The sequence below is a fragment of the Microbacterium sp. NPDC090003 genome (genome assembly GCF_044748385.1).
Taxonomy (GTDB): domain Bacteria; phylum Actinomycetota; class Actinomycetes; order Actinomycetales; family Microbacteriaceae; genus Microbacterium.
On the sequence record NZ_JBIVFW010000001.1, the window covers coordinates 508,088 to 563,568 of the forward strand.

Here is a 55,481-nt window from a genome sequence, read left to right on the forward strand (position 1 = left end):
GTGTTCATCGTGAGGGTCGTGAACAGGACGTTGTCAGCCTCGGTGGCCGTGCGACCCGGTCGGTGCAGATAGCGGGCGTCGAGCTCGAACTCCTCGAAGTAGAGGCCCCTCTGGACGATCTCTTGCGCGCTCATCCCCCCACGCTACCCGGCGAGTCCGAGGCCCCGCGCGATCACGAGCAACTGCACCTCGGTGGTGCCCTCCCCGATCTCGAGGATCTTCGAGTCGCGGTAGTGACGAGCCACGGGGAATTCGTTCATGAACCCGTTGCCGCCGAAGATCTGCGTCGCATCACGCGCGTTGTCCATCGCCGCCTCCCCCGCGACGAGCTTCGCGATCGCCGCCTGTTCCGCGAACGGGCGCCCCTCGTCCCGCAACCGCGCGGCATGGTGCCAGGCGAGACGAGCCGTGTGCACGCGCGCCCGCATGCGCGCCAGGGTGAACTGGGCGTTCTGCCGCGTACTCAACGCGCTGCCGAAGACCGTGCGGCTCTTCGCATAGGCGACGGCCTCCTCGAGACAGCCCTCGGCTGCGCCGGTGGCGAGAGCGGCGATCGCGATGCGCCCCTCGTCGAGGATGCTGAGGAAGTTGCGGAAGCCCGTCCCCCGCTCGCCGAGCAGGTTCCCGGCCGGAACCCGCACCCCGTCGAACGTGAGCGGATGCGTGTCCGAGGCGTTCCACCCCACCTTGTCGTACGGCGCTTCGACCGTGAACCCGGGCGTCCCGTTCGGCACGACGATCGTCGAGATCTCCTTGCGCCCGTCGACCGTGCCCGTCACCGCCGTGACCGTCACGAAGCGGGTGATAGCGGTGCCGGAGTTCGTGATGAACTGCTTGGTGCCGTCGATGACCCATTCCTCGCCGTCGAGCCGCGCGGTCGTGCGCGTGGCACCGGCATCGCTCCCCGCCTCCGGTTCGGTGAGCCCGAATCCGGCCAGCGCGCGACCGGCGAGGAGGTCGGGGAGCAACTCGTTCTTCTGCACCTCCGTGCCGAAGCGGAAGATCGGCATGGCGCCGAGGCTCACGCCGGCCTCGAGAGTGATCGCGATCGACTGATCGACCCGGGCGAGTGCCTCGATCGCGATGCCGAGCGCGAGATAGTCGCCGCCCTGTCCGCCGTACTGCTCCGGGAAGGGCAGGCCGAACAGTCCGAGATCACCCATCTGGGCGACCACGTCCATCGGCAGGGTGTGCGTGCGGTCCGCCTCGTACGAGCGCGGAGCGACCACGGTCTCGGCGAACTCGCGCACCATGGCGGCGAGTTCGCGTTCCTCGGCGGTCAGGTCGTCCATGTGTCTGTCTCCTCCGTCATCACGCGCACGACGGGTTCGCCGCGCCGCACCTGTTCGCCCACGGCCACGAGCACCCGCACGACACCGTCGCGCGGAGCGAGCACGGGGTGCTCCATCTTCATCGCCTCGATCGACACGAGCGCTGCTCCGGCCCGCACGTGGTCGCCATCTCGCACGTGCACCGCGACCACGCTTCCCGGCATGGGGGCACGCCCTTCCGGCCCGGTGGCGGATGCCACGCCGGACCGGGCGGCGAGGCGACGATCAAGCGCGGCGCGGCGGTCGAGCGGGCGCAGGCGCACGCCGCGCCCGCTCTCGGTCACCCAGATCGCACCGTCCGCGTCCACCCGCGCTGACACGTGACGGAGCGTGCCCGCGAGGGGCGCCGCTTCCACGACGGTGTCGTCGTCGGTGAGGAACACCCGCGCCGTCGCGAGCGTCGGCTCGCCACCGAGGCGCCAGCCCGAACGGTCGTTCCACGGGGCCAGCGCGTCGATGGGCGCCTGCCCGGATGCGACGAGCCGTGTCGCCGCCGCGAGCATCGACGGGGACGGCGACGCCGATGGGATCGGCAACAGGGTCTCGATGAGTCCGGTGTCGAGGTCGCCGCTCCGGACGCGCTCGTCCCGGCAGAGGGTGCGCAGGAAGGCGATGTTCGTCTCGACGCCCAGCACCACGGTGCGCGAGAGAGCGGTGTCGAGACGCCGCATCGCGGTCTCGCGATCCTCGGCCACGGCGATGATCTTCGCGATCATCGGGTCGTAGAATCCGGACACCTCGGATCCGGTCTCGACGGCGGAGTCGATGCGCACGCCGGGTGGGGGCGTGAAGAGCAGGATGGTCCCCGTCGAGGGCACGAAACCCCGTTCGGGAGCCTCGGCATAGACGCGCGCCTCGACCGCGTGCCCGTGCACGACGGGTGCGACGTCGAGAGCGAGCCCTGCCGCGACCCGCAGTTGCAGAGCGACGAGATCCAGACCCGTCACCTCCTCGGTCACCGGATGCTCGACCTGCAGACGGGTGTTCATCTCGATGAAGAACACCCGTGTCGGGTCGTCGGCGTCGATCAGGAATTCGACCGTGCCCGCACCGACGTACGACACGCTTTCGGCAGCGCGCACGGCGGCTCGGAAGAGCTCTTCTCTGGTGCCGTCGGAGATGCCGACGGACGGTGCCTCCTCGATCACCTTCTGGTGCCGCCGCTGGAGCGTGCACTCGCGCTCGCCGAGGGCGATGACCGCGCCGTGGACGTCACCGAACACCTGCACCTCGATGTGCCGGGGACGCCGGAGCAGACGTTCGAGCACCAGGGAATCATCGCCGAATGCCGCTGCTGCCACGCGGCGCGCCGACGCCAGCGCGCCCGGCAGATCGGATGCTGCCGCGACGACCTCCATCCCCTTGCCGCCCCCGCCGGCACTCGGCTTCACGAGCAGTGGGTAGCCCACGGCATCCGCCTCCTGCCCGATCTGCTCGTCGTCCAGACCCGCGGCGTCGAAGCCCGGGACGACAGGGACTCCGTGGCGAACCACGTGCGCCCGGGCTCGGGCCTTGTCGCCCATGACCTGCAGCGCCTCGATTCCGGGCCCGATGAAGACGATGCCGTGCGCATCGCAGGCCTCGGCGAGGCCGACGCTCTCGGAGAGGAAACCGTATCCGGGGTGGATGGCCTGGGCGCCCGTGTCGAGGGCCGCCGCGATGATGGCATCGATATCGAGGTACGAGGCGCTCGCGGGGGCGGGGCCGATCCGAACCGCCACGTCCGCCTCGCTCACATGAGGGGCATCCGCGTCGGCGTCGCTGTAAACCGCGACGCTGCGGATACCGAGCGCGGTGAGGGTTCGGATCACGCGCCGCGCGATCTCGCCGCGGTTCGCGACGAGGACCGTGTCGAAGAGGTGCTCGTTCATCTCACTCACATCCGGAAGACGCCGAAGCGCGGTTCGGGCAGCGGCGCACGTGACACGACGTCGAGCGCGAGCCCGAGCACCTGCCGCGTCTGCTGCGGGTCGATGATCCCGTCGTCCCAGAGGCGGGCGGTCGCGTAGTACGGCTCGCCCTGCTCCTCGTACTGGGCACGGATCGGTTCTTCGAAGGCGGCACGCTCCTCCGGGGTCCAGGACTCTCCGCGACCGGAGAGCTGATCCTCCTTCACGGTCGCCAGCACGGATGCCGCCTGATTGCCGCCCATCACCGAGATCCGGCTCGCGGGCCAGGTCCACAGGAAGCGAGGCGAGTAGGCGCGCCCGCACATCGAGTAATTGCCCGCACCGAAGGATCCGCCGATGATCACGGTCAGCTTCGGCACCCGGCAGCTCGCGACCGCGGTGACCATCTTGGCGCCGTCCTTCGCGATCCCGCCGGCTTCGGCGTCGGAGCCGACCATGAAGCCGGTGATGTTCTGCAGGAAGAGGAGCGGGATGCCCCGTTGATCGCACAGCTCGATGAAGTGCGCTCCCTTGAGCGCGGACTCGCTGAACAGCACGCCGTTGTTCGCGACGATGCCCACCGGGTGTCCGTGGATGCGGGCGAAGGCGGTCACGAGCGTCGTGCCGTACTCCGCCTTGAACTCGCGGACGCTGCCGCCGTCCACCAGGCGATCGATCACCGCGTGCACGTCGTAGGCGGCGTTGACGTCGACCGGCACCACGTCGTACAGCGAGGTCTCCTCCCTGGGCTCGCGAGACGGGAGGACCTCCCAGACCGGCTTCTGCGGCGCCGGGAGCGTGCGCACGATGTCCCGGAGGATCTCGAGCGCATGCTCGTCGTCCTCGGCGAGATGATCGACGACGCCGCTGCGACGCGCGTGCATCTCTCCTCCGCCCAGTTCCTCCGCTGTGACGACCTCACCGATCGCGGCCTTCACCAGTGGCGGGCCGCCGAGGAAGATCGTGCCCTGCCCGCGCACGATCACCGTCTCGTCGCTCATCGCCGGAACGTATGCGCCGCCCGCGGTGCACGACCCGAGCACCGCCGCGAGCTGCGGGATGCCCGCGGCCGACATCCGCGCCTGGTGGAAGAAGATGCGCCCGAAGTGGTCGCGGTCCGGGAAGACCTCGTCCTGCTTGGGAAGGAACGCGCCGCCGGAGTCCACCAGGTAGAGGCACGGCAGACGATTCTCGAGCGCGATCTCCTGAGCGCGCAGGTGCTTCTTGACCGTCATCGGCAGGTAGGTGCCGCCCTTCACGGTCGCATCGTTGCAGACGACCATCACATGCCGGCCGTGCACGAGTCCGATGCCGGCGATCACCCCGGCCCCGGGAGCTTCTCCGTCGTAGAGCCCCTCTGCGGCGAGCGGCGCCACTTCGAGGAACGGACTCCCCTCGTCGAGGAGTCGGACGATGCGCTCGCGCGGCAGGAGCTTGCCTCGCGCGACGTGGCGCTGACGCGATGTCTCCGGGCCGCCGAGCGCCACGGCGGCGAGTCGCTCGCGCAACTGTTCGGCGAGGGCCTGCTGGGTTGCGGGCATCGCGATGTCCTCCTCGACACGCTCCGGCGCAGCCACGGTGCTGGCGCTGCACACGTTCTCTCGGTTAGTGTGCACTAACCCGATGATTCAGGTTAGCGAGGATTAACTGAGATGACAACCCCTGTCACCGCTCGTGATCGCGCCAAGGCGGAGCGCTCGGATGCGATCCGCCACGAGGCCGCGCTACTCTTCGCCGCCCGCGGGTACAACGGCGTCAGCCTCGAAGACATCGGCGCTGCCGTGGGCGTTTCCGGCCCGGCCGTCTACCGCCACTTCGCGGGAAAGCAGGCGCTGCTCGGATCTGTGCTCGTGAAGGTCAGCCACGATCTTCTGGCGGGCGGCACACGGGTCGCGACCACCGACGCGGATGCCGAGGAGAGAATGCAGGCGCTGATCCGCTTCCACGTCGACTTCGCCCTGCACAACGCCGCGGTGATCCAGGTGCAGGACCGGGATGTCGTGCACCTGGCCGACGACGATCGCGCCGATGTGCGACGCTTGCAACGCGATTACATCGAGCTGTGGATCGACACGCTCGCGCCCCTGCATCCGGCCGATCGCGACGAGCTGCGCCTGCGGGTGCAGGCCTGTTTCGGCCTCATCAACTCCACTCCGCACAGCACCCGTGCGGCGGCACGGCGCCACGCGGCCACCGGGGACGTGCTGGCGCGCATGGCCGCCGCCGCGCTCCGCGGCTAACCGAGGAGCATCGCCCGACCCGGCTCCTGCAGCACGTCGGCGACATCGCGCAGGAATCGGGCCCCTTCGGCACCGTCCACCAGACGGTGGTCGAACGAGAGGCTCAGAGTCATCACGTCCCGCAGCGCGGTCTCTCCGCGATGCTCCCAGGGCTGCCGCCGGATCGCCCCCACAGCGAGGATTCCCGACTGACCGGGCGGCAGGATCGGGGTACCGGCGTCGATGCCGAACACCCCGATGTTCGAGATCGAGAACGTTCCGCCCTGGAGTTCCGCCGGGGCGGTCTTCCCCGCGCGAGCCGTGTCCGCGAGATCGCGGATCGCATCTGCGACGCCTCCCAGGCCGAGCCGCTCGGCATCGCGGATGTTCGGCACGATGAGTCCGCGCTCCGTCGCCGCGGCGATACCGAGGTCCACGTAGCGATACTGGACGATCTCTCCGGCCGCCTCATCCCAGTGCGCGTTCAATCCCGGCGTACGGCCCAGCGCCAGGCACACCGCCTTGGCGACGACCGCGAGCGGGCCGATGCGGTGTTCGGCCCACACACGGTCGGCGCGGAGGGAGTCGAGCAGTTCGACCGTGGCGGTCACGTCGACCGTGTGGAAGACCGTGACGTGCGGCGCGGTGAAGGCGCTCTCGACCATCGCGGCCGCCGTGTGCTTACGCACGCCTCGGATGGGGAGGCGCACCTCGCGAGCCCTGTCCTCCGTCGCACCGAGGGCCGGAGAGGCCTCGCGCGCATGCTCCGCAGCCGAGCGGCCTTCGGCACTCCCGCCGGTCGAGGCGAAGGAATCGATGTCCGCGCGGGTGATCACGCGATCGCCGACGACGGCCGCGACCAACGCCAGATCCACGCCCGCCCGCTTCGCATACGCGCGCACGGGCGGGGTCGAACGCGGGCGCTCCACGACCGGCAGCTCGGCCACGACCGAGGGTGACGCGTCGTGCGGTGCGGCCTCGATCACGGCGACATCCACCGCACGAGTGCTCGCGCCCGTGCGGCGTGCTCGGCGCGCAGGACGCCCCGACGTCGACGGCGCTGCGCCGTATCCGACGAGATTGGGCTCAGCCCGCTCCGCTCCGGCACTCGGAGCGGAGGCATCCGGTTCCTCGCCGACGACCTCGAAGGCGATCAGGGGCGAGCCGACCGCGACGGTCTCGCCGGCATCGGCGTGCAACTCGGCCACGGTTCCCTCGTAGGGCGAGGGGAGCTCGACGACCGCTTTCGCCGTCTCGACCTCCGCCAGCGTCTGATTGAGCGCGACCTGCTCTCCGGGAGCGACCAGCCATTGCACGACCTCGGCCTCGGTGAGGCCCTCGCCGAGGTCGGGAAGTCGGAACTCGGCGATCACGCGTCCACTCCCGTCCGTGCTCCGCGATCGAGCACTCGGTCCACTGCATCCAGCAGCCGGTCGAGATCGGGAAGGTGGTACTTCTCGAGCTTCGCCGGCGGGTACGGCACGTCGTGCCCCGTCACCCTCAGGGGCGCCGACTCCAGATACTCGAAGCAGAACTCCGTGATGCTCGCGATGACCTCGGCGGCGACACCGGCTTCCCGCGAGGCCTCGTGAGCGACGACGACGCGCCCCGTCCTGCGCACGGAGGCGGCCAGCGTGTCGTAGTCGACCGGCGAGAGGGAGCGCAGATCGACGACCTCGATCGACACGCCTTCATCCGCTGCGGCCGACGCCGCCTCGAGGGCGGTGGTCACCATCGCGCCGTAGGTGACGAGCGTCACATCCGACCCCGCACGGACCACCTGGGCGAGCCCCATCGGTGGGGCATCCGCGAGCGGCGTCTCCAGATCGACCTCGCCCTTGTGATGGTAGAGGCGCTTCGGCTCGAAGAAGATCACCGGATCGTCGGAGGCGATCGCCTGTCGCAGGCTGCGATAGGCGTCCTCGGGGTTCGAGACGGCCACGACGCGCAACCCCGCGGTGTGGACGAAGTACGCCTCGGGCGACTCCGAGTGGTGCTCGGCCGCCCCGATGCCCCCCGCCCACGGGATGCGGATCGTGATGGGCATCTTCACCCGCCCCTGCGTGCGGTAATGCAACTTCGCCACCTGCGCCACGATCTGGTCGAATGCCGGATACACGAATCCGTCGAACTGGATCTCGACCACCGGGCGATAACCGCGGAAAGCCAGCCCGACCGCTGTGCCGACGATGCCGGACTCCGCGAGCGGTGTATCGATCACCCGGCCGGTTCCGAACTCATCGAGGAGACCGTCGGTGATGCGGAAGACGCCGCCGAGCCTGCCGATGTCCTCGCCGAGCAGCACGACCCGGTCGTCGTCGCGCATGGCCCTGCGCAATCCCGCGCCGAGCGCTTTGCCCAGAGTCAGCTCCGTCATGCCGTCGCCTCCTCGAAACCCGCGAGGTACTCGGCGTACTCCGCGCGTTGCCGGTCGAGACCGGCGTGCGGTTCGGCGTAGACACCGTCGAAGACCGCCAGCGGTGGACGTGTCACCATCCCGAGGCACTGCGCCCGCATCTCCTTGGCGACCGCATCCGCGGCCTCCTGCATCTGCGCGACGTGCTCCTCGGAGAGCTCGCCAGCGGCGCGCAGGTGGGCTTCGAGGCGGCTGATCGGATCGCGACGGCGCCAGGCCTCGAGTTCACCCTCAGGCCGGTATCGAGTGGGGTCGTCCGCTGTCGTGTGCGGTCCCATCCGGTAGGTGACCGCCTCGATGTAGGCGGGTCCGTTGCCCGAACGCGCGTGATCGAGCGCCCACCGCATCGCAGCGAGACAGGCGAGGACGTCGTTGCCGTCGACCCGCAGACTCGGAATGCCGAAGCCCGGGGCGCGACCGGCGATCGGGTACTGCGACTGCACCGCCACCGGCTCGGAGATCGCCCAGTGGTTGTTCTGGCAGACGAAGACCACGGGGGCGCGGTACGACGCCGCGAAGATCATCGCCTCGTTCACGTCGCCCTGGCTGGTGGCACCGTCACCGAAGTAGGTCACCGCGACCTCGTCCGCCCCCTCGTGCCGAATGCCGAGTGCATAGCCAACGGCGTGCAGGGTCTGCGCGCCGATGATGATCTGCAGCGGTGCGACCCGCAGTGCGGCCGGGTCGTATGCGGATCCCTCCTCACCGCGCCACATGCGCACGTAATCGCCCGGCTGAGCGCCCCGGGCGTAGACGACACCGGTCTCGCGGTAGCTCGGGAAGACGTAGTCGCGATCCTCCAGCGCCCGGGCGGTACCGATCTGCGTCGCCTCCTGCCCCTGGCACGGGGCCCAGAGGCCGAGCTGGCCCTGACGCTGAAGCGCCACGCCCTCGGCGTCGATCCGCCGGAGCACCACCATGTCACGCAGCAATCCGCGCAGCGCCGCATGATCGACATCGGCGACGAAGGGGTCGAGTTGCGGATGACGTACACGGCTCCCGTCCGGAGCGAGGAGGCGCTCGGCGAGCTCCAGATCCTGCTCGGTGTCGGCGATGGGAGTGATCTGCGGTGACATCATCGTCCTCCTCGTTCTCAGCAGCCCTCGTGAGGCTCGCGCTGGAGCCGGCGACGATGCCGGCATGTCCCGAGCGTACGTCCGCTGAACACGTCGCTCAAGCATCCGGAAGGGGCTTGAGCATGTTGCCAAGCTGCCGGGAATTCCGTCCTGCTATCGTTTGGCACTATGCCAGGACTGGACCGCACCGACCTCGAGATCCTCGCCGCTCTCGCCGACGATCCGCGCGTCACCATCGTCGCTCTCGCAGAGACGCTGCGGCTGTCGCGCAACACGATCCAGGCGCGCATGACCCGTCTCGAGCAGACCGGGGTCTTCCTCTCCTACGAACGCGCCTTCTCCCCCGACGTGCTGGGATTCCCGCTGCAGGCGTTCGTCAGCATCGGAGTGCGGCAGACCGAGCTCCCGCGCATCATCAACGAGCTCGCCCGCATCCCGGAGGTCGTGCAGGCGCACGGGCTCAGCGGCTCGATCGACCTGCTCGCGCGGGTCGCCTGCCGTGACGCGCGTCACCTCTTCGACACCGACGCACGGATCCTGTCGATCGAGGGGGTGGAGCGCACCGAGACGTCTCTCGCGATGGGTGAGGTCATCCCGTTCCGGGTCGCCGGACTCATCGGCCTCGCGCGACGGGAATCCGGAGGAAGCGTCTGATCGCACCGGCCGCCTCGGCCGGCGTCTCGTAGTGGATCAGGTGACCGACCTCGGCGATCTCGACGAGCGACGCGTCTTCGAAAAGGGTCGCGAGCGTGCGCTCGGCCTCGATCGGCGTGATGTCATCGCGCTGTGCGGCCACCAGCAGCGTCGGAACCTCGATGTCGGGAGCGAAGCCGCGCACGTCGTGCGAGACGCTCGCGACGAAGGCGTCGCGCAGCACGTCGCGATCCGAGAAGCGGGAGAAGTACGTGTCGTGCTGATCGTGGATGAACCGGCGCAGAGCAGGGTCGGCCGTCTTGGCCATCGTGATGCTCATCACCCGCACGATGAGACGGTTGCGCAGGAGCGCGGTTCCGAGACGCTCGGGCAGACGCGCTCCCAGCGCGTAGTAGAGCACGGCGAGCCGGGTCATCACCCCCTTGGGTCCTTCGAGCGCCGGCGCACCGATGGGGTTGATGAGGATCAGGCGGGGCGTCGCGAGACCGCGCGCCACGGCCGCGGATGCGACGATCGACCCGAAGGAATGGCCGAGGACGACGGCGCCGGGCGCGACCTCTGCCACGAAGTCGCCGAGCCACGCCGCGTACTCGTCGAGGTCGTGCGTGCGTCCGGGAAGCGGCGCCGTCTCACCGAAGCCCGGCAGGTCGGGGGCGATCACCCGCGCTTCGGGGAGGAAGGCGAGAACCGGTTCGAGTCCGTGGTGCTCTCCTCGGAAGCCGTGCACGGCGACGATCGTGGTCTGCGCACCCTCGCGGCCGTACACCCAGTACGCCGTCGTGCCGCCGCGCACCTCTGCTTCCCGTCGCTCGACGGGAAGTCGCGTCAGGCGGTCGGCGTACGGAGAGGGCACGGTCATCCCCTGAGTCTACGGATTCCCGAGCGCCTCCCTCCGAATGTCCGAGCCCGGATCTAGCGTGGGCCCATGGCCGACGATCTCCCGCTTCCTCCCTGGCTGCGCCGTGTCGGCGTGTTCGACCTGGAGACCACGGGGATCGACGTCACGGCCGATCGCATCGTCACCGCGCATGTCGGTGTGCTCGACGCCGAGGGACGCCAGATCGTGGCCCGCACCTGGCTCGCCGACCCCGGTGTCGAGATCCCGGAGGGGGCGACCGCAGTGCACGGCGTCACGACCGCCCGGGCACGGGCCGAGGGGCGCCCGGCACGCGAAGTCGTCGCGCAGGTGTTGATCGCGCTGCGTTCGCTCCTCGATCAGGGCATCCCCGTCGTCGCGTACAACGCCTCGTACGACTTCTCGCTCCTCGCACACGAGGCCGTCCGGCACGGACTCACCCCGCTGGCCAACCCGGCACCCATCATCGACCCCTTCGTGATCGACAAGGCCGTCGATCGCTACCGTCGGGGCAAGCGCACGCTCACCCTCGTCGCCGCCCATTACGCGGTGGCCCTCGACGGCGCGCACGAAGCCGCGGCCGACGCGGTCGCCGCGGGACGGGTCGCTCAGGCGATCGCCCGGCAGTTCTCGCTGCCCGACACCCTCGACGACCTGCACACGCGTCAGATCGGGTGGGCACGGGCTCAGGCCGAGAGCCTCACCGAGTACTTCATCGGTATCGGTCGCCTCGATCCGGAAGACGCCGTCGACGGCACGTGGCCGGTGCGCCCGCATGCCGTCGGTTCGGCCGACCCGCTCCGCTGACGAGCTCGCGATCACGGCCGATCGCGGAGGCGACGCGCCTCGGCGATCTCGGTGCTCCGTCTCGCCTGCTTGCGGACGACCCGTGACCGATCTCTCAGCGGGAGGCGCGGACTCGCCTCGGCCGGGATCCCCGCGCTCAATTCCCGCGCCCGCTCCAGCGTCGCGTCGAACTCCACACCGAGAACGAGGGCGAGGTTCGCGATCCACAGCCAGATCAGGAGCACGATGATGCCGGCGAGCTGTCCGTACACGCGCTCGTAGTCGACGATGCTCGACACGTACACCCCGAACGCGAGCGAGGCGACGGCGAGAACGATGATCGCCAGTGCCGCGCCCCAGCTGAGCCAGCGGAAGCGCGGATGGCGGATGTTCGGCGCTCGGTCGTACAGGAACGCGACGGTGCCGACCACGATCACGACCAGGATCGGCCATCGCGCGATCCGCCAGACCAGAAGTGCCGCTTCTCCCCCGCCGAGCTGCTCGCCGATGGCCTCGGCGACGGACGAGCTCGCGGCGCCGACGGCTACCGCGGCTGCCGTCGCCAGAAGCACGACGAGCGCGACCCCCACCTGCATGGATTTGAGTGCCCAGGGCGAGCGCCCTTCGTCGACGTCGTAGACGCGATTCATCCCGCGTCCGAGCACTGCGATGTATCGGGCGACGGCCCAGATCGCCAGGCCGCTTCCGATGATCAGTGCGGGACCCGCGAGAGCGGAGTCCGCGAGACCGTCGACGGCGTCCGCGATCGTCCTCGCCGTCTCCTCCGGCGCGACCGCACGGACGATCTCGAGAACGAAAGACACTGCCGTCGAGTCGCTTCCGAGGAGGCCGACCACGGAGACGCCGACGAGCACGGCCGGTACGAGTGCCAGCACGGAATGGAAGGTCAGCGCCGCTGCGATGTCGGCCGCACCGTCATCGGCGAACTTGCGTACGGTTCCGCGGGCCACGAAACGCCAGGACCTGGCACCGAGGTCTTGCGGTGCAGGCGGGTCCTCCGACTGTTGCGTCGCCATCATCCTCCTGAACGTCGACGTCGACGTTCGCACGAGCCGTCCGCCGGAGACAAGGGGGTTGACGCTGCGGGATGCCCGCCGCTATTCGTGAGTGTGGGAAGCATCACCATCCGGCGGCGACCGAGCGCTCCGGAGTACGTCGGTGACGCCACGAGAGGGACGCGGTGCGGTTCAGATCTTTTGATGTCGAACGGGTCGAGGAGACCTGGCGGCAGTACGTCCCCTCCGCCTCGTTGCAGCGCGTGGATCCGAATCGGTTCATGTTCGACTGGACATCCGCCGAACTCGGGAGTCTGACGCTCGTGCGGTACGACCTGGCGGCGGAGGTGCAGTCCGTCGCTCAGCCAGAGAACGAGCTCCTGGTCTGCCGGGTCGCCGCGCCCAACGCCGAGGTCGGCTCGGGCAGAGAGAGCATGGATGCCGGACAGCCGTGGCTGACCGACGGCGCGCAGGTGCATGCCCGCTGGGAGCACACCGCTCGCGTGCGCGCCTTGGTGATCGACCGAGCGGCGGCGCAGGCTCGCGTACGCCAGATCACCGGCGATGACAGACTCATGCTTCGCTCGTCCGGCCTCGCCCCGCGCGATGAGGAGTCCGGCCGCCACTGGGAACGCACGGTCGCGTATCTGGAGGATGCTGTCGTCGAGACCGCCGCCGACGGCATCCTGCGTGCCGAGCTCGAGCGCCATGCGCTGGCGGTCACGCTCTCGGTCTTCCCCACCAGCATCCACGATTCGATGTCGCGCGCCGCCCAGCGCGGGGCCGCTCCGATCGCCGTGCGAAGAGCACTCGTCTTCATCGATGAGAACGCGCACCGCCCGATCACCATCGACGACGTCGCCGCTGCCGCGTTCATCTCGACACGCGGCCTGCAGTACGCCTTCCGACGGGCGCTGGACTCGACGCCGGCCGAGTACCTGCGCCGCGCACGTCTGGCGGGTGCGCATCGCGACCTCGCAGACGGAGGCCATGGTTCGATCGCCGTCGTCGCACGGCGCTGGGGTTTCAGTCACCCGTCGCGCTTCGCCGCAGCGTACCGTTCGGAGTACGGAGTGGCGCCGTCGACCACCGCGGCGCAGGCGCGCAGATGACACTGGGCGCACGGACGTTTCGCGTCAGCGGCGCGTCGTTCCGTGCGGGCGGCCGAGGGTCGAGCCGCACCGTAGAGTCCGACTGTGGGCAGTCTCTTCTACGGCGATAGCGCCGAACCGATCGGCATCGAAGATCGTGCGCTCGCGCACCTGAAGGTCGTGATCTCTACCAAGCTTCGGCGGAACGAGAGCTTCACGCTGTCGTGGAAGCACCCGGAGACGGCCGCCGTGGGCCGGTCGACGATCTGGTTGCACCCCTCGATCCCGCTCCGGTTCGTCTTCGATGTCGCGGAGCCGCCCGAGTTGAGCCGCTCGTGGATCGAGGCTCTCGCCCATTCGGCGAATTCGTCGGGCGGGATCACCCTGATCGACGAGCAGCTCAACGCGGATGCGCCCCTGGAGGTCTCCCGCGGCTGATGCGGGCGTGGTGCATTCAGTGCACTCCAAGGATTGAAGTGCAAACTTGCACTCTATGGAGAACAATGCACCTTCACTGCGGGACGTTCGCAAACGCGAGACCATCCGCGTACTCACCGATGTGGCTCGACGCCTCACGATCGAGCGCGGCTTCGCCGGGTTCACCGTCGACGAGGTCTGCGCCGAGGCGGGGGTCTCCCGTCGCACGTTCTTCAACTACTTCGAGAGCAAGGACAACGCGGTCTTCGGATACACCGAGGTCGATCCGCGCCTCGTCGCGCTCGACGACGAATTCGTAGCGAAGAACGGTGACCTGCTCGACGACTTCGTCGACGTCGTCATCCGCCGCTGGGAGATGCTCGACCCGCTGTCCGACGCCCCCGCCCTTCTCCAGGTGATCGAGCACGAGCCGCGACTGCTGAAAGGCGCGTTCGAGCGATTGGCCGAGAACGAGCGCCGCGACGTCGCGCTCATCGTCCGCCGCGAAGGCGCGGATCAGACCATGCGCGCCGAGGTCGTCGTCCACACCGTCGGCGCCTGCATCCGCATGGCGGTCGGCCAGATCCTGGATCACCAATCCCCCGTCCCGTTCGGCGAGCTCGTCGCCGAACGGCTCGACATCGCCCGCGACGTCTTCGCCTCTGCACAGAAAGACCACTGAATGTCCACCACCCCCACGACGGATGCGCCGTTCCTGCTCACCAAGCGCCGCATCTGGGTCATCTTCAGCGCGCTCATCGCCGGGATGCTGCTCTCCAGCCTCGATCAGACCATCGTCTCGACCGCGATGCCGACGATCGTCGGTGAGCTCGGCGGCGTCGACCACCAGGTGTGGATCACCACGGCCTACCTCCTCGCGACCACCATCGTCATGCCCATCTACGGCAAGTTCGGCGATGTGCTCGGCAGACGGAGTCTGTTCCTCGTGGCGATCGCTCTCTTCACCCTCGCCTCGGTCGGCTGCGCGTTCGCGACCGACTTCTGGATGTTCGTCGTCTTCCGCGCGCTGCAGGGCCTCGGCGGCGGCGGACTCATGATCCTCTCGCAGGCGATCATCGCCGATATCGTGCCCGCGAACGAACGTGGCAAGTACATGGGTCCCCTCGGTGCGGTCTTCGGCCTCTCCGCCGTGGCCGGGCCTCTCCTCGGAGGGTTCTTCGTCGATCACATGACGTGGCAGTGGGCGTTCTACATCAACATCCCCGTCGGGATCGCCGCGTTCATCATCGCCCTCGTCGCCCTCAGGCTCCCCAGCAAGAAGGCCGAGAAGCCGATCGATGTGTTCGGCGTGATCTTCCTGTCGATCGCCACGACCTGTCTCATCTTCTTCACCGACTTCGGCGGCGACAAGGACTTCGGCTGGGCCTCGATGGCCACGTGGGCCTGGGGTGCGGGATTGATCGTCGCGGCGACCGCGTTCGTCATCACCGAATCCCGCGTGCAGGACCCGATCATCCCCCTGAGCCTGTTCCGCAACCCCATCTTCGTGAACGCCACCGCCATCGGACTCGTCCTCGGCATCGGGATGTTCGCCGCGATCGGCTTCGTGCCGACCTTCCTGCAGATGTCGTCCGGCACTTCCGCAGCTGCATCCGGACTGCTCATGATCCCGATGATGATCGGACTGATCGGAACGTCTATCTTCTCGGGCATAGCGATCTCGAAGACCGGTCGGTACAAGGCTTATCCGATCGTGGGAACGATCCTCACGGGCATCGCGATGGTGGCGATGACCACGCTGTCGGCGTCGACGCCGATCTGGCTCATCTGCGCGTTCCTGTTCGTCTTCGGCGCCGGACTCGGCCTCATCATGCAGGTCGTCGTGCTGGTCGTGCAGAACGCCGTTCCGGCCGGCGAGATCGGTACCGCGACGAGCACGAACAACTACTTCCGCGAGGTCGGCGCGTCTCTCGGGACGGCGGTGTTCGGCACGATCTTCACCACCCGTCTCACCGAGAACCTGCTCGGCGTGTTCACCGATGCCGGGGCGTCCGCATCGGACGCCGCGCAGTCCGCGGCGACGATCAATCCGGCCACGCTGAACGCGCTGCCCGACGAGGTGCGCGACGGAATCGTGACCGCGTATGCCGACGCCCTCGCCCCGGTGTTCTGGTACCTCGTGCCGTTCATCGCACTCGCGCTCGTGCTCTCGCTGTTCCTCAAGCAGATCCCCCTGTCCGATCAGGCGGGTCTCGTCGCGCGCGGTGAAGCCATCACCGGCGAAGAGGCCGAGAAGCTCGAGGCCGAGCTGCGTGCGCGGCCGACGGTGGGCGCCCACGGCGATGCCCCGGACGGCCCGTCCGGATCGGATGCCGAGACGAGGAACTCCTCGCGGTGATCCACGGAAGGCCCCGGGCGCATGCGCGCCCGGGGCCTTCCGTCTGCGGTGACCTCGGACTCAGCGCACCTGCAGCGGTGTGCCGAGGGGCAGGAGTTGGGCGAGCGCCGTGATGTCGGCGTTCGACAGGCGCACGCAGCCGTGCGAGGCGTCGGAGCCGATGCTCGCCTCGTCATCGGTGCCGTGCAGGCCGATCTGACCCGGGCCACCCCCGTACGAGTTGAGTGCATCGGAGAACGCCGTCGTGCCGTAAGCGAAGGGACCGTAGCCGCTGTTCGTCGGAGCGAGCAGCTCGGTGATCGCGAACTGGCCCTTCGGGGTCGGCGTGCCGCCCGTGCCCGTCGCGACCGGATAGCTCTGCCGCAGCTCCCCGCCTTCGTAGAGATCGAGGGTGTTGGTCGACGTCGTCACGACCAGCGCGTACGAGGTCGTGGAGAGCTGAACGGCATCCGAGCGAATCCACCCGACGCTTCCGTTGGGCCGCTGCGCGAGTTGGACCTGCAGCCAGTCCCCCTCCTGAGCGGTGACCAGGAAGACGAGAGGCGCTCCGGACGACTGCGGGTTCGGCAACGATTGCGTCGCTGCACCACCGGGCTCGGCGCTGACCGCGATCTCGGCGCCGATCACGGCGGCGACGGTCGACTCCGCGGGCGCATGGACATCGGCGACCGGCTCCTCCGCCGTCGGCGTGGGTGTCGGCGTCGGGTCGGGCGTCGCGACGGGGGTCGACGAACTGGTCGGCGCGGGCTCGGCGACTGCCGGACCGCGACCGAAGATCACCACGCAGGTGACGACGATCGCGGCGCACACGACGACCGCGGCGGCCACGATGAGGATCGTGCGCCGCCGCGGGACGTTGATGGTGTCGGGCACCGAGTGTCAGCCGGTGTACGTGGCCTCGCCCGGCACCGGGACGGCGACCGGGGCCGTGCCGGTGATCACCAGGGCGCTCGAGGCGAACTGGCCCGACGATGCGCCGATGAGCGCGATCGAGTACTCGCCCGCAGCGGACCATCCGGAGGGCAGCACGATCGTGCCGCTGACGTTGCCGTCGGCGTCGGCGACGAACGTGTTCGGCAGGCTGTCGCCCATCTGCCCCGTGCCGATACCCGTGGTGACGGTCTCGCCGGGTGCGAAACCGGAGCCGGTCACGGTGAATCCGGTCGTCGTCGCCTGAGCGACCGTGATGGAGGCGCTGCTCAGCGCGAGGGCTGCAGTGGGCTGCGGGGTGAAGTACGTGGTGAGGTCGCCGACCCGGAAGCTGGCGATGCCGGCCGCGGCGGGTGCAGCGGCCCGAAGAGCGACATCGGTGTTCTGCGCGGTGAGCAGATCCTCGAAGGTCGTCGCATCATCGGCGGCCTCGGGCGCCGCGAGGAGCTCGACGTTCGGCTCTTCGGTCGGCGGCTCCTCCGGCTCGGCCGGCGGCTCGGGAAGCTCGGTCGGCTGGCCCGGGAAGATGACGAAGTAGCCGACGACCTGCTCGCCGTTCTCATCGAGCGAAACCGCGAGCTCCGCGGTGGTGAGCGGGACGTTGCCGCTCTTGTACCACTGCGTGTCGGCGCCGTGGAACCCGTCGACGGTCTGTGCCACGAGCGCGATCGATTCGTCGCCGGGTTCGGCGTAGAACACGCCGGTCAGGACCTGCGCACCCGCATTGGTCTCGGAGTTCTCGATGAATGCCTCGAACTCGGAACCGGGGATGGGAGCGGAAACGCCGTGGACGAACACCACCAGTGCGGAGTCGTTCGCCGTGAATCCGTTCTCGTCGAAGGTCCCGTAATCGGCGAGCGAGGAGGTCGGGGAATCCAGCGGTGCGGTCCACCGCCACTCGTCAGCGAGCTCGATCTGCCCCTGGTTCAGTGGGGTGAAGACGAAGTCCTCGGGGGCATCGGCCCAGATGACCTGCGCAGACGCCGCGGGGGTCTCGGCGATGGGCTCCGCGAGGGAGGCGGTGGGCACGAGGACGGCGGCGAGGCCGAGCGCAGCGGCGCTGAGCGAGGCCGCGGCGAGGCGCGAGCGAGTCACAGAGGAATCTTTCGTTGGGAGGCGCCGTTCGGGCGGCGTCTGCCGAGAGGCAGCGACCTCAATCTAGGGGAATGGAGCGGTTGAGCGCCACCGGAATACCGGTATCAGACTCAATTCCTTCGCATACAGTCATCTGTTCCGCTCGGAGTCCAGCTGCGCATGCGCCCGGGCGAGGGCGTTGGATGCGACGCGGGCGGCTTCCGACGCCCTGGCCGCGCGTGACCTCGCTGCATCGGCGTCCTGTCGCGCGCCGTCCAACTCGACACGAGTGCGCGCCAGCTCTCGCTCGAGAGCGGCCACGTGGGCGCTCGCCTCATCGATGCGACGGTCGGCATCCCGGCCCGCACCCTCGGCCGCGGCCCGCGCGCGTTCGGCGGACGCGACGGCATCCTCGGCGTCGCGCACGGCGCGCTCGGCCTGACGTCGCCGACGTCGCGCCGCCAACTCGTCCATCCGGTGTTCGGGAGCGGCGTCTTCCGCTGGGGGCGCTCCCCCGGCCATGATCTCGTCGAGCACCACGCTCTCGGCAGGGTCGATCTCTCGGATGAGACGACCGGAGGCGACGGCGACCGACGCCGCCTCATCGAAGAACGCCGCGCCGATCGTCTGCTGAACGGCATCCAGCGTGCCCGGAGTGACTTTCTCGCCCCGGGCGATCGCGAGGTCGCGGGCGTGCTCCGCCAGCCGTCGCGTCAGCGTGCGACGCTCGCGACCGAGTCGGGCGAGCGCGGGCGCATCGAGGTCGTCCTGCGCTTCGCGGAGCTCGCGAGCGAGTTGCAGCGCCTCCCCCAGCTCCGCCGCACGTTCCTGGGCGAAGACGTTCACGACCCACGCCGCGATCGACGGTTTGCGAAGCGCGGTGATCTCCGTGGCGAGCCCTCGGTCGTCGGTTCGTTTCGCGATAGCGCGACGCTCGCTCACGAACTCGCCGAGCGGACGCACGTACAGCTCGGTCGCGATGCTCGTCAGCTCGTCTCCGGCCGTCATGCTCCGAACGCTACCTCATGCGCCGGCCCGGGCGTAGCGACGCGCACGCCCCTGAACCCCGACGAAGTGGAACGGCGCCGGAGACACCGGCGCGATCTCACGATCGTCCTCGCTCGATGCCGAATGCGCGGCGTGCAGGTCCCGATACCCCTCGACGTCGAGGGGCTCCCGTGAGTCGAGGATGCGCTTCGCCGCTTCTGTCCGGAGCGCATCTCGATAGCCCGGGCGCACCCGCAAGGAGAAGAACTCGCCGATGCTGCCCGAGCCGTAGCTGTACATCCCGACGCGCCGATCGGTCAGGTCGTCGTCGCCGTCGAGAAGGGCGGCGAGGGCGAAGTACAGGGAGGCGGTGTACGAGTTGCCCAACCGTCGGTTGTACCGAGTGGTCGGCTCCATCTGCGCGGGACTCAGCTCGACACCGGTGTGCGCGGCGAGACGCCGGTGCGCCTTGACCGCCATCCGGGTGAACGGCTGGTGATGGCAGAAGTAGTCGATCGACTCGATCGCCGCTCCCCCACGTGCCCGGTAGTCGTCCCAGGCGCCGACGAAGGCGTCGAGATAGGCGTCGATCGAGAGCTTGCCGTTCACGACTGCGATGTCGCTGTCGTTCGGTCGCCAGAAGTCGTCGACGTCGGCGGTGTGGATGCCCGTGGCCTGCTCGACCTCGGCGATCGCGGGATCCTGGGTGACGAGCATCGCGACGGCACCCGCGCCCTGAGTGGGTTCGGCGGCGGTGTCGACGGCGTAGCGGGCGACGTCCGCGGCGATCACGAGCACCGCCTCTTGGGGTTGGCGCGCGACGATCCCGAGGGCGAACTGCAGCGCGGCCGTGGCGGAATAGCACGCCTGCTTGAGCTCGACGACCCGTGTCGCGGGATCCAAGCCCAGGAGTTCGTGCACGAACACCGCCGCCGACTTCGACTGATCGACTCCCGACTCGGTCGCGAAGAGCACGGTACGGATGCCGGAGGCTCCGTACCGCTCGACGATGGGCAGCGCGGCCGCCGCCGCCATCGTGACGATGTCCTCATCCGGGGCGGGGACGCTCATCTGATCCTGCCCGAGGCCGATCCGATACTTGTCGGGATCGATGCCGGAGCGCTCCGCGAGAAGAGCGAGATCGAGAACGCGGCTCGCGGTCGCGATGGACAGGTCGTGGATGCCGACGACGGTCATTCCGCGCCTCCCTGACGACGCTCGAGCAACAGATGCGAGGCCATGAGTTCTCCCTGGTTAGTCTGCGCCGCGAGCAACGACAACTCTCCGCACAGCACCGTTGCCGCGATGAGCGAGGCGAGGCGGCGGGCGTTACCGCCGGGCGCGCGCTCCTCTCGGCAGCCGAGACGCTCGAGCGCGTCCTCCACGGCCGGGAGGTCCTTGCCGTTGCCGACGGTGCCGACGATGAGGTTCGGCAGTGTGCACGAGAACAGCAGGTCGCCGTCGCCGCGCTCCTCCGCATAGGTGATGCCCTGCGAGCCCTCGACGATGTTCGCCGCATCCTGCCCCGTGGCGAGGTAGAACGCGAGAAGCATGTTCGCGTAGTGCGCGTTCGCGGAACGCAGCGCCCCGGCGATCGTGGAACCCACGAGGTTCTTGCGCACGTTCAGCTCGACGATGCGCCGAGCCGTCGAACGCAGCTGCTGCTCGACGATCTCGGCGGGGATGAGGATCTCGGCGATCACGCTGCGTCCGCGACCGAGGATGCCGTTCACCGCCGTGGCCTTCTTGTCGGAGCAGTAGTTGCCCGAGATAGAGCCGTACTCCAATTCGGGGTGCCAGGCGAGAACCCGTTCCATGAGCCCCTCGGCCGCGAGGGTCACCATGTTGTGACCGGAGGCGTCGCCGGTCGTCAGCGCGAACCGCACGAACAGCAGGTGCCCGACGATCTCGGTGTCGAGGTCGATGAGGCGCGCATGACGGCTGCGCTCCGAGACGACCGCTCCGAGTTCCTCACGCCGCGCCTCGATGCTGCGCGCAGCGGCGACGGCATCGGCCGCCGACGGCGCGAGGAACAGCGAGGATCGCGTCATCCGCTCGTCGACCACGGTCGTGCGGATCCCGCCGGCGACGAGCCGCGACACCCGAGCACCCCGTCCCACCGAGGGCCACAACGGCGACTCGTAGGTCGCGAGCGGAACGGACTGCTCGCCCTCGACCTCGCCGCTGAGCAGCAGTGGACCGACCCAGCGCGTGGGGATGGGGGTGAACAGGGCGTCGGACATGGGGGGCCTTTCGGTCATCGTGCCGGGGAGCGCCGCGAGAGGGCGGAGAGGTCGATGCCCCGCGCGCGGCAGAAGTCAGCGGTGTCGCCTGTGACGACGAGATCGGTGGCCACCAGGTCGGCGGGGGCTGCGGCGCCGAGGAGCGCCGAGAGCGCTGTGAGGTGTTCCGTCCACTCCAGGAGGCGCGACGCGAGCGCCCCGGGGCCACCGTCGAGCACGGTCTTGAGGAACGGGCCGGAGACGCCCACCGCCCGCGCGCCGAGGGCGAGGGCGCGAACGGCATCGAGCGGAGTGCGCACGCCGCCGGAGGCGAGGAGCACCGGGGCGGATGCCGGGGCATCGATCAGGCACTCGACGGCCGACTGCCCCCATCCCGTCAGGTAGGAGTAGCCCTCTCCCCCGCGGCGGGCGTTCTCGACGCGGACGAAGTCCGTTCCGCCACGGCCGGACACATCCGCGGCAGCGACGCCGAGATCAGCGAGGAGGGCGAGCGTGCGGGCGCTCAGCCCGAAACCGACCTCCTTCACGACGACCGGCACGTCGACCGCCGCCACCAGCGACTCGAGCGACCGCTGCCACGACGAGAAGGCGCGTCGCCCCTCGGGCATCACGGTCTCCTGCACGCTGTTGACGTGCACCTGCAGCGCGTTCGCCTCGATCAGATCGACGGCTCGGCGCGCGTCGTCCGGCGTGCGCTCGACACCCAGGTTCGCGAAGAGGAACCCGTCCGGGTGCTCGTCGCGAAGGACACGGAACGTGGGAGCGAGTGCCGGGTTCTCGAGCGCGACGCTCATCGATCCGGAGGCCAGCGGCACTCCCGCCTCCCGCGCGGCGATCGCCAGGTCACGGTTGATGCGCCCGGTGCTCTCACTTCCACCGGTCATCGCGTTGACGTAGAGAGGCACGCTCCAGCGCGCTCCCAGCAGATCACCCGCGAGGCTGACGCGCTCGGCGTCGATCCCCGCGAGTGCGTGATGCACGAACGCGACATCGTCGAAGCCGTTCGCTGCGATGCTCGGTTGCTCCTGCTGCGCGGCGGCGAGTCGCACGTGATCGTCCTTGCGCTCAGAGGACATCGAGCACCCCCTCGGGCGGGTGCACGCCGATCGTGAGGTGACGGACGTCGTGGTGCTCCCACTCTCGGAAGATGTCGGCGAGATCGGTGTGCACGGGAGCGAGAACGATCCCGCAGTCGCCTCCCCCGGCACCGGAGGGCTTCGCGGCCGCGCCTGCGGCCTCGGCGATGTCGCACAGGACTGCGAGCTGCGCGGTCTCGATCGGCAGACCTGCCTGGGCGCCGAGACGCTGCAGGAGTCGTCGGGCGTCACGGATACCGTCGAGGGTCGCCGCGTCGTCCCCCCGCGAGAGCGACTCCCACAGCGCCGACACGCACGCACGCGAGTCGAGGAGGAACGCAGGGTGATCGACCGCTCCTGCCAGCGTTCGGCGACCGAGTTCGTCGACGAGTCGCGCCGTCGACGCCGGCTCGCCCGTCCACCCCACCACGAACCGCAGCTGCTCCGGCGGATGCAGGCGCACGATCCGGAGCCCCGTCCAGAGTTGCTCGTCCACGAGCAGCGGTGCGATCGGACCGTCAGCGGACCGCTCTCCGAGGAGTTCCCGGTCGGGGGCGCGATAGCCGATCCACCCGCCGAAGGCACTCGCGGCCAGATCGCCTCCCGACGCGCTGGGGTTGACCCGGATCGTCGCGAGCATCGACAGCTTGAACGCCGCCATCCGATCCAGGCCCAGCCCGTAGAACTCGTCGAGTGCGCGCACGGTCGCCACGGTGACCGCGGCCGAGGAACCCAGGCCGAACTTGCGCCCGCTCACGTCGTCGAGACCGCTCTCGATCCGTAGATCGAAGAAGCGCGGGGCCACATGCAGGTCCGCCCGGAGCCTCTCGACGATCGTGATCGCCGCCAGCACGTAGTCGTAGGGGTGGTGCTCCGGATCGATGCGCAGCCCGTCGGCGCTGCGGGTCCACAGCAGCGGCGACCGCCCGTACTCGGGCGAGTGGATGCTCCCGGCACCGACACTCTCCGTCACCGAGACCGTCACGTACCGGTCGACCGCGACGAGCACGGAGGGCTCTCCCGGCGAGACGACCGCGTACTCGCCCGCGATGAACAACTTGCCCGGTGCGCGGACCGTGATGACCGGGCTCATACGAGCACCTCCACTCCCGGGCCGGGACGCGCGATCATGGTCTCGGCGAGCGGGCGGGCGGCGGCGGCCACGGTCTCCGCGTCCGGCGGCCGGCACAGGAACACGACGTTGGGCCCTGCGTCCGCGGTCGCGTAGACGGGCAGACCGTCGGCACGCAGCGACTCCGCGAGGTCGAAGAGGGCCACGCTCACCGGCGACAGGTACCGCACCGGCGGATCGCACGACTGGATGACGGCGTGCATGCGGAGTGCGTTCGTCTCGGTGATCCGCCCGAGACGCTCGACGTCACCGTCACGGCTGGCCTGCACCGCGGCCGTCAGCGCCTCCGTCGTCGACGAGACCCATGCGGGGTAGAACGGCGACGTCAGCGCCGTCCGCTTCATGGCGTCCCGACTGGACACCTCCTTCTCCGCGGAGTTCACGATCGCGATCACCATCGCGAGTTCGGGCGCGTCGAGGGGCTCGGCGAACGACTCGTCGTCGTTGCCTGCATGCCACACGGCGAACCCGGGGATCACCGATCGCGCCGCGGATCCGGACCCGCGACGAGCGAGGCGGCTGAGTGCCGTGCGGTCGAGATCGAGACCGTACGCGTGCGAGGCCGCCGCGGCGAGAGCCGCGAACCCCGATGCCGAGGAGGCGAGACCCGCGGCGGAGGGCACCGTGTTCGAGGAATCGACCACGGCTGCGGCCCGGGACCCGGCCATCTCCCGCACGATGTCGAGGAAGCGCACGACGCGATCGCGGACCACTCCCTCACGGACCGTTCCGTTGAGCCTGACCTCGTCGTGCTCGGCATCCGGAGCGAGTGTCACGGTCGTGGTCGTCGGAAACACATCCAGCGTCATCGAGAGGCTGCCCGTCGCGGGCAGGTTCAATGCGGTGTCCGCTTTTCCCCAGTACTTGACGAGGGCGATGTTCGGGTGTGCGCGGGCCGTGGCGGCGGTCATCGCGTTCCTCTCAGTTCGGTGGTCCAGGTGGCGGCGGCGCCTCGGCCGCGAAGCTCGCGTGCGAGCTCCGCCGCGTGGTCGGGATCGCGCGCCAGCACGAGCACGCATCCTCCCCGCCCGCCTCCGGTGAGCTTGGCTCCGAGCGCGCCACCCGCTCGGGCGACGCCGACGAGCCGGTCCAGCGCGGGATCTCCGACCCCCAGCTCCCCGAGCAGCGCATGCGCCTCGTCCATCGCGACGCCGATCGCCTCCGGGCTCGGGGAGGCCAGCGCGACTCGACCCTCGCGGGCGAGAGCGCCGAGACGATCGAGCCGCCGCTCCACGGCGACCGGGTCGGCATCGCGCAGTGCCCGGACGGCGGCGACGGCCTCACGTGTGCGCCCGCGAACGCCCGAGTCGGCGATCACGAACGACAGGGGCCCGGCGACCTCGAGGTCGTGCGCGCTGCCGTCCTGGAACCACACGGGCCGGTCGGCGACGACCGTGCGCGCATCGAGCCCGCTGGGTGAGGTGTGGGCGGCGCGTTCCGCGATCTGGATCAGATGATGGCGCTCGGCCGGATCGAGCTCGTGACCGAACGCAGCAGCGACCGCCTGCACGATCGCCGCCGACACGGCAGCACTCGATCCCACACCGCGTTCCGCTGGCAGATCGCTCTCGACGCGCACCCGCACTCCGGAGCCGTCGGCACCGACCGCGCTCATCGTCGCCTCGACCGCGCGGGCGGTGGAGGCGAGACGCTCGGGAATCCGCGCGAGGGCTCCGGTGTAGAGCGCGCTGTGCAGAAGACGGTGCTCGGCCAATGGCTCCGCCTCGGCGCGCACCCGAAGATCGCGCAACGGGAGGGCGATCGCCGGGTGGCCGTAAACGACGGCGTGCTCCCCGAAGAGGATCGCCTTACCCGATGCGGTGCCTACGCCGATCACCGGGTCGCTGTCGTGCGCGCCCCTGCGCGGAGCGGCGAGGGATTCGCCCGGTGTTCTGCTGTCGTCGGAGGCCGTGATTCTCATCTTTACTGAGGCAAGCCTAATCCACTATCACGGCACGGTAGGGCGGGTGGGACTTGAACCCACGATCGTCGGGTTATGAGCCCGCTGCCTTGACCAGCTTGGCCACCGCCCCGTATGCGTCCAGCCTAGCGGTGCCGAGGCTCACACTTCCGTCGCGCGCGCGTGCACCTGCTGATGCGCGAGGTAGATGTCGGCGTTCGCCAGCAGTCCGGCACGCTCCTCCTCGCTCAGAGCGCGGCGCACCTTCGCCGGAACGCCGGCGACGAGCGATCCGTCCGGCACCTCGGTGCCTCCCAGCACGACGGCACCACCGGCGATCAGGCATCCGCTCCCGATCACCGCGCCGCTGAGGATCACCGCCCCCATACCGATCAACGAGCCGTCGCCGATCGAGCATCCATGCACGACGGCGTTGTGCCCGATCGACACATTGCGCCCGATGAGGACCGGGTGTCCCGAATCCACGTGCACCGAGACGTTGTCCTGCACGTTGCTGCCCGCGCCGACCACGATGGAGGCCGAATCAGCGCGGAGCACTGCGTTGTACCAGACGCTCGACGAGGCGGCGAGAGTGACTTCGCCGACGATGCGAGCGCCCTCGGCGACGAACGCCTCGGGGTCGATCGACGGCACCCGCTCGGGGAGGGCGAGGACGGATGCTCCGGATGCGATGCTCATGAGGCGAGACTATCCTCACTTCCGCGTGATTCCGCGGATTTTCGGGGCGGTTAGCGGAGCCTCAGCTTGCTTGCGGAATGTTTCAACCTGAGTAGCGTTGTCTCCATCAGGTACGAAAAGGCACCTCAGAGGAGCACAAGATGAGCAAGGTACAGACCGTTTCCACCACCGCCAGCGATCCCACCGTGGCTGCTGCCGCCGCACAGTTCCTCTCGCCCGTCGTCCTGGGCCTGCAGGCGCTCACGATCAACGGCAAGCAGGCGCACTGGCACGTGCGCGGCGCCAACTTCGTCGGCGTCCACGAACTCCTCGACACGATCGTCGCCCACGCCGGTGACTTCGCCGACACCGCGGCGGAGCGCATCGTCGCCCTCGGTCTTCCGATCGATGCCCGCGTGAGCGCGGTCGCCGCCAAGGCCGGCGAGACCGGCGTCCCCGCCGGCTTCACGCAGTCGGACGAGCTCGTCCGCGCCGTGATCGCCGACATCGACGCGATCCTGGTCGACACCAAGGCCGCGATCGACGGCCTCGACGAGGTCGACCTCACGAGCCAGGACGTCGCTATCGAGATCATGCGCGGCCTCGAGAAGGACCGCTGGTTCCTCGTCTCGCACATCGCCGCGTAATCTCGACGCACGAGAACGAGAGAAGGGCCCCGGGATCCGATCCCGGGGCCCTTCTCATCTTCAGACGCGGTGGGTGACGCGACCGGCGAGAAGTGTCGCGACCACCGGCATGTCGCGCAGGTGCGTCCCCGTCGCTCGCCGCGGATCCGTGGCGCACAGCGCCAGGTCGGCGGGCGCACCGGGAACGCTCGTCGATCGGATGCTCGCCTGCAGCGCCTGATCGAAGGTCACCGCTTCCTCGGGATGCCATGCGTCGCGCGCGTTCTCGGTACGTGTGACGGCGGCCGCCATCGCCTGCCAGGGGTCGAGAGCTGCCACCGGCGCGTCGGAGCCGAACCTCACATCGGCCCCCGCGGCGAACAGCGATGCGAGCGGGTACCCCAGCGAATCCTGCGTCGCCCACAGCCGCTCCGCGAGATCGCGGTCGTCGATCGCGTGCTGCGGCTGCACGCTCGCAGTGACACCCAGCCGGGCGAATCGCGCGAGATCGGCGTGCCGGACGAGCTGTGCGTGCTCGATGGACCCCGCGGCCCCGGTCACGGCGAAGGCATCGAGCGCGGTGGAAGCCGCCCGGTCGCCGATCGCATGCACGGCGACCGCGAGGCCTGCGCCCGTCGCCGTGGTGAGGAGACCGATCAGTTCCTCGCGAGGTACCGTCATCACCCCGAAGTTGTAGGGATCGCCCGGGTACGCGTGCGTGCATGCCGCGGTGCGCGTGCCGAGCGAGCCGTCGCTGATGATCTTCAGCGGTCCCACCCGGACGAGGCCTCGTCCGCCGCGCGGAAGGTCCGCATCATCGACGAGCTCACCGGTCCGGAGGCCCTCCGCCACCGCCCGAGCCAGGTCGAAGGGGTACACCGCGAACTCCACCCGGTGCGCGGCGAACCCGCTCGCGACGCGGCGCGGCCAGGCATCCGCGTTCCAGGCCATGTCGAAGTCGACGATCCCGGTCACCCCGCGCGCGGCGGCCCGCTCTCCCGCCCGCTGGACCGCGCGGTCCGCATGCTCGGGATCGACGGCGTTCAGGCGGCGCGAGATCTCGAACGCGCTCTCCTCGCGCAGCACCCCGTCGGTCGTCGACATGCCCTCGCGTCGCAGCGCCGCAGAGTTCAGCCATACGCTGTGAACGTCGGCGTTGATGAGGTACGTCGGCACCTCACCGGTCGCCGCATCCAACACGGCGAGCGTCGGGCGGTCGTCCCACAGCGCGTCGCGGTACCCCGTTCCCACTCGCCGTCCGTCAGACAGGGGCGCGACCGCCCCCATCCGCGAAGCCGCTTCGGCGGCGGAGGGCGCGTCAGCCAGCGACTCGCGCTCGGCGGCCAACGCCCACTGCACCGTGTGCACGTGGTTGTCCCAGAGTCCCGGCACCGCCCACGCACCCTCGGCGTCGAGAACCGCACCCGTAGGGCGCAGAGCCCCGGCGGGCGCGATGTCGGCGATCCGCCCGCCCGCCACCACGATGTCCACCGGCTCCTCGTCGATCAGGTACTCCCGACCGGGTCCCGCGATGCGAACCCCGCGGATCATGCCCACTTCGTCGCCGACGACACTCATCCCTGCTTCTCCTTCCGTGCGTCCCGCGCGCGGCGCATCTCCGATGCCAACGCCGGGTTGGCGAACGGACCATCGCCGTCGAGTTCGCCGATGATCGTGTCGATCGTGTCCGCGGGCCTGTTCTGGCTGAGTTTGCGCTTCGCGGCCACGCGCGTCGGGGTCAACCGGAAGCCGACGGTGCCGGCGGCCAGACGCTCGATGAACGCGGCGTCGTTCGGCCGCTCCCACATCCGCCGCGGATCCGGGAGCTCACTCTCGAAACGGTCGACGAGACGGTCCAGCACCGCGAGATTCTCGTCGGCGCTGAGGATCTCGGGGATGCCCGACAGGTGCACCGCCGTGTAGTTCCAGGTCGGCACAGCGGCCACCTCGCCGTACCAACCGGGCGAGATGTAACCGTGCGGCCCCTGGAAGACGATGAGGAGTTCACTCTTGCCCAGCCCGTGGATGAGGTCGTCGGGCCGGCCGACATGGCCCACCACCGTCAGATCGTCGCTCGCGTCGTCGAGCAGCACGGCGTAGTGCGAGGCGACGAGCCCATCGGCGGTGCTGCTCGTGATCGTGGCCCAGGGATTCGCCGCGATCACGCGACGGATCTCCGCCTGGTCGGCGAGAGTGAAGCTGGGATTCTGACGCATCCTCCCAGCCTAGGACTCGACTCGATCCCGGGCTCTCACGCCTGGCAGCGCGGGCACCAGTAGAGCTTGCGCGCACCGATCTCCTCGAGGGCGATCTCCGTGCCGCAGACGCGGCACGGCAGACCCGCGCGGTGGTAGACCCAGTGCCTGTCGTCACGGCTGGCCATGGCCGCGCGGTACTCCTCGGGCGACAGGTCGTCCATCGTCATCATCTGGCCGGTCTCGACGCCGATCGCCAGCAGCCGCACCCAATCCCGCCAGAGTGCGCGCACGACATCCTCGGGAACGTCGCGGCCCGGGGTGTGCGGATTGAGCCGCTGCCGATAGAGCATCTCGGCGCGATACACGTTGCCGATGCCGCTCACGACCGACTGATCCATCAGCAGGAGGGCGATGACCGTCTGCTTCTTGCGCACGGCGCGGACGAAGCGCTCCTCGTTCTCGACCGGGTCTCCGACGAGCGGGTCCGGTCCGAGTTTCGCGATGGTCGCGAGCATCTCATCGGGGGTCTGCAGGACGCACGCGGTGGGGCCGCGGAGATCGGCGGCGGTGATGTCGGTCATCAGACGCAGCCGCACCTGCCCGACCACGGGTGGCGGCCACTCCACGCCGTCGTCGGCGAGGCCCTTGGTCTGCTCCGACATGCGTACGTGCACGCGCGTCCGCCGCGGGGCACCGATCGAGGCGAGAGAGTTCTCCCCGGCATCGTCGAGGATCTCCTCGTCGATGAGAGTGCCGCGCTGGTTGGTCTGCCCCATCCGACCGTTCGCCGAGGCGATCGTCGGGTCGACGAGGATGTCCCCCGCGAAGTCCCAGGCGCCGTAGAGACCGAGGTGCACTCGCAACCACACGTCGCCCTCGGTCTCGAGGAACATCTGCTTGCCGACGGCCTGCACGCTCACGGCGGATCGGCCGTCGAGGACCGCGGCCCCCTCGGCGAATCGGCCCTGCGGGCTGGAGGCGGAGAGCGTCTTGCCGATGAAGTTGCGGTCGAACTGACGCGCGATCCGGTGGACGGAGTGACCCTCGGGCATCTCAGGCCCGCGGGTCCGGCAGCAGCGAGCCGTCGCGTTCGAAGTCGGCGATCTGTCCGATCCGGCGGACGTGGCGCTCCTCGCCCGAGAAGGGCGTGGCCAGGAAGAGGTCGATGAACGACGTGACCTCGTCGTACGTGTGCTGACGGGCACCGATCGAGATCACGTTGGCGTCGTTGTGCTCGCGGGCGAGCTCGGCGGTCGACAGGTTCCAGACGAGCGCGGCGCGGACACCCTGCACCTTGTTCGCCGCGATCTGCTCGCCGTTGCCCGAGCCGCCGAACACGATGCCGGCGGCTTCGATCCCTGCGGCCTGATCCGCGACGACGGCCTGTGCGGCGCGGATGCAGAACGCCGGGTAGTCGTCGAGCGCGTCGTACGCGATCGGCCCATGATCGGTGACATCGTGCCCCTCCGCGCGCAGATGCTCCTGCAACTGGGTCGAGAACTCGAGACCGGCGTGATCGGTGGCGATGTGGATGCGCATGGCCTTCATTCTATTGACGCCGCCGACATCGCGTCGGACTACGGCGCGACGCCTGCAGCGGCCGGCTTGAAGCCGGCGCGCACGTTCTCGCAGCACCCGGGACGGCAGACGTCGAAGCCGCCCGGAAGATCGGTCACGTGCTGGCGCGCACTCCGTGGACGCCCCTCGAGGCGCTCCTGGATCAGGTCGACGATCCCGGCGACGAACGTCGGCGACACGCCCGGGGTGGGGGTACGGACGAAGGCGATTCCCGCCTCCTCCGCGGCCTCTTTGGCCTCGGTGTCGAGGTCCCAGAGCACCTCCATGTGGTCGCTCATGAATCCCAGCGGAACGACGGCGACGGCCCGGCGCCCGCGCTCGGGCAGCTCGGCGATGACGTCGCACACGTCGGGGTCGAGCCACGGCTGCGACGGGGGGCCCGAGCGGGACTGATAGACGAGTTCCCACGACACACCGGTGCCGGAGGGGAGCGTCTGCAGCACGCGGTCCATCACCCAGGCAGCGACGGCCTCGTGCTGCGCCGCATACGCGCCGCCCTCACCCCAGTCGATGTCGCGCGCACCGGATCGGAGCGCGTCCTCCGTGGGGATGCTGTGCGTGGAGAACAGGATCTGGATGTCGGATGCCGCGATCCCATCGGCGAGGAAACCCTCGATCGCTTCGCGGACACCGGTCTCGAAGGCGTCGACGAATCCGGGGTGGTCGTAGAAAGGACGGATCTTGTCGATCGTGACGCTGTCGCCGAGGCCGGTCTCCTCCAGCACGCCCGCGAAGTCCTCGCGGTACTGCCGGCAGCTGGAGAACGAGCTGTACGCGCTGGTCGCGAAGGCGAGCAGCGTCGAGTGGCCATCGTCGGATGCGGTCGTCACGGCGTCGGCGAGATACGGCGTCCAGTTGCGGTTACCCCAGTAGACGGGAAGGTCGATGCCCCGCGCGGCGAGTTCGGCCTCGAGCGCCGCCTTGAGCGCGCGGTTCTGGCCGTTGATCGGACTCACACCGCCGAAGTGACGGTAGTGATGCGCGACCTCCTCGAGCCGCTCGTCGGGGATCCCGCGTCCACGCGTCACATTGCGCAGGAACGGGATGACGTCTTCCTGCCCCTCCGGTCCACCGAAGCCGGCGAGGAGGATGCCGTCGTACGCGACCGGGGTCGTGACGATGGCTGCACCTCCGGCCGCACCGGAAGAAGCAAAGGGGACGACTACGGGTTCGATCGCGCTCACCTCTCCATTCTTTCACCTCGACGGAGCAGCGGGGGTCGCGCGCTGGCGTAGTCTGTCATGGTTGCCGTCGGCGCCAACTGCGCCATTCCCCGGCGACGACCCCTCACCCCTGGGAGTAGAGCTGTGCCTGGAGAGAACCTCACCCGTATCGAAGCGCAGGAGCGTCGCGACGTCGTCGGCACCGAGTCGTACGACATCGCACTCGACCTGACGAAGGGCGCCGAGATCTTCGGATCCCGGAGCGTCGTCCGCTTCACCGCGACGCCCGACAGCTTCACGTTCATCGACCTCATCGCTCGCGACGTGCGCGAGATCTCGCTCAACGGCGAGCAGCTCGACCCGAACGAGGTCTTCGCGGACTCGCGCATCAGCCTTACTGGCCTGCAGGCCGAGAACGTGCTCGTCGTCGACGCCGACTGCCTCTACACGAACACGGGCGAGGGCCTTCACCGCTTCGTCGACCCCGTCGACGGCGAGGTCTACCTCTACTCCCAGTTCGAGGTGCCCGACTCGCGGCGCGTCTTCGCGGTGTTCGAGCAGCCCGACCTCAAGGCCACGTTCCAGTTCACGATCACCGCGCCCTCCGCCTGGAAGGTGATCTCGAACTCCCCCACGCCCGAGCCCATCGTGCACGACGACGACGTCACCGCGACCTGGGGCTTCGAGCCGACCCCCCGCATCTCCTCGTACATCACGGCCCTGATCGCCGGCCCGTACGAGTCGACCTTCTCCGAGCTCACGAGCGCATCGGGTCGCGTCATCCCGCTCGGGGTGTACGGCCGCAAGAGCCTCTGGCAGCATCTCGACGCCGACTACATCTTCGACAAGACGCGTGAAGGGTTCGCCTACTACGAGTCCAAGTTCGGCGTTCCCTATCCGTTCGCCAAGTACGACCAGCTCTTCGTGCCGGAGTTCAACGCCGGGGCGATGGAGAACGCCGGCGCCGTCACCTTCACCGAGACCTACGTCTTCCGCAGCAAGGTGACGGATGCCGTGAAGGAGCGCCGTGTCGTCACGATCCTCCATGAGCTCGCGCACATGTGGTTCGGCGATCTGGTGACCATGAAGTGGTGGAACGACCTCTGGCTGAACGAGTCGTTCGCCGAGTGGGCCTCGACCATCGCGACCGCCGAGGCCACCGAGTGGACCGAGGCGTGGACGACCTTCAACGCGATGGAGAAGACCTGGGCGTACCGCCAGGACCAGCTCCCCTCGACGCACCCGATCGTCGCCGAGATCAACGACCTCGAGGACGTGCAGGTCAACTTCGACGGCATCACGTACGCGAAGGGCGGCTCCGTGCTCAAGCAGCTCGCCGCCTGGGTGGGCATCGAAGCCTTCTTCGCCGGCGTCTCGCAGTACTTCCAGAAGCACTCATGGGGCAACACCGAGCTGAGCGATCTGCTCGTCGAGCTCGAGGCGACCAGCGGGCGCGACCTGAGCACGTGGTCGAAGAAGTGGCTCGAGACCGCGGGGGTCAACACCCTCGAGCCCGTCATCGTGGAGGACGGCAACGGCACGATCTCGCGCTTCGCCGTGACGCAGACGGCCCCGGCCGACTACCCGACGATCCGCCCGCACCGCCTGGGCATCGGGTTCTACAACCTGGCCGACGGCGCGCTCACCCGCACGCACTACGTCGAGGTCGACGTCGACGGCGACCGCACAGAGGTGCCGGAGCTGCAGGGCCTCGCCCAGCCCGACCTCGTGCTGCTGAACGATCAGGACCTCGCCTACGCGAAGATCCGCCTCGATGAGCGTTCGCTCGCCACGGCGATCGCGCACCTCGCCGACATCCACGATCCGCTCGCGCGCTCGCTCGTCTGGGGTGCGGCGTGGGATCAGACCCGCGACGCCGAGAGCGCGGCATCCGACTACATCGATCTCGTGCTCGGGAACATCGGCCGGGAGAGCGAGTCGACCACGGTGCGCACGACGCTCGCGCAGCTCCGCACGGCGGCGACGCTCTACGTCGCGCCCGAGGATCGTGCCGCGGCGCGACTCAAGGTCGCCGACGGCCTCTGGGCGCTCGCCGAATCCGCCGAGTCCGGCAGCGACAGCCAGCTTCAGTTCGTCACCGCCTTCGCCACCTCTCTCGTGACCCCGGAGCACGCGGGCATCGTCGGGCGTCTGCGCTCGGGCGAGGAGACGCTACCCGGTCTCGAGATCGATGCCGACCTGAGCTGGCAGCTGCTGGTGGGCCTCGCGACCATCGGGGCGACGGATGCCGCGACGATCGACGCGGCCCTCGCCGCCGACAACACCTCCAAGGGCGGTGAGTTCGCCGCGCAGGCCCGTGCTGCACTCCCCGACGTCGCCTCCAAGAAGGCGGCGTGGGCCTCGCTGGTCGAGCGTGACGATGCCCCGAACACGATCGTCCGCTCCGCCGCCCTCGGATTCGTGCACCCCGCGGGTACCGAAGCTCTCCGCGAGTTCGTCGGACCGTACTTCGAGATGCTCCTCCCTGTCTGGGAGTCGCGCACCTATCAGATCGCACAGTACCTCGTGACCGGCCTGTTCCCGACGGCCCTGGCCGACGCCGCGCTCCGCGATGCGACGCGCGCGTGGTTGTCCGAGCACCAGGACGCCCCGCCGGCGCTGCGCCGCCTCGTGCTCGAGAACCTCGCGGACGTCGAGCGCGCACTCACTGCGCAGTCCCGCGACAGCGACGACTGATCGTCTGCACGACGGGGCTCGGGGTGCGTCCGATGACGTCGCCCCGGGCCCCTTCTCGTACCCAGCCCGCACCGAGACCTGATCGCTAGAATCGGTGACGATGATCATTCCGTCCACCAGCACCGATCCCGTCGAGCCGACCGACGTCCCAGCGATCTGGGAGGAGACGCTCCGCGTGCTGGGGATCGTCGGAGGCAAAGCGCTCCTCGTAGCGATCATCGTCGTGAGCTGCGTGCTCATCGCCCTCGTGCTGCGCGTCGTGATCCGTCGGGTCGTCCACCGCATCGTCGACAGCGCGAAGAACAAGGCGTCCGTCGACGACACGCAGGCCCTGGAGCGCTCGCCGCTCGCCGACATGCGCCTCGTGCAGCGCACACGCACCCTGGGGTCGATCCTCCAGAACATCGTCAACGTGATGCTGGTGATCATCGCGCTCGTGCTCATCGTGAACGCGATAGACAACAGCCTGCTCGGCTCCCTGACACTACTGACCGCCGCGGTCGGTGCCGGCCTCGGATTCGGCGCCCAGAACATCGTGAAAGATGTCCTGAACGGCATCTTCCTCGTGGCCGAGGATCAGATCGGCATCGGCGACGTCGTCGACCTCGGTCTCGCGACCGGCGTGGTCGAGTACGTGAGCGTGCGCATCACGCAGGTGCGCGATGTCAACGGCACCCTCTGGTACGTGCGCAACGGCGAGGTCCTGCGCATCGGCAACATGTCGCAGGGCTGGGCCCGGGCGATCATCGACATCGGCGTGCCCGTCGACTCCGATCTCGAGGTGGTCGAGCAGACGATGCTCGACACCGCCCTCGCCCTCGCGAAGGACCCGAAGTGGCGCACACGGATCGTCGAGAAGCCCGAGCTGTGGGGTCTGGAATCGATCGAGGGTGACGCCCTCGTCGTCCGCATCGTGATCAAGGCGCGCGCGAACGCGAAGGACGACGTCGCACAGGAGCTGCGCAAGCGTCTGCGCTCGGCACTCGCCGAGAAGGAGGTCGCGATCCCCCGCATGCACACCGTGATCCCCACCGGCCTCGACGGAGCGCGCCGCGTCCGCGGGGCGAATCCCCCCAAGACGCGGCCGAACGCCGTGACCGGCGTGCCGGTGATCCCCGACCGCGGGATCTGGCGGCGCAAGAAGCCCACGACGGGCGACGGGAGCACGGACAAGTGACGTTCTACGACGAGGTCGGCGGTCGCGAGACCTTCGCGAAGATCGTCTCGGTGTTCTATCGCGAGGTCGCGATCGATCCGGTGCTGAAGCCCATGTATCCCGAGGAGGATCTCGGCCCCGCGGAGGAGCGTCTGCTGCTGTTCCTCGAACAGTACTGGGGAGGCCCCACCACCTACGGGGAGACCCGTGGGCACCCACGGCTGCGTATGCGCCACATGCCGTTCCACGTCGACCCCGACGCCCGCGATCGTTGGCTCCGCTGCATGCGCACCGCCGTCGACGAGGCGGAATTGTCGCCTCTGCACGAATCCACGCTCTGGGGCTACCTCGAGCGCGCTGCGTATGCCATGGTGAACACATTCGAGCCGTCGGGCATCGGTGCCGGCGCCGACGGACGCCCCACGCTCGAGACCCGCTCACGTCAGGAATCAACGGAGACACCATGACGCACACGCCCCTGTCCACGGATGTCCTGGTGATCGGATGGGGGTTGGCCGGACTCGTCGCCGCCTCCGAAGCACTCCATGCCGGTCGCCGCGTCGTGCTCATCGATCAGGAGCCGCGCACGAACCTCGGCGGACAGGCGTGGTGGTCGTTCGGCGGACTGTTCCTCGTCGACTCCCCTGAGCAGCGGCGCCTCGGAATCCGCGACTCGATCGAGCTCGCGACGCAGGACTGGTTCGGCTCCGCGGGTTTCGACCGCCCGGAGGACGAGTGGCCGCGCCGGTGGGCGGAGGCTTACCTGCAGTTCGCCGCCGGCGAGAAGCGCGCCTGGCTGCGCGAACGCGGGGTCGGCTTCTTCCCCGTCGTGGGATGGGCGGAACGCGGAGGGTACGGCGCGATCGGTCCCGGAAACTCGGTGCCGCGTTTCCACATCACCTGGGGCACCGGTCCCGGAGTGGTCGCTCCGTTCGCGGCGCAGGTCGAACAGGGCGAGCGCGAGGGGCGGCTCACCGTTCTGCCCCGCCATCGCGTCACCGCACTCCTCACGGCCGACGGCGCCGTATCGGGTGCACGCGGCGACATCCTCGCCTCGCACGGCGAAGAGCGCGGCATCCCGTCTTCCCGAGAGATCGTCGGCGACTTCGAGATCCGTGCGGGCGCGACCATCGTGGCCTCGGGCGGTATCGGCGGCAACCACGATCTGGTGCGTGCGGCCTGGCCCGATCGGCTCGGCACTCCCCCGGCGCACATGCTCACCGGCGTTCCCGCCTATGTCGACGGCTCGATGCAGCGAGTCTCCGCGGAAGCCGGGGCCCGGCTGATCAACGGCGACCGCATGTGGCACTACGTCGAGGGCATCACGAACTGGAATCCGGTCTGGCCGTCGCACGGCATCCGCATCCTCCCCGGCCCCTCGTCGCTCTGGCTCGATGCGACCGGCTCTCGCCTCCCCGTGCCGCTGTACCCCGGCTTCGACACCCTCGGCACTCTGGCCCATCTGCGCACGACAGGCCACGACCACTCCTGGTTCGTGACCTCCCGCCAGATCATCGAGAAGGAGTTCGCACTCTCCGGGAGCGAACAGAACCCGGACCTCACCGGAAAGGACGTCGGGCTGCTCGTGAAGTCCCGTCTTGCCAAGGGACCGACCGGCCCCGTCCAGTCCTTCCTCGACGAGGGTGCCGACTTCATCGTCGAGAACGATCTCGACGCGCTGCTCGAGCAGATGCAGGCGCATCCGGGCGGAGAGCACCTCGATATCGACACCGTGCGGCGCGAGGTGCAGGCGCGCGATCGCGAGATCGAGAACGATTTCACCAAGGATGCTCAGATCGGCATGCTCCGCTCGATGCGCAGCTACCGCGGTGACAAACTCATCCGCACCGCCGCACCGCACCGTCTGCAGGATCCGTCGGCCGGTCCCATGGTCGCCGTGAAGCTGCATGTTCTGACCCGCAAGTCGCTCGGAGGCATCCAGACCGACCTCGATGGACGGGCGCTCGATGGCCGGGGCTCCCCCATCCCCGGTCTCTACGCGGCAGGCGAGGCGAGCGGCTTCGGCGGCGGCGGCGTGCACGGCTATCGCGCTCTCGAAGGGACGTTCCTGGGCGGCTGCCTGTTCTCCGGACGGCAGGCAGGACGCGCTGCGGGCGATGAGCGGGCAGCCGGAGGCTAGTTGGAGCCCTGGAGTCCCGTGCCTCGGACGGCCGTGAGCCCGCTCGCGACGGGGCCGCGTGCGAGTACATGACCGCGGCGGAATGCGAGGCGTGACCATCTCCCCGAGCGGGTCACCGGCACCTGTTCCTCGCCGGAGATGAAGCCCAGTGCATCGGCAGCGAAGGCGATCCCGCGCGGAAGGCCCGCCAGGTCCTCGTCCGGTTCGCCCCAGATGGCGGCGCGCAGCGCGCGTACGGCCTCCTCTCCGGCACCGGGAGTCGCACCGCGCGCGACGGCGGAGATCCCCCACTGGGCACGATTCGCGATGACGGATGCCGGAAGCTCGGCGATCTGCTCCCATCCGCCGCGCGGGGGCGCGACACCGGCCCACGCCGGAGACAGCCCGGTCTCGGGGAGCGTGAGTCGCGCGTCTTCGTCGCCGGCCGTGAGCCGGTCGACCACGATGTCGCACTGGAGTTCGGGGTCGGCGTGGACGATGCGCATCGCCAGCACGGTAGGCGTCTGGTCGAACAGCCCCTGGGGAGCGAGCGCCGCGGTGGTCAGCGCGAGGATTCCGCTCGCCGCTTGCAGACGCACCCCCTCGTCGGTGATCCGCGCCGCCCGTCCCAGGAAGGTGAGGACGTCTTTCGCGGTCTCGCGGTCGGCGAGCAGGAGGTCGTGAGGCACGGGTTCTAAACTATCAACGGAGCGGCGATCGGGCCGCGGAGAGGGAGATATGAGCGCGGAGAGCCATGCCGTCCGCACCGTCGAGCAGCTTCTCGAGGTGCTCGATCTCGATTCGACGCAGGCGCGCACCACTGAGGACATCTTCACGGGTGCGTCGCACCCTATGCCCACCGGTCGTATCTACGGTGGGCAGGTGCTCGCCCAGAGTCTCATCGCCGCCGAACGCACGCTCCCCGAAGATCGGCCGGTGCACTCGATGCACGGTTACTTTCTGCGCCCAGGCGATTCCGCTCAGGGGATCACGATCGCGGTCGATCGTATTCACGACGGGCGGTCGTTCTCGACCCGTCGGTCGCAGGCCTATCAGAACGGGGTGCCGATCTTCTCGATGATCGCCTCGTTCCAGGACGAGGATCCCGGCGTCGAGCATGCCGAGCCGCTGCCCGAGGGCATCCCCGATCCTGAGACGCTCGCCCCGGATGAGGCGACCGTCGAAGGGCTGCCCGGCGGGACGGTGCGGATGCTGACCGACCGTGCTGCTGACATTCGTCATGTCGGGCACCCGCTCTACCTGCCGAGCAGTGACGAACGGGCACCGCGTCAAGCGGTATGGATGCGGATGCGCGCCCCGCTCCCCGACGATCCACGCCTGCACCGCGCGGCTCTCGCGTACTTGAGCGACATGACGATTCAGGAGTCGATCCTGCGGGCGCACGGTGTCTACTGGGCGCTTCCCGGGCTGAAGGTGGCGAGCCTCGACCACGCGATGTGGTGGCATCGTCCGGCGCGCGTCGACGAGTGGTTGCTCTACGTGCAGGAGTCGCCGAACGCCCGCGGGGGTCGCGGACTGGCGACGGGACGCATCTACACCCGTGACGGCGCTCTGGTCGCGAGCGTCGCGCAGGAGATCATGATCCGCGTACCCGAGGGCGCCTGAACCCCGATCGAGTGCGCGATCGGCTCAGCGGTGCGCGTATTCGATCGACGCACCGACATAGGGCTCCCACGCCTCGCGCATCTCTCCGGTGAGGCGCGTCGGCCGCCCGGTGCGAGCGTCGACGAGCACGATGACCGCGGTCGAGCGGGCATAGATCGTGCGCGGCTCGGATGCGGGGTCGTTGTGCACCTCGTAGCAGACCTCGACGCTCGATCCGCCGAGTTTGCCGAACCACATCTGCACCTCGAGCGGTCGCCGCTGGTACGGCACGGGGGCGAGGTACTCGATCTCCTGACGCGCGATGAGCGTGAGCACGCCCTCGTCTATCCCGGAATCGAGCACAGCGGTCGAGGGAGCTTCCTCCCCCGGTCCCGCACGCCAGAACGCCCGCACGCGTGCCTCTTCGAGAAGCTTGAGCATGGAAGTGTTGTTGACGTGATTGAACGCGTCCAGATCTCCCCACCGCAGGTGGATGGGGATGTGCAGACGGGGACCTGCCGCTGTGCTCGACTCGGACATCGGTGCTCAGTCGCGCGTGAGCTTGCGGTGCGTCGACCGATGCGGCTTCGCCGCGTCCGGCCCGAGGCGGTCGATCTTGTTCTCCTCGTAGGCTTCGAAGTTGCCCTCGAACCAGTACCACTGGTCGGGCTTCTCGTCGGTTCCTTCGTACGCCAGGATGTGCGTGGCGATGCGGTCGAGGAACCACCGGTCGTGCGTGATGACCACGGCGCAACCCGGGAACTCGAGCAGAGCGTTCTCGAGCGAGCTCAGCGTCTCGACGTCGAGGTCGTTGGTGGGCTCGTCGAGGAGCAGCAGGTTGCCGCCCTCTTTGAGCGTGAGAGCGAGGTTCAGTCGGTTGCGCTCACCGCCGGAGAGCACGCCGGCCTTCTTCTGCTGGTCCGGACCCTTGAACCCGAACTTCGACACGTAGGCGCGCGACGGGATCTCGGTCTTGCCGACCGTGATGAAGTCGAGTCCATCGGAGACGACCTCCCACAGCGTCTTGTCGGGGTCGATGTTCGCCCGGGACTGGTCGACATAGCTGATCTTGACCGTCTCACCGATCTTCAGGGTGCCGCCGTCGAGCGGCTCCAGGCCCACGATCGTCTTGAAGAGCGTGGTCTTTCCGACTCCGTTCGGGCCGATCACGCCGACGATGCCGTTGGGCGGGAGGTTGAAGCTCAGCCCGTCGATGAGGGAACGACCGTCGAAGCCCTTCTGCAGGTTCTTCGCGTCGATGACGATGTTGCCGAGTCGAGGACCGGCGGGGATCGTGATCTCCTCGAAGTCGAGCTTGCGGGTGCGCTCCGCCTCGGATGCCATCTCCTCGTAGCGGGCGAGACGCGCCTTCGACTTGGTCTGGCGCCCCTTCGCGCTGGAGCGGACCCACTCGAGTTCCTCCTTGAGGCGCTTCGCGAGCTTGGCGTCCTTCTTGCCCTGGATCTCGAGGCGCTCGCCCTTCTTCTCGAGGTAGGTCGAGTAGTTGCCCTCGTAGCCGATCAGGCGCCCACGGTCGACCTCGGCGATCCACTCGGCCACGTGGTCGAGGAAGTACCGGTCGTGGGTGATCGCGATCACGGCACCCTTGTACGCCTGGAGGTGCTGCTCGAGCCAGAGCACGCTCTCGGCGTCGAGGTGGTTCGTGGGCTCGTCGAGCAGAAGCAGATCCGGCTTCTGAAGCAGCAGCTTGGCGAGAGCCACACGGCGCTTCTCACCGCCGGAGAGAGGAGCGATCGCGGCGTCGGCCGGCGGGGTGCGGAGCGCGTCCATCGCCTGGTCGAGCTGGGAGTCGAGATCCCATCCGTCCGCTGCGTCGATCTCCTCCTGCAGCGTTCCCATCTCGGCGAGCAGCGCATCGAAGTCGGCGTCGGGATCGGCCATCAGCGCAGAGATCTCGTTGAAACGGTCGACCTTCGCCTTGATGGCGATGCCGTCCTGGATGTTCTCGATCACCGTCTTGGATTCGTCGAGCTCCGGCTCCTGCATGAGGATGCCGACGCTGAACCCCGGCGACAGCTTCGCCTCGCCGTTGGAGGGCGTGTCGAGGCCGGCCATGATCTTGAGGATCGTCGACTTGCCGGCACCGTTCGGGCCGACCATGCCGATCTTCGCTCCGGGAAGGAAGGCCATCGTGACGTCATCGAGGATGAGCTTCTCGCCCACCGCCTTGCGCGCACGGACCATCGAGTAGATGTACTCTGCCACCGGAAATCGCTCCTTCTGTCGGCGTCTGATCGACACTCCAGCCTACCGGCTGGAGTGCGGGTCACCAGTCGATCGCGCGCGTGGTGCCGATGAGGCATCGCCCCTCGGCGAGTTGCGGCATCACCTGCGTCACCAGCTGGCCCGTAGACGGACCGACCTGGCCGATGAGGCACTCGGTCTCACCCCAGCGGACCGAGAACTGCAGGCTCTCGGCCGCATTCCCCACGGTCGACTGGTCGTTGGTGACCTGCATCGCTGCTTTGTCGAAGCCGACGCCCACCAACGCGTCGACGTACGCCCGCCCCTCGCCGCGCTGCTCCGAGTCCCACACACCCTGCGCGGTCTGCGTGAAGATCGGGAGGTTGTCATCGGCGGAGCCGTCGGGCACGAAGACCACCTCGGCGGGTGCGTCGGTCGCCGAGGGCGACGGAGACGGCGACGTGGGCGCGGGATCGCCCCCACCCACGCAGCCCGCGAGCACGAGAACGGCGGCCGCAGCGACGGAAGCACCGACGACCGCGCGTATGACGGGGAGGACCGATCGTCGAAGCACGCCCCGAGTCTACGGGGACGTGCCGACGATCGCCGTCACACGACACGGCGGGAGTCGCGGCCTCCGCGGGCTCAGCGGAACGCCGTCGCCGTCGCTTCTTCCCGGGCCGGTGAGGCGTCCGTCTCGGCCCACGCCGTATCAAGGGCGAGCGGTGCGGATTCCTCGTCGTCGGGAACGCCGTCGTGCGTATCGTTCGCCGCGCCCCGCACCTCGCTGACAGGCGTCGTGCGGCTCGAACGGAGGTAGGCCGCCGTCCCCCAGCGGAGGTCGTGCCCGATCGCGTCGGCGTCGATGTCGACGCTCGTGCCGCTCTTGCCGTTGCTCTCCCAGTTGCGGATGCGCAGACGTCCGGTGACGATCACGCTGTCTCCACAACGCAGCGAGGCTTTTGCGTGCTCGCCGAGCTGCCGGTACGCGGCGACGGAGTACCAGTTCGTGCCGGAATCGACCCAGGCCTGCGCCGACTGGTCGAATCGGCGATGGGTGCTCGCGAGACGGAAGTTCGTCACGGCGACGCCTCCGCCCGTCTGCGCCTGGTTGGGATCGGTCGCCACCTTGCCGACGATCGTCACTGTATCCATCATCTCGTTCTCCTTCGCTCCCGAGTCTTCCGCTCGGATCGCTCCAGACTGCGCCAGGCGAAGGAGACGGCGGGCAGTGGATCACGCGGTTGGTGGACAGACGGGAATCCCCGGTCAGGGTGCAGGAAGAGTCCCCCGGAGCGTCGATCCGAATGTCGGTGGTCGGTCATATGTTCGAGGCGAGAGGAGAACTCATGAACCACACACTGATCGCCCCCACCGCCGCACAGCCCTGGACGACGCCTCGCATCGCCTCGACGCGTGAACACCTGACCCGCGCCGCCGATCAGTTGTGGCGGGTGCAGGACAACGCGTCGGGTCGAGTCCTCGGCCACCTTCGCGTCGCCACCGATCCGCTCGGTCTGCGTTATCGCGCCGAGCGTCTCCACCTCGAGACCGGCGTGTTCCGACTGATCGGCGAGTTCTGGCGGGTCGACGACGCGGTGTCCGCGCTGCGTTACTCGTGAACCGATGACGCAGTCGTGCCCCCGGCAGGATTCGAACCTGCGACCGGCGGATTAGAAGGCCGCTGCTCTTCCGCTGAGCTACGGAGGCGAATAGCACTACCGTACCGTGCCCGCGCCCCGATGTCGGAGCCGTCGATAGGATGACGGCATGGTATCTGCGTCGGAGAACGATCGTCTCGTATGGATCGACTGTGAGATGACGGGGCTCGATCTCTCGATCGATGAACTCGTCGAGATCGCCGTCGTCATCACGGACTTCGAACTCCAACCCGTCGATCCCGGATTCCAGATCGTGATCCGCCCGAGCGCCGCCTCGCTCGAGAACATGAACGACTTCGTCACCAAGATGCACGAGAAGTCCGGCCTGATCGAAGAGATCCCCCTCGGCGTGACGCTCGAAGAGGCTGAGGCGCAGACCCTCGCGTACATCCGCCGATTCGTCCCGGTCGAGCGCAAGGCCCCCCTGGCCGGCAACACGATCGGTACCGATCGCATGTTCCTCGCGAAATACATGCCGCAGATCGACCAGTGGTTGCACTACCGCAACGTCGACGTGTCCAGCATCAAGGAGCTCTCGCGCCGGTGGTATCCGCGAGTGTTCTTCCAGGCCCCGTCCAAAGACGGCGGGCACCGCGCGCTCGCCGACATCCTCGAATCCATCCGCGAGCTCCGTTACTACCGGGAGGCGGTGTTCGTCGACGAGCCCGGGCCCTCGAGCGATGACGCGAAGAGCATCGCTCAGCGCACCGTGTCGGAGTTCACCCCAAACATGTAATAGACTCGTCTGGTTGCCTGCTCCGGTAGGCACATGGTGGGTATAGCTCAGCTGGTAGAGCGCTGGCTTGTGGTGCCGGATGTCGCGGGTTCGAGTCCCGTTACTCACCCCATACGAAAGGCCCGAGTCCCCGGACTCGGGCCTTTCGCTGTGCGGGCTGTCGGTGCGAGTCGCGCCCCTAGACTGACGAGGTGTCACTCGCGGTCTGGTTCTCGCTTCTGACGGCATCCGTGGTGATCAGCTTCACCCCGGGCGCCGGCGCCATCAACACGATGTCGAACGCCCTCTCCCAGGGCTGGCGTCGTTCGATCTGGGGCATCATCGGGCAGCAGCTCGCCCTCGTGGTGCACGTCGTCGTGGTGGCCGCCGGGGTCGGGTTGTTGGTCTCGCGCTCCGAACTGCTGTTCAACGGCATCCGCTACGCGGGAGCCGCCTATCTCGTGTTCCTCGGCCTGCGCCTGATCCTGGCGAAGCCCACCGTTCCCGCCGACGATGCCGCACTCGACCTGGTCGATGCGCACGAGGGCCACTGGTCCATGATCCGTCGGGGTTTCTGGGTCAATCTGCTCAACCCCAAGGCGATCGTGTTCTTCCTCGCCTTCATCCCGCAGTTCATCCGCCTCGACGAACCTCAACCGCCGCAGTACCTGACACTCCTGGCCACCGTCATCGTCGTCGATGTCCTCGTGATGTGGGGGTTCTTCGCCGCAGCAGCCCGCCCGTTCCGTCGCTTCACGCGTACCGCGAAGGGCCAGCGCACCCTCAACACCGTCTTCGGCATCCTCTTCATCGCGGTAGCCGGGCTCCTCGTCTTCCTGCATTGACCCTGCCCGGCCCCTAGGCTGGAGACGATGGAAATGGATGCCACGGCCTTCGAGACCCTCGTCGTCGACGAGCTCGATCGGCTGCCCGACGACATGGTCGACGGGCTCGACAACGTCGTGTTCGTCGTCGAGGACCGCCCGGAGGACGGCAGCCTCGACCTCCTCGGTCTGTACGACGGGCTCGCCCTGACGGAGCGCACCCAATACGGGATGGGCGAGCTGCCCGACCGGATCGTCGTCTATCGCGAGCCCCACCTCGCCGTGTGCGAGAACGAGGACGAACTCCGAGACGAGATCCACACCACGCTCGTGCACGAGATCGCGCATTTCTACGGCCTCGATGACGCCCAGCTCCACGATCTGGGCTGGGCATGAGCACGCCTGCGGTGATCCCGGACGTCGTGGAGGATATCGATCTCCGCGCCGCGCCGCTCGAGCCCTGGCAGGTCGTCGTCTGGAACGATCCGGTCAACCTCATGAGCTACGTCGTGCGGGTGTTCCGCACGTACTTCGGGTACTCGGTCGATCGCGCGACGGCGTTGATGCTCGCCGTGCACCACGACGGGCACGCGATCGTCGCCACCGGACCCCGCGAGACCATGGAGGTCCATGCTCAGGCCATGCACGAGTACGGGCTCTGGGCGACCGTTCGGAAGGCCCCGCAGTGAGCCCCGCTGCCGTCGAGATCACCCTCGTCACCCTCGAGGGCGTGCGACTGGACGAGGTCGTCGACGAGTACACGACGTTGCTCTCGTCCGCAGACGCGAACGACGATGCCCTCGACCGTCTGGCGCCGAACCCCTATCCCGACGATGAGCACGCGTCACGCGAGTTCGCCGAGGCCACGCGCGACGATCTGCTCGAGCGTCGCCTCGCAGATGCCGACGTGGTCCGCCGCGCTCTCGCCCCGTTCCGCCGCCACCGCGCGTCGATGACCGACGACGACACGCTCCGCGCGCACACCCTCGAGATCCGGCGTGGCGAGGTCGATGCGTGGTTGCGCACTCTGAACGCGATCCGCCTGGTCCTCGCCACCCGCCTCGGCATCATCGAGGACGACGACCATGACCCCGAGGATCCGCGCTTCGGGATCTACGACTGGATCGGGTACCGCCTCGAACTCCTCATCGATGCGGAGATGGGCGACTGACGCGCCCACGGGTCACGGGATCTCGATGATCCGCGTCGCCAACGACCGAGGGCGGTCACGAGCGATGTGCGTGCGTTCCTGCGCCGCCCAGCGCTCCCAGTGCGGACGGTAGGTCTCGCCGTCGCGCATCAGCGCCCTGCCCTTGCGCACAGCCTCAGGAGCCTCGAGCCACACCCGCACGTCGCCGAGAGCTGCCGTGGCCGGTGTCAACAGTCCGCTGCCCTCGACGATCACTCCGAGTGCGGGATCGACGGCGTGAGTCTCCGCCTCGGTAGCCCGCTCCCAGTCCCAACGCTGCCATGCGCCGAGCTTGCCCCGCCCGTGTGGCCGCAGGATTCCCTCCAGCGCCCGCTCGACTCCCCCGTCGAGGCCGTCCCACCCTGGATAGAGCGAATCCAGAGCGATGATCTGGACACGACCGACGAGCGGCCAGCGTTCCGCGACCTGCGCCGCGAGAGTGGACTTCCCCGCCCCGCTGCAGCCATCGATGAGGATGACGGGATTCGACGCGGCCAGCGCCCGGAGGTCGTCGCAGATCAGTTCCGTCGCGCGGGCGAGTGCCGCAGCGACCGGATCGTCACTTCTTGAGGGCACGGATGATGCGTGAGAGAGCGCGACCGGCGACCCAGACGAACGGCACCGCCACGACAAGCAGCGTCACGATGTTCGGTTCGAAACGAAGCCCCTCTTCGCGACGCACGTAGACCCCGACGGGAACGGAGACCCCGCCGCCGCCACCGCCTTCCGCACCGTCGCCGCTGCCCCCACCGAATCCCGAGTAGGTGAAGGCGACGGGAGTGATGCTGACGCCGTCGACGTCCTGCGGCTCTCCGTATGCGCTCTTGACCCCGAAGGACGCGGTCTGCTTTCCGAGTTCCAGTGCAATGTTCGGCATGTGACCACGCTAGTCGACCGCGACGGATTGCGGAGCGTCAATCCACGCCGTGCGCCCGCGGATGCTGTGCGGCACCGCGACCCTCGCCGCGCCCGATGTGTCGCGCACGCGTGATGGTCGCATTCCCGAAGCGAGCCACGGCATCGTCGACCGCTCCTTCGACCCGTCTCCAGTCCTCGTCGTCGTCCCACAGCCCCATTCCGCCGCCGCCCGCCGGCTGCAGCTTCTCGGCACGCACTCCGACGAGCCGGATCGGGTCACGACGGTCGATCTGCTCGAACAGCGCCTGCGCCGCCTCGCCGATGCGCTGTCCGACCGCGGTGGGTTCCGACAGCGTCTGAGAGCGGTTCACGGTGCGGAAGTCGTCGAAGCGGATCTTGATCGAGACCGTCGCCGCCTCCCACTGCGCACGGCGGAGGCGAGCGGCGACGCGGTCCGCGAGTCGCAGCAGTTCCGCACGCAGGAACGGACGATCGAGGATGTCGTGCTCGAACGTCTCCTCGTGCCCGATGCTCTTCTCCACACGCTCGGTATCGATGACTCGGGCGTCTTCTCCACGCGCGAGCTGCGCCAGACGCGCGCTCAACGCCGAACCGACGGCGCGGTCGAGCATCTCCGGTGAGGACTCCCGGATATCGCCGATGGTCCGGATGCCACGTGCTTCGAGCGCCTCGGCCGCCTTCGGGCCGACCCCCCACATCGCGCGGACGGGCCGCGGCGAGAGGAACTCGAGCGTGCGTGCCGCCGGGACGACGAGCATGCCGTCGGGCTTCGCGATGGTCGACGCCATCTTCGCGACGTGTTTGGTCGCCGCCACGCCGACACTACATGTGATGCCGACCTCATCGGCCACGCGCTCGCGCACGAGCCGGGCGATCACCCCCGGGCTTCCCCACAGCCGGCGCACCCCCTGCACATCGAGGAACGCCTCGTCGACGGACAGCGGCTCGACCAGCGGCGTGAACGACTCGAAGATCGCCATCACCTGTCGGGAGACCTCTTGATACCGGTGGAAGTGCGGCATCACGATCCGCGCCGAGGGGCAGAGCCTGATCGCCTGGGAGACCGGCATCGCCGAGCGCACCCCGTAGCGACGCGCCTCGTACGACGCGCTGGACACGACCGATCGGCCGTCGGGTGCGCCGATGATGATCGGGAGTCCGCGAAGGCGCGGATCATCGAGGATCTCGACAGCCGCGTAGAAGGCGTCCATGTCGACGTGCAGGATGCGCGTTCCCGTGTCGTCGGCTCCCGCCGACGACACCATCCGCCCTCTGCCGTCTCCGTGCCCCATGAGAACATTCTCCCTCGGACCACCGACACCGGGCCCGAGGGAGAACGCGCTCTACTGCGCGGCGCGCTCGAGGATCAGTTCGCGCACGCGTGCGGCGTCCGCCTGACCCTTCATCGCCTTCATGACCGCACCGATCACGGCACCGGCGGCCTGCACCTTGCCGTCCTTGATCTTCGCCAGTACGTCCGGCTGCGCGGCGAACGCGTCGTCGATCGCCGCGATCAGCGCGCCGTCGTCCGAGACGACCGCGAGGCCACGCGCGTCGACGACCTCTTGCGGCGTTCCCTCTCCGGCGATGACGCCCTCGAGCACCTGACGGGCGAGCTTGTCGGTGAGCGTTCCCGCATCCACCAGCTTCTGCAGAGCCGCGACGTTCTGCGGACTGACCAGCGCAGCGGCATCCTTCTCCTGGGCATTGGCGAGACGGGCGATCTCGCCGGTCCACCACTTACGAGCTGCCGCGGGCGCGGCTCCGGCCGCGATCGTCGCCTCGACCTCGTCGAGGATGCCGCCGTTGCGCACGTCCTGGAACTCGAGATCGGTGAAGCCCCACTCGGTCATCAGACGACGACGCCGCGCGACGGGCTGCTCCGGCAGCGCCGCCCGCAGCTCCTCGATCAGCGCAGCGGCCGGCTCGACCGGCAGGAGATCCGGCTCCGGGAAGTAGCGGTAGTCATCGGCGTCAGACTTCGGACGACCCGGAGACGTGGTTCCGGTGTCCTCGTGCCAGTGGCGAGTCTCCTGCGTGATGGAGCCGCCCTCGGCGAGGATCTGCGCCTGGCGCTGGATCTCGTACCGCACCGCCCGCTCGACCGAGCGCATGGAGTTGACGTTCTTGGTCTCCGTGCGGGTGCCGAGCTTCTCCTCGCCCCGGCGTCGCAGCGACACGTTCGCGTCGCAGCGCAGGTTGCCCCGCTCGAGACGAGCCTCCGAGATGCCCAGTCCGCGCACGATGTCACGGATCGCAGCGACGTAGGCCTTGGCGACCTCCGGGGCTCGATGCTCCGTGCCGGTGATGACCTTGGTCACGATCTCGACCAGCGGCACGCCCGCCCGGTTGTAATCGACCAGCGAGTACTCCGCGCCCTGGATACGACCGGTCGCGCCGCCCATATGGGTCAGCTTGCCGGCATCCTCCTCCATGTGCGCGCGCTCGATGGGGATCGTGATGAGCGTGCCGTCCTCGAGCTCGACCTCGACCGCCCCCTCGTACGCGATCGGCTCGTCGTACTGCGAGATCTGATAGTTCTTGCCGAGGTCGGGGTAGAAGTAGTTCTTGCGCGCGAAACGGCTCGACTCCGCGATCGAGCAGCCCAGGGCGAGCCCGAGGCTGATCGACGACCGGATCGCCGTCTCGTTCACGACCGGCAGCGAACCGGGGAGACCGAGGTCGACCGGTGCAATCAGCGTGTTCGGCTCCGCGGCGTGATACGCCTCGTTCGCCGGGTTCGGCGCGTCCGAGAACATCTTCGTGTTCGTGTTGAGCTCGACATGCACCTCGAATCCGAGCACGGGCTCGAACAGTTCGAGGGCCTTGTCGAAGTCCATGAGCTTGGCGGCGGCCATCAGCGGTTCCCTCCTGCGAGCTGGGGTGCGCGGGTGAGCAGCGGGGCGCCCCACGAGTCGACGAGGAGCGTCTCGAGCGCGGCTCCCACGCGGTAGAGGCGGGCATCCTCGCGGGCCGGCGCGATGAACTGGATGCCGACGGGCAGACCGTCGTCGTCCGCCAGGCCGCTCGGGATCGAGATCCCCGGCACACCCGCGAGGTTCACGGGAATCGTCGTGATGTCGTTGAGATACATCTGCAGCGGGTCGTCGATCTTCTCGCCGAGTTTGAACGCGGTCGTCGGCGCCGACGGCGTCGCGATCACGTCGACCTCCGCGAAGGCGGCGGCGAAGTCCTGCTGGATGAGCGTGCGCACCTTCTGGGCGCTGCCGTAGTACGCGTCGTAGTATCCCGCCGACAGCGCGTAGGTGCCGAGGATGATGCGGCGCTTGACTTCGTCGCCGAAACCGGCGTCGCGCGTCGCGGACATGACGTCCTCGACCGTCGGGCTGCCATCCGGCGTGACGCGCAGGCCGAAGCGCACCGAGTCGAACTTCGCGAGGTTGCTCGATGCCTCCGCGGGAAGGATCAGGTAGTACGCCGCGACACCGTACTCGAAGTGGGGGGCGCCGATCTCGACGATCTCAGCTCCCTGCGCCTCCATGAGAGCGAGCGAGGCGCGGAAGGAGGCGGCGACACCGGGCTGGAAGCCGCTGTCGGGCAGTTCGCGGATCACACCGACCTTCAGTCCCTTGAGCACGTCGCCACGCGCGCCCTCACGGGCGGCCTCGGCGAACGAGGGCCAGGCCTCTCGCAGCGACGTCGAGTCCTTCGGGTCGTGGCCGGCGATGACGTCGTGCAGGAGGCCGGAGTCGAGGACGGTGCGCGAGACGGGACCGACCTGGTCGAGGCTCGATGCCAGGGCGATCGCCCCGTAACGACTGACCCCGCCGTAGGTCGGCTTCACGCCGACGGTGCCCGTCACGTGCGCGGGCTGACGGATCGAACCGCCGGTGTCCGAGCCGAGGGCGATCGGGGCCTCGAAGGCGGCGACGGCCGCGGCCGATCCGCCGCCGGAGCCGCCCGGGATGCGATCCAGATCCCAGGGGTTGTGGGTGGGGCCGTAGGCCGAGTGCTCCGTCGACGAGCCCATCGCGAACTCGTCCATGTTGGTCTTGCCGAGCGGCACGAGGCCCGCGGCGCGCGAGCGCGCGACGACCGTCGCGTCGTACGGTGAACGGTATCCCTCGAGGATGCGCGAGCCGCTGGTGGTGGGCTGATCGGTCGTGACCAGCACGTCCTTGATCGCGAGCGGCACACCGGCGAGCGGCCCCAGCTCCTCCCCCGCGGCGCGGCGCGCGTCGATCGCCGCAGCGGCCTCGAGCGCCCCCGCGTTCACGTGCAGGAAAGCGTGGACGTCGCCGTCGACGGCGGCGATGCGATCGAGGTGCGCCTGCGTGGCCTCGACGCTCGACACCTCCCCGGCGGCGAGCTTCGCCGCGAGGTCGGAGGCGTCCAGACGGATGATGTCGCTCACTGCTCTTCTCCCAGGATCGCGGTGACGCGGAAGCGGCCGTCGGCGGCATCCGGAGCGTTCTGCAGCACCTGTTCATGCGTCAACGTCTGCCCGACGACATCGGGACGGAAGACGTTGCTCAACGGGATCGGATGGCTCGTCGCGATGACGTCGGCGGTCGCGACCTCCGACACCTTCGCGATGTTGTCGACGATCGCGTCGAGCTGGCCCGTGAGCCGCGACACCTCGTCGTCGTTCAGCTGGATGCGTGCGAGCACACCGAGATGGCGCACGAGTTCGGGGGTGATTTCAGACACGCCTGCAAGTCTAGTCAGCGGCTCCCCCCACAGCCGCCTCAGTGGGTTCGATGCCTCCGCCTATGCTGGGGCGCGTGAGTACGTTCCAGCCTCCTCGCCCGTGGGTCGCCAGCTATGCAGACGGCGTCCCGGAAGACCTCGCTCCCGTCACGGGATCCCTGATCGATATCGTCGCCGAGTCGGTGCGGGACTATCCCGATGCGCCGGCTCTGCAGTTCTTCGGCCGCGAGACCACGTACGCGGCGTTGCAGGACGCGATCGACCGTGTCGCCGGCGGCCTCCGCGATCTCGGCGTGCGGGCGGGAGACCCGGTCGCGATCGTGCTGCCGAACTGCCCGCAGCACATCGTCGCGTTCTACGCCGTCCTGCGTCTCGGGGCGGTCGTCGTCGAACACAACCCGCTCTACACCCCCCGCGAGTTGCGAAAGCAGTTCGAGGACCACGGCGCGAAGCATGCGATCGTCTGGAACAAGGTCGTCTCGACCGTGCAGGAGTTCCCGTCCGATCTCGCGGTGTCGACCCTCGTGTCGGTCGACGTGACCACGGCGATGCCGTTCCTCACCCGCGTCGCGCTGCGCCTGCCGGTCGCGAAGGCTCGGGAGTCGCGTGCGGCTCTCACGACACGCGTGCGCGGAACGGTGGCGTGGGAGTCGCTGGTCTCCCACGACCCGATCCCGGAATCGCACCCGCGCCCGTCGACCGATGACCTCGCGATCATCCAGTACACGTCCGGAACGACCGGCACCCCCAAGGGCGCCGCTCTCACGCATCGCAATCTCCTCGCCAATGCCGCGCAGTCGCGTGCCTGGGTGCCCTCGATCCAACGCGGCGAAGGGTGCGTCGTCTACGCCGTGCTCCCGATGTTCCACGCCTACGGCCTCACACTGTGCCTGACGTTCGCGATGTCGATGGGCGCCCGCCTCGTGCTCTTCCCCAAGTTCGACCCGGACCTCGTGCTCGACGCGATGAAGAAGCACCCCGCCACGTTCCTGCCCCTCGTGCCACCGATCGCCGATCGCCTGCTCTCGGCGGCGAACCAGAAGGGCGTCTCGCTCGAGGGCATCGAAGTCGCGATCTCCGGCGCCATGGCCCTGCCCCACGAACTCGTCGTGCCGTTCGAAGCCGCGACCCACGGTTTCCTCGTCGAGGGTTACGGTCTCAGCGAGTGCTCCCCCGTGCTCATGGCGAACCCCGTCGCAGACAACCGCGTGCCCGGCACGGTCGGTCTTCCGCTGCCGGGCACCGAGTGCCGGGTGGTCGATCCCGAGAACCCGACCGTCGATGTCCCGGCCGGGTCGGCGGGCGAACTCGTCGTGCGCGGCCCGCAGGTCTTCTCGGGCTACTACGGCAAGCCGGAGGAGACGGATGCCGCCTTCGCCGACGACTGGTATCGCACCGGCGACATCGTCACGATCGATGAGGCGGGCTTCGTGCGAATCGTCGACCGCATCAAGGAGCTCATCATCACGGGCGGGTTCAACGTCGCCCCCACCGAGGTCGAGAACGCCTTGCGACAGCATCCGCAGATATCCGACGCCGCCGTCGTCGGCCTGCCGAGTGCGCACTCGGGTGAAGAGGTCGCCGCGGCGATCGTCGTCGACGGCGGTGCGGATGTCGACGTCGAGGCGATCCGCGAGTTCGTGCGCGGCATCCTGACGCCGTACAAGGTCCCGCGCCGGCTCTTCGTCGTCGACGAACTACCGAAGTCGCTCATCGGCAAGGTGCTCCGCCGACAGGTGAAGGAACGGCTCCTCGCGCTCACCAGTGGTTCCTGAGGACGCCCTCACAGGCGCGGAACACCCGCGGGGCGCTACCCTTGGGAAGTGACCCCTGAAGATGCAGTGCTGACCGACGCCCCCGAGGACTCCCCCGCGACCCCCGGATTCGAGGAGCTCGGCATCACCGGGCCCGTCCTCAAAGCCATCCGCGACCTCGGCTACGAGACCCCCTCGCCGATCCAGGCGGCCACCATCCCGACGCTCCTCGCGGGTCGCGACGTCGTCGGCATGGCCCAGACCGGAACGGGAAAGACCGCGGCCTTCGCGCTTCCCGTCCTCGAGCGCCTCGACGTCTCGCAGAAGACGCCGCAGGCACTCGTTCTCGCACCGACCCGCGAGCTCGCCCTCCAGGTGTGCGAGGCGTTCGAGTCGTACGCCTCGAAGATGAAGGGCGTCCACGTGCTGCCCGTCTACGGCGGTCAGGGTTACGGCGTGCAGTTGTCCGCACTCCGCCGCGGCGTACACGTCGTGGTCGGCACCCCCGGGCGCATCATGGATCACCTCGCCAAGGGCACGCTCGACCTGTCCGAGCTGCAGTACCTCGTCCTCGACGAGGCCGACGAGATGCTCAAGATGGGCTTCGCGGAGGACGTCGAGCAGATCCTCGCGCAGACCCCCGAAGAGAAGCAGGTCGCTCTCTTCTCCGCGACGATGCCGCCGCAGATCCGCCGTCTCGCCCAGAAGTACCTTCGCGAGCCCGAAGAGATCAGCATCAAGTCGAAGACCGCGACCGGCACGAACATCACCCAGCGATACCTGGTGGTCTCGTACGCGCAGAAGGTCGATGCGCTGACGCGAATTCTCGAGGTCGAGAACTTCGACGGCATGATCGTCTTCGTCCGCACCAAGAACGAGACCGAGACCCTCGCCGAGAAGCTGCGTGCCCGCGGCTACTCCGCCGCGGCGATCAATGGCGACGTTCCGCAGGTGCAGCGCGAGCGCAGCGTCAATCAGCTCAAGGCCGGCAAGCTCGACATCCTCGTCGCCACCGACGTCGCGGCGCGCGGTCTCGACGTGGAGCGCATCAGCCACGTCATCAACTTCGACATCCCCACCGACACCGAGTCGTACGTGCACCGGATCGGCCGCACCGGTCGCGCGGGGCGAACGGGCGATGCGATCAGCTTCATCACTCCGCGCGAGCGGTACCTGCTCAAGCACATCGAGAAGGCGACGCGCCAGGAGCCGACGCAGATGCAGCTCCCGACCACGGAGGATGTGAACACGACGCGCCTGACCCGCTTCGACGACGCGATCACGGCCGCTCTGGGCGACGCCGCACGGATCGAGTCGTTCCGCGACGTGGTCGCGCACTACGTCCGCAACCACGACGTTCCCGAGGCCGATGTCGCCGCAGCGCTCGCCATCGTGGCTCAGGGAGACACCCCCCTGCTCCTCGACCCGGCTGACGACCCCCTCGCAAAGGCCGTCGCCGCCGACAACCGGCCGCCGCGGGAGCGCAACGCGCGGGAGACCCGCGAGCCCCGCACCGAGCGTCGCGGGCGCGGCGACTACGCCGCGTACCGCATCGAGGTCGGACGTCGCCACCGTGTCGAGCCTCGACAGATCGTCGGTGCGCTCGCGAACGAGGGCGGCCTCGGACGCGACGACTTCGGGGCGATCAACATCCGGCCGGATTTCTCGATCGTCGAGCTCCCCGCGAACCTCGACCCTGCCGTCCTCGAGAAGCTGAGCAGCACGCGCATCTCGGGACAGCTCATCGAGATCAAGCCGGATCGTGGCCCGGGTGCGCGACGCGGCGGACCACGCGATGGCGGCGCTCGTTTCGACCGACGGGACCGTGACGACCGTCCGCGCCGCAACGATGACAGCCGCCCCCCGCGTGGCGACCGCGAGGAGAAGCCGTTCCGCAAACCGCGGCACAAGAGCTGACGACGTGCGGCGGAGCTAGCCGGCCCCGTGCCGTGCGAGCTTCGCCGCGAGGTCGACCAGCGCCTCCGGCCGCGCGAGTAGCTCGCGCTGCTCCGGATGGCCGATCAGCTGATCCAGGAGCGTCTGCGCGCCGACGACGGTCGGGCGCCAGTAGCCGCCGACGTGGTGGCGTCCGAGATCGAGTCGCTGCACCTCACCACGCACGGTGAGCACCACCGATCCGTCGTCCGGCCCGATGCCGACGTCCTCCTGCGCAGCCGCGGCGAGAATTCCCAAGCCGATCGTGCTCGCGAGCCCGGGGTAGCGAAAGCCCGTCGTCGGCACCTCCAGTCGCACCGATGACAGGTGCTCCCACGCGAACACCACGCCTGCGCCCGCTCCGTGCCGGTGCACG

Annotated in this window: 57 protein-coding genes and 3 tRNA genes (2 of these 60 running past the window's edge); 22 read left to right on the forward strand and 38 right to left on the reverse strand. The window is 68.8% G+C overall.

Annotated elements, in window-relative coordinates; genetic code table 11:
* The 4 genes in view from ACIPVN_RS02515 to ACIPVN_RS02530 are tightly spaced (at most 9 nt apart) and all read right to left on the reverse strand, a layout consistent with a single transcriptional unit that may run on beyond the window.
* Positions 1 to 134, reverse strand: the 5' portion of a protein-coding gene (locus tag ACIPVN_RS02515; RefSeq protein ID WP_400439012.1) for a MaoC family dehydratase. It extends 352 nt beyond the left edge of the window; the window shows 134 of its 486 coding nt (coding positions 1-134); it begins with the start codon at positions 132 to 134; its stop codon lies off the left edge, out of view.
* Between the two features lie 9 nt (positions 135 to 143).
* Complete coding sequence (locus ACIPVN_RS02520; RefSeq protein WP_400439013.1) at positions 144 to 1,292, reverse strand: acyl-CoA dehydrogenase family protein; 1,149 nt, start codon at positions 1,290 to 1,292, stop codon at positions 144 to 146.
* Positions 1,280 to 3,202, reverse strand: coding sequence for a biotin carboxylase N-terminal domain-containing protein (locus ACIPVN_RS02525; protein ID WP_400439015.1), 1,923 nt, complete (start codon positions 3,200 to 3,202; stop codon positions 1,280 to 1,282). Before ACIPVN_RS02525 ends, ACIPVN_RS02520 begins: the two co-directional genes overlap by 13 nt.
* 5 nt (positions 3,203 to 3,207) lie before the next feature.
* Positions 3,208 to 4,761, reverse strand: a complete 1,554-nt coding sequence (locus ACIPVN_RS02530; RefSeq protein WP_400439018.1) for a carboxyl transferase domain-containing protein — start codon at positions 4,759 to 4,761, stop codon at positions 3,208 to 3,210.
* Between the two features lie 111 nt (positions 4,762 to 4,872).
* On the opposite strand from ACIPVN_RS02530, the gene ACIPVN_RS02535 reads away from it, so the two are divergent.
* On the forward strand, positions 4,873 to 5,460 hold the full coding sequence (locus ACIPVN_RS02535) for a TetR/AcrR family transcriptional regulator (RefSeq protein ID WP_400439020.1): 588 nt from the start codon (positions 4,873 to 4,875) through the stop codon (positions 5,458 to 5,460).
* Here the strand turns inward: ACIPVN_RS02535 and ACIPVN_RS02540 are convergent.
* Genes ACIPVN_RS02540 through pdhA form a run of 3 tightly spaced genes read right to left on the reverse strand, consistent with a single transcriptional unit; the run spans position 5,457 to position 8,931 of the window.
* Positions 5,457 to 6,812, reverse strand: coding sequence for a dihydrolipoamide acetyltransferase family protein (locus ACIPVN_RS02540; RefSeq protein ID WP_400439022.1), 1,356 nt, complete (start codon positions 6,810 to 6,812; stop codon positions 5,457 to 5,459). The two genes, ACIPVN_RS02535 and ACIPVN_RS02540, sit on opposite strands and share 4 nt — an antisense overlap.
* On the reverse strand, positions 6,809 to 7,816 hold the full coding sequence (locus ACIPVN_RS02545; protein ID WP_400439025.1) for an alpha-ketoacid dehydrogenase subunit beta: 1,008 nt from the start codon (positions 7,814 to 7,816) through the stop codon (positions 6,809 to 6,811). The genes ACIPVN_RS02540 and ACIPVN_RS02545 overlap by 4 nt, the downstream gene beginning before the upstream one ends.
* Positions 7,813 to 8,931, reverse strand: coding sequence for a pyruvate dehydrogenase (acetyl-transferring) E1 component subunit alpha (pdhA, locus tag ACIPVN_RS02550; protein ID WP_400443289.1), 1,119 nt, complete (start codon positions 8,929 to 8,931; stop codon positions 7,813 to 7,815). The genes ACIPVN_RS02545 and pdhA overlap by 4 nt, the downstream gene beginning before the upstream one ends.
* A 168-nt stretch (positions 8,932 to 9,099) precedes the next feature.
* Between pdhA and ACIPVN_RS02555 the strand changes: the two genes are divergently transcribed.
* Positions 9,100 to 9,585, forward strand: a complete 486-nt coding sequence (locus ACIPVN_RS02555) for an Lrp/AsnC family transcriptional regulator (RefSeq protein ID WP_400439027.1) — start codon at positions 9,100 to 9,102, stop codon at positions 9,583 to 9,585.
* Here ACIPVN_RS02555 and ACIPVN_RS02560 read toward each other — a convergent pair.
* Positions 9,545 to 10,444 (reverse strand): alpha/beta fold hydrolase, encoded by a 900-nt coding sequence (locus ACIPVN_RS02560; RefSeq protein WP_400439030.1) that lies wholly within the window; start codon positions 10,442 to 10,444, stop codon positions 9,545 to 9,547. The genes ACIPVN_RS02555 and ACIPVN_RS02560 overlap by 41 nt on opposite strands.
* A gap of 66 nt (positions 10,445 to 10,510) precedes the next feature.
* Here ACIPVN_RS02560 and ACIPVN_RS02565 point away from each other — a divergent pair, with 66 nt between their 5' ends.
* A complete protein-coding gene (locus tag ACIPVN_RS02565) occupies positions 10,511 to 11,248 on the forward strand; it encodes an exonuclease domain-containing protein (RefSeq protein WP_400439032.1) in 738 nt (245 codons plus the stop codon).
* 11 nt (positions 11,249 to 11,259) lie between these two features.
* On the opposite strand, the gene ACIPVN_RS02570 is transcribed toward ACIPVN_RS02565, so the two are convergent.
* Positions 11,260 to 12,198, reverse strand: a complete 939-nt coding sequence (locus ACIPVN_RS02570) for a YihY/virulence factor BrkB family protein (RefSeq protein WP_400439035.1) — start codon at positions 12,196 to 12,198, stop codon at positions 11,260 to 11,262.
* Between the two features lie 326 nt (positions 12,199 to 12,524).
* Here ACIPVN_RS02570 and ACIPVN_RS02575 point away from each other — a divergent pair, with 326 nt between their 5' ends.
* The 4 genes from ACIPVN_RS02575 (at position 12,525) to ACIPVN_RS02590 (ending at position 16,110) form a co-directional block, all read left to right on the forward strand.
* Entirely contained in the window at positions 12,525 to 13,355 is an 831-nt protein-coding gene (locus tag ACIPVN_RS02575; protein WP_400439038.1) for a helix-turn-helix transcriptional regulator, read from the forward strand.
* Between the two features lie 84 nt (positions 13,356 to 13,439).
* Positions 13,440 to 13,772, forward strand: a complete 333-nt coding sequence (locus tag ACIPVN_RS02580) for a hypothetical protein (RefSeq protein WP_400439041.1) — start codon at positions 13,440 to 13,442, stop codon at positions 13,770 to 13,772.
* Positions 13,773 to 13,827: 55 nt separating this feature from the next.
* Complete coding sequence (locus ACIPVN_RS02585; protein ID WP_400439043.1) at positions 13,828 to 14,433, forward strand: TetR/AcrR family transcriptional regulator; 606 nt, start codon at positions 13,828 to 13,830, stop codon at positions 14,431 to 14,433.
* The gene (locus ACIPVN_RS02590; RefSeq protein ID WP_400439046.1) at positions 14,434 to 16,110 is read left to right on the forward strand and encodes an MDR family MFS transporter; all 1,677 of its coding nucleotides are present in this window, start codon (positions 14,434 to 14,436) and stop codon (positions 16,108 to 16,110) included.
* A 60-nt stretch (positions 16,111 to 16,170) separates the two neighbouring features.
* On the opposite strand, the gene ACIPVN_RS02595 is transcribed toward ACIPVN_RS02590, so the two are convergent.
* The 11 genes from ACIPVN_RS02595 to ACIPVN_RS02645 all read right to left on the reverse strand — a co-directional run bounded on the left by ACIPVN_RS02595 (position 16,171) and on the right by ACIPVN_RS02645 (position 26,151).
* The gene (locus tag ACIPVN_RS02595; RefSeq protein ID WP_400439048.1) at positions 16,171 to 16,983 is read right to left on the reverse strand and encodes a L,D-transpeptidase; all 813 of its coding nucleotides are present in this window, start codon (positions 16,981 to 16,983) and stop codon (positions 16,171 to 16,173) included.
* 6 nt (positions 16,984 to 16,989) lie between these two features.
* The gene (locus tag ACIPVN_RS02600; RefSeq protein WP_400439050.1) at positions 16,990 to 18,135 is read right to left on the reverse strand and encodes a hypothetical protein; all 1,146 of its coding nucleotides are present in this window, start codon (positions 18,133 to 18,135) and stop codon (positions 16,990 to 16,992) included.
* A 129-nt stretch (positions 18,136 to 18,264) separates the two neighbouring features.
* Positions 18,265 to 19,122, reverse strand: a complete 858-nt coding sequence (locus ACIPVN_RS02605; RefSeq protein WP_400439053.1) for a hypothetical protein — start codon at positions 19,120 to 19,122, stop codon at positions 18,265 to 18,267.
* A gap of 15 nt (positions 19,123 to 19,137) precedes the next feature.
* Positions 19,138 to 20,298: a hydroxymethylglutaryl-CoA synthase gene (locus ACIPVN_RS02610; protein ID WP_400439056.1), complete on the reverse strand. Its 1,161-nt coding sequence runs from the start codon at positions 20,296 to 20,298 to the stop codon at positions 19,138 to 19,140.
* Positions 20,295 to 21,344, reverse strand: coding sequence for a hydroxymethylglutaryl-CoA reductase (locus ACIPVN_RS02615; protein ID WP_400439059.1), 1,050 nt, complete (start codon positions 21,342 to 21,344; stop codon positions 20,295 to 20,297). The genes ACIPVN_RS02610 and ACIPVN_RS02615 overlap by 4 nt, the downstream gene beginning before the upstream one ends.
* Before the next feature lie 14 nt (positions 21,345 to 21,358).
* The gene (gene fni, locus ACIPVN_RS02620; protein ID WP_400439061.1) at positions 21,359 to 22,420 is read right to left on the reverse strand and encodes a type 2 isopentenyl-diphosphate Delta-isomerase; all 1,062 of its coding nucleotides are present in this window, start codon (positions 22,418 to 22,420) and stop codon (positions 21,359 to 21,361) included.
* The gene (locus ACIPVN_RS02625) at positions 22,410 to 23,513 is read right to left on the reverse strand and encodes a phosphomevalonate kinase (protein WP_400439064.1); all 1,104 of its coding nucleotides are present in this window, start codon (positions 23,511 to 23,513) and stop codon (positions 22,410 to 22,412) included. Before ACIPVN_RS02625 ends, fni begins: the two co-directional genes overlap by 11 nt.
* Positions 23,510 to 24,463, reverse strand: a complete 954-nt coding sequence (mvaD, locus tag ACIPVN_RS02630) for a diphosphomevalonate decarboxylase (RefSeq protein WP_400439067.1) — start codon at positions 24,461 to 24,463, stop codon at positions 23,510 to 23,512. Before mvaD ends, ACIPVN_RS02625 begins: the two co-directional genes overlap by 4 nt.
* Entirely contained in the window at positions 24,460 to 25,473 is a 1,014-nt protein-coding gene (mvk, locus tag ACIPVN_RS02635) for a mevalonate kinase (protein WP_400439070.1), read from the reverse strand. The genes mvaD and mvk overlap by 4 nt, the downstream gene beginning before the upstream one ends.
* Before the next feature lie 38 nt (positions 25,474 to 25,511).
* A tRNA-Ile gene (locus ACIPVN_RS02640) sits at positions 25,512 to 25,585 on the reverse strand.
* A gap of 29 nt (positions 25,586 to 25,614) precedes the next feature.
* Positions 25,615 to 26,151 carry a gamma carbonic anhydrase family protein gene (locus ACIPVN_RS02645; RefSeq protein ID WP_400439073.1) on the reverse strand — a complete coding sequence of 179 codons (537 nt, stop codon included), beginning with the start codon at positions 26,149 to 26,151 and terminating at the stop codon, positions 25,615 to 25,617.
* A gap of 140 nt (positions 26,152 to 26,291) precedes the next feature.
* On the opposite strand from ACIPVN_RS02645, the gene ACIPVN_RS02650 reads away from it, so the two are divergent.
* The gene (locus ACIPVN_RS02650; protein ID WP_247622542.1) at positions 26,292 to 26,777 is read left to right on the forward strand and encodes a Dps family protein; all 486 of its coding nucleotides are present in this window, start codon (positions 26,292 to 26,294) and stop codon (positions 26,775 to 26,777) included.
* 60 nt (positions 26,778 to 26,837) lie between these two features.
* On the opposite strand, the gene ACIPVN_RS02655 is transcribed toward ACIPVN_RS02650, so the two are convergent.
* From ACIPVN_RS02655 to ACIPVN_RS02675, 5 genes are read right to left on the reverse strand one after another with little or no spacing between them, the layout of a single operon-like run.
* Positions 26,838 to 28,334, reverse strand: a complete 1,497-nt coding sequence (locus ACIPVN_RS02655; RefSeq protein WP_400439077.1) for an amidohydrolase — start codon at positions 28,332 to 28,334, stop codon at positions 26,838 to 26,840.
* Entirely contained in the window at positions 28,331 to 28,972 is a 642-nt protein-coding gene (locus ACIPVN_RS02660) for an FMN-binding negative transcriptional regulator (protein ID WP_400439080.1), read from the reverse strand. The genes ACIPVN_RS02655 and ACIPVN_RS02660 overlap by 4 nt, the downstream gene beginning before the upstream one ends.
* A gap of 35 nt (positions 28,973 to 29,007) precedes the next feature.
* A complete protein-coding gene (locus tag ACIPVN_RS02665) occupies positions 29,008 to 30,006 on the reverse strand; it encodes an Fpg/Nei family DNA glycosylase (protein WP_400439082.1) in 999 nt (332 codons plus the stop codon).
* A 1-nt stretch (position 30,007) separates the two neighbouring features.
* Positions 30,008 to 30,493 carry a ribose-5-phosphate isomerase gene (locus ACIPVN_RS02670; protein ID WP_400439085.1) on the reverse strand — a complete coding sequence of 162 codons (486 nt, stop codon included), beginning with the start codon at positions 30,491 to 30,493 and terminating at the stop codon, positions 30,008 to 30,010.
* A gap of 38 nt (positions 30,494 to 30,531) precedes the next feature.
* Positions 30,532 to 31,716 (reverse strand): ferrochelatase, encoded by a 1,185-nt coding sequence (locus ACIPVN_RS02675; protein ID WP_400439088.1) that lies wholly within the window; start codon positions 31,714 to 31,716, stop codon positions 30,532 to 30,534.
* Positions 31,717 to 31,839: 123 nt separating this feature from the next.
* Between ACIPVN_RS02675 and pepN the strand changes: the two genes are divergently transcribed.
* The 4 genes from pepN (at position 31,840) to ACIPVN_RS02695 (ending at position 37,688) form a co-directional block, all read left to right on the forward strand.
* Positions 31,840 to 34,392 carry an aminopeptidase N gene (pepN, locus tag ACIPVN_RS02680; RefSeq protein WP_400439091.1) on the forward strand — a complete coding sequence of 851 codons (2,553 nt, stop codon included), beginning with the start codon at positions 31,840 to 31,842 and terminating at the stop codon, positions 34,390 to 34,392.
* A 100-nt stretch (positions 34,393 to 34,492) separates the two neighbouring features.
* Positions 34,493 to 35,569 carry a mechanosensitive ion channel family protein gene (locus ACIPVN_RS02685; RefSeq protein ID WP_400439094.1) on the forward strand — a complete coding sequence of 359 codons (1,077 nt, stop codon included), beginning with the start codon at positions 34,493 to 34,495 and terminating at the stop codon, positions 35,567 to 35,569.
* Positions 35,566 to 36,015 carry a globin gene (locus ACIPVN_RS02690; protein WP_400439097.1) on the forward strand — a complete coding sequence of 150 codons (450 nt, stop codon included), beginning with the start codon at positions 35,566 to 35,568 and terminating at the stop codon, positions 36,013 to 36,015. Before ACIPVN_RS02685 ends, ACIPVN_RS02690 begins: the two co-directional genes overlap by 4 nt.
* Entirely contained in the window at positions 36,012 to 37,688 is a 1,677-nt protein-coding gene (locus ACIPVN_RS02695) for an FAD-binding dehydrogenase (RefSeq protein ID WP_400439100.1), read from the forward strand. Before ACIPVN_RS02690 ends, ACIPVN_RS02695 begins: the two co-directional genes overlap by 4 nt.
* Here ACIPVN_RS02695 and ACIPVN_RS02700 read toward each other — a convergent pair.
* Positions 37,685 to 38,356 carry a hypothetical protein gene (locus ACIPVN_RS02700; protein WP_400439103.1) on the reverse strand — a complete coding sequence of 224 codons (672 nt, stop codon included), beginning with the start codon at positions 38,354 to 38,356 and terminating at the stop codon, positions 37,685 to 37,687. The genes ACIPVN_RS02695 and ACIPVN_RS02700 overlap by 4 nt on opposite strands.
* Positions 38,357 to 38,405: 49 nt before the next feature.
* Between ACIPVN_RS02700 and ACIPVN_RS02705 the strand changes: the two genes are divergently transcribed.
* On the forward strand, positions 38,406 to 39,293 hold the full coding sequence (locus ACIPVN_RS02705; protein WP_400439106.1) for an acyl-CoA thioesterase: 888 nt from the start codon (positions 38,406 to 38,408) through the stop codon (positions 39,291 to 39,293).
* A 24-nt stretch (positions 39,294 to 39,317) separates the two neighbouring features.
* Here the strand turns inward: ACIPVN_RS02705 and ACIPVN_RS02710 are convergent, their stop codons facing one another.
* The 4 genes from ACIPVN_RS02710 to ACIPVN_RS02725 form a co-directional block, all read right to left on the reverse strand.
* Positions 39,318 to 39,812, reverse strand: coding sequence for an acyl-CoA thioesterase (locus ACIPVN_RS02710; protein WP_400439109.1), 495 nt, complete (start codon positions 39,810 to 39,812; stop codon positions 39,318 to 39,320).
* A gap of 6 nt (positions 39,813 to 39,818) precedes the next feature.
* Positions 39,819 to 41,498, reverse strand: a complete 1,680-nt coding sequence (gene ettA, locus ACIPVN_RS02715) for an energy-dependent translational throttle protein EttA (protein ID WP_400439112.1) — start codon at positions 41,496 to 41,498, stop codon at positions 39,819 to 39,821.
* A gap of 61 nt (positions 41,499 to 41,559) precedes the next feature.
* The gene (locus tag ACIPVN_RS02720) at positions 41,560 to 42,051 is read right to left on the reverse strand and encodes a DUF6993 domain-containing protein (RefSeq protein ID WP_400439114.1); all 492 of its coding nucleotides are present in this window, start codon (positions 42,049 to 42,051) and stop codon (positions 41,560 to 41,562) included.
* 71 nt (positions 42,052 to 42,122) lie between these two features.
* Entirely contained in the window at positions 42,123 to 42,635 is a 513-nt protein-coding gene (locus ACIPVN_RS02725; protein ID WP_400439117.1) for a single-stranded DNA-binding protein, read from the reverse strand.
* 191 nt (positions 42,636 to 42,826) lie between these two features.
* On the opposite strand from ACIPVN_RS02725, the gene ACIPVN_RS02730 reads away from it, so the two are divergent.
* Positions 42,827 to 43,099: a hypothetical protein gene (locus tag ACIPVN_RS02730; RefSeq protein WP_400439120.1), complete on the forward strand. Its 273-nt coding sequence runs from the start codon at positions 42,827 to 42,829 to the stop codon at positions 43,097 to 43,099.
* Between the two features lie 16 nt (positions 43,100 to 43,115).
* Here the strand turns inward: ACIPVN_RS02730 and ACIPVN_RS02735 are convergent.
* A tRNA-Arg gene (locus tag ACIPVN_RS02735) sits at positions 43,116 to 43,187 on the reverse strand.
* Between the two features lie 60 nt (positions 43,188 to 43,247).
* Here ACIPVN_RS02735 and orn point away from each other — a divergent pair.
* The 6 genes from orn to ACIPVN_RS02765 all read left to right on the forward strand — a co-directional run bounded on the left by orn (position 43,248) and on the right by ACIPVN_RS02765 (position 45,848).
* The gene (gene orn / locus ACIPVN_RS02740) at positions 43,248 to 43,874 is read left to right on the forward strand and encodes an oligoribonuclease (RefSeq protein ID WP_400439123.1); all 627 of its coding nucleotides are present in this window, start codon (positions 43,248 to 43,250) and stop codon (positions 43,872 to 43,874) included.
* 36 nt (positions 43,875 to 43,910) lie between these two features.
* Positions 43,911 to 43,986, forward strand: a tRNA-His gene (locus ACIPVN_RS02745).
* A 79-nt stretch (positions 43,987 to 44,065) separates the two neighbouring features.
* Positions 44,066 to 44,698 carry a LysE family transporter gene (locus tag ACIPVN_RS02750; RefSeq protein WP_400439126.1) on the forward strand — a complete coding sequence of 211 codons (633 nt, stop codon included), beginning with the start codon at positions 44,066 to 44,068 and terminating at the stop codon, positions 44,696 to 44,698.
* Between the two features lie 27 nt (positions 44,699 to 44,725).
* On the forward strand, positions 44,726 to 45,073 hold the full coding sequence (locus ACIPVN_RS02755) for a metallopeptidase family protein (protein WP_400439129.1): 348 nt from the start codon (positions 44,726 to 44,728) through the stop codon (positions 45,071 to 45,073).
* A complete protein-coding gene (gene clpS, locus ACIPVN_RS02760; protein WP_400439132.1) occupies positions 45,070 to 45,366 on the forward strand; it encodes an ATP-dependent Clp protease adapter ClpS in 297 nt (98 codons plus the stop codon). Before ACIPVN_RS02755 ends, clpS begins: the two co-directional genes overlap by 4 nt.
* Positions 45,363 to 45,848 carry a DUF2017 family protein gene (locus ACIPVN_RS02765; RefSeq protein ID WP_400439135.1) on the forward strand — a complete coding sequence of 162 codons (486 nt, stop codon included), beginning with the start codon at positions 45,363 to 45,365 and terminating at the stop codon, positions 45,846 to 45,848. The genes clpS and ACIPVN_RS02765 overlap by 4 nt, the downstream gene beginning before the upstream one ends.
* Positions 45,849 to 45,860: 12 nt before the next feature.
* Here ACIPVN_RS02765 and ACIPVN_RS02770 read toward each other — a convergent pair whose 3' ends face one another.
* The 6 genes from ACIPVN_RS02770 to gatC are packed head-to-tail and all read right to left on the reverse strand — an operon-like array spanning position 45,861 to position 51,416.
* Positions 45,861 to 46,442 carry a hypothetical protein gene (locus tag ACIPVN_RS02770; protein ID WP_400439138.1) on the reverse strand — a complete coding sequence of 194 codons (582 nt, stop codon included), beginning with the start codon at positions 46,440 to 46,442 and terminating at the stop codon, positions 45,861 to 45,863.
* Entirely contained in the window at positions 46,426 to 46,743 is a 318-nt protein-coding gene (locus ACIPVN_RS02775) for a hypothetical protein (protein WP_314423743.1), read from the reverse strand. Before ACIPVN_RS02775 ends, ACIPVN_RS02770 begins: the two co-directional genes overlap by 17 nt.
* Positions 46,744 to 46,780: 37 nt before the next feature.
* Positions 46,781 to 48,037 (reverse strand): DNA polymerase IV, encoded by a 1,257-nt coding sequence (gene dinB / locus ACIPVN_RS02780; RefSeq protein WP_400439142.1) that lies wholly within the window; start codon positions 48,035 to 48,037, stop codon positions 46,781 to 46,783.
* A 51-nt stretch (positions 48,038 to 48,088) separates the two neighbouring features.
* Positions 48,089 to 49,603, reverse strand: a complete 1,515-nt coding sequence (gene gatB / locus ACIPVN_RS02785) for an Asp-tRNA(Asn)/Glu-tRNA(Gln) amidotransferase subunit GatB (RefSeq protein WP_400439145.1) — start codon at positions 49,601 to 49,603, stop codon at positions 48,089 to 48,091.
* A complete protein-coding gene (gene gatA / locus ACIPVN_RS02790; RefSeq protein WP_400439148.1) occupies positions 49,603 to 51,120 on the reverse strand; it encodes an Asp-tRNA(Asn)/Glu-tRNA(Gln) amidotransferase subunit GatA in 1,518 nt (505 codons plus the stop codon). The genes gatB and gatA overlap by 1 nt, the downstream gene beginning before the upstream one ends.
* Positions 51,117 to 51,416: an Asp-tRNA(Asn)/Glu-tRNA(Gln) amidotransferase subunit GatC gene (gene gatC / locus ACIPVN_RS02795; RefSeq protein WP_400439150.1), complete on the reverse strand. Its 300-nt coding sequence runs from the start codon at positions 51,414 to 51,416 to the stop codon at positions 51,117 to 51,119. Before gatC ends, gatA begins: the two co-directional genes overlap by 4 nt.
* 74 nt (positions 51,417 to 51,490) lie before the next feature.
* Between gatC and ACIPVN_RS02800 the strand changes: the two genes are divergently transcribed.
* Entirely contained in the window at positions 51,491 to 53,191 is a 1,701-nt protein-coding gene (locus ACIPVN_RS02800; protein ID WP_400439152.1) for a long-chain-fatty-acid--CoA ligase, read from the forward strand.
* Between the two features lie 48 nt (positions 53,192 to 53,239).
* On the forward strand, positions 53,240 to 55,087 hold the full coding sequence (locus ACIPVN_RS02805) for a DEAD/DEAH box helicase (RefSeq protein WP_400439154.1): 1,848 nt from the start codon (positions 53,240 to 53,242) through the stop codon (positions 55,085 to 55,087).
* A 15-nt stretch (positions 55,088 to 55,102) separates the two neighbouring features.
* Here the strand turns inward: ACIPVN_RS02805 and ACIPVN_RS02810 are convergent, their stop codons facing one another.
* A protein-coding gene (locus ACIPVN_RS02810; RefSeq protein WP_400439156.1) for a hypothetical protein crosses the window boundary here: on the reverse strand, positions 55,103 to 55,481 show its 3' portion. 92 nt of this gene lie beyond the right edge of the window; the window shows 379 of its 471 coding nt (coding positions 93-471); the start codon falls outside the window, past its right edge — the gene reads right to left on this strand; it ends in the stop codon at positions 55,103 to 55,105.

Coding starts and splice junctions, on each gene's coding strand:
- ACIPVN_RS02520 (WP_400439013.1), bottom strand. CDS start 1,292: ATGGACGACCTGACCGCCGAGGAACGCGAACTCGCCGCCATGGTGCGC.
- ACIPVN_RS02525 (WP_400439015.1), bottom strand. CDS start 3,202: ATGAACGAGCACCTCTTCGACACGGTCCTCGTCGCGAACCGCGGCGAG.
- ACIPVN_RS02530 (WP_400439018.1), bottom strand. CDS start 4,761: ATGCCCGCAACCCAGCAGGCCCTCGCCGAACAGTTGCGCGAGCGACTC.
- ACIPVN_RS02535 (WP_400439020.1), top strand. CDS start 4,873: ATGACAACCCCTGTCACCGCTCGTGATCGCGCCAAGGCGGAGCGCTCG.
- ACIPVN_RS02545 (WP_400439025.1), bottom strand. CDS start 7,816: ATGACGGAGCTGACTCTGGGCAAAGCGCTCGGCGCGGGATTGCGCAGG.
- pdhA (WP_400443289.1), bottom strand. CDS start 8,931: ATGTCACCGCAGATCACTCCCATCGCCGACACCGAGCAGGATCTGGAG.
- ACIPVN_RS02555 (WP_400439027.1), top strand. CDS start 9,100: ATGCCAGGACTGGACCGCACCGACCTCGAGATCCTCGCCGCTCTCGCC.
- ACIPVN_RS02560 (WP_400439030.1), bottom strand. CDS start 10,444: ATGACCGTGCCCTCTCCGTACGCCGACCGCCTGACGCGACTTCCCGTC.
- ACIPVN_RS02565 (WP_400439032.1), top strand. CDS start 10,511: ATGGCCGACGATCTCCCGCTTCCTCCCTGGCTGCGCCGTGTCGGCGTG.
- ACIPVN_RS02575 (WP_400439038.1), top strand. CDS start 12,525: ATGTTCGACTGGACATCCGCCGAACTCGGGAGTCTGACGCTCGTGCGG.
- ACIPVN_RS02585 (WP_400439043.1), top strand. CDS start 13,828: ATGGAGAACAATGCACCTTCACTGCGGGACGTTCGCAAACGCGAGACC.
- ACIPVN_RS02590 (WP_400439046.1), top strand. CDS start 14,434: ATGTCCACCACCCCCACGACGGATGCGCCGTTCCTGCTCACCAAGCGC.
- ACIPVN_RS02605 (WP_400439053.1), bottom strand. CDS start 19,122: ATGACGGCCGGAGACGAGCTGACGAGCATCGCGACCGAGCTGTACGTG.
- ACIPVN_RS02610 (WP_400439056.1), bottom strand. CDS start 20,298: ATGACCGTCGTCGGCATCCACGACCTGTCCATCGCGACCGCGAGCCGC.
- ACIPVN_RS02615 (WP_400439059.1), bottom strand. CDS start 21,344: ATGTCCGACGCCCTGTTCACCCCCATCCCCACGCGCTGGGTCGGTCCA.
- fni (WP_400439061.1), bottom strand. CDS start 22,420: ATGTCCTCTGAGCGCAAGGACGATCACGTGCGACTCGCCGCCGCGCAG.
- ACIPVN_RS02625 (WP_400439064.1), bottom strand. CDS start 23,513: ATGAGCCCGGTCATCACGGTCCGCGCACCGGGCAAGTTGTTCATCGCG.
- mvaD (WP_400439067.1), bottom strand. CDS start 24,463: ATGACCGCCGCCACGGCCCGCGCACACCCGAACATCGCCCTCGTCAAG.
- mvk (WP_400439070.1), bottom strand. CDS start 25,473: ATGAGAATCACGGCCTCCGACGACAGCAGAACACCGGGCGAATCCCTC.
- ACIPVN_RS02645 (WP_400439073.1), bottom strand. CDS start 26,151: ATGAGCATCGCATCCGGAGCATCCGTCCTCGCCCTCCCCGAGCGGGTG.
- ACIPVN_RS02650 (WP_247622542.1), top strand. CDS start 26,292: ATGAGCAAGGTACAGACCGTTTCCACCACCGCCAGCGATCCCACCGTG.
- ACIPVN_RS02655 (WP_400439077.1), bottom strand. CDS start 28,334: ATGAGTGTCGTCGGCGACGAAGTGGGCATGATCCGCGGGGTTCGCATC.
- ACIPVN_RS02660 (WP_400439080.1), bottom strand. CDS start 28,972: ATGCGTCAGAATCCCAGCTTCACTCTCGCCGACCAGGCGGAGATCCGT.
- ACIPVN_RS02665 (WP_400439082.1), bottom strand. CDS start 30,006: ATGCCCGAGGGTCACTCCGTCCACCGGATCGCGCGTCAGTTCGACCGC.
- ACIPVN_RS02670 (WP_400439085.1), bottom strand. CDS start 30,493: ATGCGCATCCACATCGCCACCGATCACGCCGGTCTCGAGTTCTCGACC.
- ACIPVN_RS02685 (WP_400439094.1), top strand. CDS start 34,493: ATGATCATTCCGTCCACCAGCACCGATCCCGTCGAGCCGACCGACGTC.
- ACIPVN_RS02695 (WP_400439100.1), top strand. CDS start 36,012: ATGACGCACACGCCCCTGTCCACGGATGTCCTGGTGATCGGATGGGGG.
- ACIPVN_RS02705 (WP_400439106.1), top strand. CDS start 38,406: ATGAGCGCGGAGAGCCATGCCGTCCGCACCGTCGAGCAGCTTCTCGAG.
- ACIPVN_RS02710 (WP_400439109.1), bottom strand. CDS start 39,812: ATGTCCGAGTCGAGCACAGCGGCAGGTCCCCGTCTGCACATCCCCATC.
- ACIPVN_RS02725 (WP_400439117.1), bottom strand. CDS start 42,635: ATGATGGATACAGTGACGATCGTCGGCAAGGTGGCGACCGATCCCAAC.
- ACIPVN_RS02730 (WP_400439120.1), top strand. CDS start 42,827: ATGAACCACACACTGATCGCCCCCACCGCCGCACAGCCCTGGACGACG.
- orn (WP_400439123.1), top strand. CDS start 43,248: ATGGTATCTGCGTCGGAGAACGATCGTCTCGTATGGATCGACTGTGAG.
- ACIPVN_RS02755 (WP_400439129.1), top strand. CDS start 44,726: ATGGAAATGGATGCCACGGCCTTCGAGACCCTCGTCGTCGACGAGCTC.
- clpS (WP_400439132.1), top strand. CDS start 45,070: ATGAGCACGCCTGCGGTGATCCCGGACGTCGTGGAGGATATCGATCTC.
- ACIPVN_RS02775 (WP_314423743.1), bottom strand. CDS start 46,743: ATGCCGAACATTGCACTGGAACTCGGAAAGCAGACCGCGTCCTTCGGG.
- dinB (WP_400439142.1), bottom strand. CDS start 48,037: ATGGGGCACGGAGACGGCAGAGGGCGGATGGTGTCGTCGGCGGGAGCC.
- gatB (WP_400439145.1), bottom strand. CDS start 49,603: ATGGCCGCCGCCAAGCTCATGGACTTCGACAAGGCCCTCGAACTGTTC.